At 61.8% G+C, this 56,281-nt stretch carries 48 protein-coding genes, 4 tRNA genes and 2 pseudogenes; 29 read left to right on the top strand and 25 right to left on the bottom strand.

The window, feature by feature from the left end; all coding sequences use genetic code 11:
* Positions 1 to 37: 37 nt before the first annotated feature.
* Positions 38 to 967: a LysR family transcriptional regulator gene (locus tag AC07V9_RS19210; RefSeq protein WP_495017232.1), complete on the top strand. Its 930-nt coding sequence runs from the start codon at positions 38 to 40 to the stop codon at positions 965 to 967.
* Between the two features lie 178 nt (positions 968 to 1,145).
* Here the strand turns inward: AC07V9_RS19210 and AC07V9_RS19205 are convergent, their stop codons facing one another.
* From AC07V9_RS19205 to AC07V9_RS19180, 6 genes are all read right to left on the bottom strand, one after another.
* On the bottom strand, positions 1,146 to 1,991 hold the full coding sequence (locus AC07V9_RS19205) for an ABC transporter ATP-binding protein (protein WP_495017231.1): 846 nt from the start codon (positions 1,989 to 1,991) through the stop codon (positions 1,146 to 1,148).
* A complete protein-coding gene (locus AC07V9_RS19200) occupies positions 1,979 to 2,782 on the bottom strand; it encodes an ABC transporter permease (protein WP_495017230.1) in 804 nt (267 codons plus the stop codon). Before AC07V9_RS19200 ends, AC07V9_RS19205 begins: the two co-directional genes overlap by 13 nt.
* A 14-nt stretch (positions 2,783 to 2,796) precedes the next feature.
* Entirely contained in the window at positions 2,797 to 3,783 is a 987-nt protein-coding gene (locus AC07V9_RS19195) for an ABC transporter substrate-binding protein (protein ID WP_495017229.1), read from the bottom strand.
* 476 nt (positions 3,784 to 4,259) lie between these two features.
* The gene (locus AC07V9_RS19190; RefSeq protein ID WP_495017228.1) at positions 4,260 to 5,894 is read right to left on the bottom strand and encodes a GMC family oxidoreductase; all 1,635 of its coding nucleotides are present in this window, start codon (positions 5,892 to 5,894) and stop codon (positions 4,260 to 4,262) included.
* A complete protein-coding gene (locus tag AC07V9_RS19185; protein WP_495017227.1) occupies positions 5,891 to 7,291 on the bottom strand; it encodes a purine-cytosine permease family protein in 1,401 nt (466 codons plus the stop codon). The genes AC07V9_RS19190 and AC07V9_RS19185 overlap by 4 nt, the downstream gene beginning before the upstream one ends.
* A gap of 228 nt (positions 7,292 to 7,519) precedes the next feature.
* Positions 7,520 to 9,010, bottom strand: a complete 1,491-nt coding sequence (locus tag AC07V9_RS19180) for an aldehyde dehydrogenase (protein ID WP_495017226.1) — start codon at positions 9,008 to 9,010, stop codon at positions 7,520 to 7,522.
* Between the two features lie 272 nt (positions 9,011 to 9,282).
* Between AC07V9_RS19180 and AC07V9_RS19175 the strand changes: the two genes are divergently transcribed.
* Positions 9,283 to 10,194: a LysR family transcriptional regulator gene (locus AC07V9_RS19175; RefSeq protein WP_495017225.1), complete on the top strand. Its 912-nt coding sequence runs from the start codon at positions 9,283 to 9,285 to the stop codon at positions 10,192 to 10,194.
* A 137-nt stretch (positions 10,195 to 10,331) separates the two neighbouring features.
* Here the strand turns inward: AC07V9_RS19175 and argE are convergent, their stop codons facing one another.
* The 3 genes from argE to AC07V9_RS19160 form a co-directional block, all read right to left on the bottom strand.
* Positions 10,332 to 11,495 (bottom strand): acetylornithine deacetylase, encoded by a 1,164-nt coding sequence (gene argE / locus AC07V9_RS19170; RefSeq protein ID WP_495017224.1) that lies wholly within the window; start codon positions 11,493 to 11,495, stop codon positions 10,332 to 10,334.
* A 23-nt stretch (positions 11,496 to 11,518) separates the two neighbouring features.
* Positions 11,519 to 12,193 (bottom strand): DUF1028 domain-containing protein, encoded by a 675-nt coding sequence (locus AC07V9_RS19165; RefSeq protein WP_495017223.1) that lies wholly within the window; start codon positions 12,191 to 12,193, stop codon positions 11,519 to 11,521.
* Positions 12,194 to 12,363: 170 nt separating this feature from the next.
* Complete coding sequence (locus tag AC07V9_RS19160) at positions 12,364 to 13,758, bottom strand: aspartate aminotransferase family protein (protein WP_495017222.1); 1,395 nt, start codon at positions 13,756 to 13,758, stop codon at positions 12,364 to 12,366.
* A 186-nt stretch (positions 13,759 to 13,944) separates the two neighbouring features.
* On the opposite strand from AC07V9_RS19160, the gene AC07V9_RS19155 reads away from it, so the two are divergent.
* The 3 genes from AC07V9_RS19155 (at position 13,945) to AC07V9_RS19145 (ending at position 16,606) form a co-directional block, all read left to right on the top strand.
* Positions 13,945 to 14,562 carry a TetR/AcrR family transcriptional regulator gene (locus AC07V9_RS19155; RefSeq protein ID WP_495017221.1) on the top strand — a complete coding sequence of 206 codons (618 nt, stop codon included), beginning with the start codon at positions 13,945 to 13,947 and terminating at the stop codon, positions 14,560 to 14,562.
* Positions 14,563 to 14,769: 207 nt separating this feature from the next.
* On the top strand, positions 14,770 to 16,104 hold the full coding sequence (locus AC07V9_RS19150) for a flavin-containing monooxygenase (RefSeq protein ID WP_495017220.1): 1,335 nt from the start codon (positions 14,770 to 14,772) through the stop codon (positions 16,102 to 16,104).
* A 67-nt stretch (positions 16,105 to 16,171) separates the two neighbouring features.
* On the top strand, positions 16,172 to 16,606 hold the full coding sequence (locus tag AC07V9_RS19145; RefSeq protein ID WP_495017219.1) for a RidA family protein: 435 nt from the start codon (positions 16,172 to 16,174) through the stop codon (positions 16,604 to 16,606).
* Between the two features lie 159 nt (positions 16,607 to 16,765).
* On the opposite strand, the gene AC07V9_RS19140 is transcribed toward AC07V9_RS19145, so the two are convergent.
* The 3 genes from AC07V9_RS19140 to AC07V9_RS19130 all read right to left on the bottom strand — a co-directional run bounded on the left by AC07V9_RS19140 (position 16,766) and on the right by AC07V9_RS19130 (position 19,804).
* A complete protein-coding gene (locus tag AC07V9_RS19140) occupies positions 16,766 to 17,032 on the bottom strand; it encodes a hypothetical protein (protein WP_495017218.1) in 267 nt (88 codons plus the stop codon).
* A 179-nt stretch (positions 17,033 to 17,211) separates the two neighbouring features.
* On the bottom strand, positions 17,212 to 18,762 hold the full coding sequence (locus AC07V9_RS19135; protein ID WP_495017217.1) for an MDR family MFS transporter: 1,551 nt from the start codon (positions 18,760 to 18,762) through the stop codon (positions 17,212 to 17,214).
* Complete coding sequence (locus AC07V9_RS19130; protein WP_495017216.1) at positions 18,752 to 19,804, bottom strand: HlyD family secretion protein; 1,053 nt, start codon at positions 19,802 to 19,804, stop codon at positions 18,752 to 18,754. Before AC07V9_RS19130 ends, AC07V9_RS19135 begins: the two co-directional genes overlap by 11 nt.
* 261 nt (positions 19,805 to 20,065) lie before the next feature.
* Between AC07V9_RS19130 and AC07V9_RS19125 the strand changes: the two genes are divergently transcribed.
* The 10 genes from AC07V9_RS19125 to AC07V9_RS19080 all read left to right on the top strand — a co-directional run bounded on the left by AC07V9_RS19125 (position 20,066) and on the right by AC07V9_RS19080 (position 26,104).
* Positions 20,066 to 20,998, top strand: coding sequence for a hypothetical protein (locus AC07V9_RS19125; protein ID WP_495017215.1), 933 nt, complete (start codon positions 20,066 to 20,068; stop codon positions 20,996 to 20,998).
* 78 nt (positions 20,999 to 21,076) lie between these two features.
* Positions 21,077 to 22,555: a glutamate--tRNA ligase gene (gltX, locus tag AC07V9_RS19120; protein ID WP_495017214.1), complete on the top strand. Its 1,479-nt coding sequence runs from the start codon at positions 21,077 to 21,079 to the stop codon at positions 22,553 to 22,555.
* 236 nt (positions 22,556 to 22,791) lie between these two features.
* Positions 22,792 to 22,867: transfer RNA gene (locus tag AC07V9_RS19115), tRNA-Ala, on the top strand.
* An 85-nt stretch (positions 22,868 to 22,952) separates the two neighbouring features.
* Positions 22,953 to 23,028 (top strand) — tRNA-Glu (locus tag AC07V9_RS19110).
* A gap of 51 nt (positions 23,029 to 23,079) precedes the next feature.
* Positions 23,080 to 23,155: transfer RNA gene (locus AC07V9_RS19105), tRNA-Ala, on the top strand.
* A gap of 52 nt (positions 23,156 to 23,207) precedes the next feature.
* Positions 23,208 to 23,283: transfer RNA gene (locus AC07V9_RS19100), tRNA-Glu, on the top strand.
* Between the two features lie 172 nt (positions 23,284 to 23,455).
* Positions 23,456 to 23,995, top strand: a complete 540-nt coding sequence (locus AC07V9_RS19095) for a TetR/AcrR family transcriptional regulator (protein ID WP_495017213.1) — start codon at positions 23,456 to 23,458, stop codon at positions 23,993 to 23,995.
* A gap of 83 nt (positions 23,996 to 24,078) precedes the next feature.
* Positions 24,079 to 24,519 (top strand): acyl-CoA thioesterase, encoded by a 441-nt coding sequence (locus AC07V9_RS19090; RefSeq protein ID WP_495017212.1) that lies wholly within the window; start codon positions 24,079 to 24,081, stop codon positions 24,517 to 24,519.
* A 65-nt stretch (positions 24,520 to 24,584) separates the two neighbouring features.
* Positions 24,585 to 25,544: a tRNA dihydrouridine synthase gene (locus AC07V9_RS19085; protein WP_495017211.1), complete on the top strand. Its 960-nt coding sequence runs from the start codon at positions 24,585 to 24,587 to the stop codon at positions 25,542 to 25,544.
* 116 nt (positions 25,545 to 25,660) lie between these two features.
* Positions 25,661 to 26,104 (top strand): Hsp20 family protein, encoded by a 444-nt coding sequence (locus tag AC07V9_RS19080; protein WP_495017210.1) that lies wholly within the window; start codon positions 25,661 to 25,663, stop codon positions 26,102 to 26,104.
* A gap of 97 nt (positions 26,105 to 26,201) precedes the next feature.
* On the opposite strand, the gene AC07V9_RS19075 is transcribed toward AC07V9_RS19080, so the two are convergent.
* A complete protein-coding gene (locus tag AC07V9_RS19075; RefSeq protein WP_495017209.1) occupies positions 26,202 to 27,083 on the bottom strand; it encodes a LysR family transcriptional regulator in 882 nt (293 codons plus the stop codon).
* A gap of 313 nt (positions 27,084 to 27,396) precedes the next feature.
* Between AC07V9_RS19075 and leuC the strand changes: the two genes are divergently transcribed.
* The 6 genes and pseudogenes from leuC to AC07V9_RS19045 all read left to right on the top strand — a co-directional run bounded on the left by leuC (position 27,397) and on the right by AC07V9_RS19045 (position 33,268).
* The gene (gene leuC, locus AC07V9_RS19070; protein WP_495017208.1) at positions 27,397 to 28,821 is read left to right on the top strand and encodes a 3-isopropylmalate dehydratase large subunit; all 1,425 of its coding nucleotides are present in this window, start codon (positions 27,397 to 27,399) and stop codon (positions 28,819 to 28,821) included.
* Positions 28,822 to 28,831: 10 nt separating this feature from the next.
* Positions 28,832 to 29,470: a 3-isopropylmalate dehydratase small subunit gene (gene leuD, locus AC07V9_RS19065; RefSeq protein ID WP_495017207.1), complete on the top strand. Its 639-nt coding sequence runs from the start codon at positions 28,832 to 28,834 to the stop codon at positions 29,468 to 29,470.
* A 138-nt stretch (positions 29,471 to 29,608) separates the two neighbouring features.
* A complete protein-coding gene (leuB, locus tag AC07V9_RS19060) occupies positions 29,609 to 30,691 on the top strand; it encodes a 3-isopropylmalate dehydrogenase (RefSeq protein ID WP_495017206.1) in 1,083 nt (360 codons plus the stop codon).
* An 81-nt stretch (positions 30,692 to 30,772) separates the two neighbouring features.
* A complete protein-coding gene (gene asd, locus AC07V9_RS19055) occupies positions 30,773 to 31,885 on the top strand; it encodes an aspartate-semialdehyde dehydrogenase (RefSeq protein WP_495017205.1) in 1,113 nt (370 codons plus the stop codon).
* A 111-nt stretch (positions 31,886 to 31,996) separates the two neighbouring features.
* A pseudogene (locus AC07V9_RS19050) lies at positions 31,997 to 32,170 on the top strand (proline racemase family protein); the annotation flags it as partial.
* Positions 32,171 to 32,254: 84 nt separating this feature from the next.
* On the top strand, positions 32,255 to 33,268 hold the full coding sequence (locus tag AC07V9_RS19045; RefSeq protein ID WP_495017204.1) for a GlxA family transcriptional regulator: 1,014 nt from the start codon (positions 32,255 to 32,257) through the stop codon (positions 33,266 to 33,268).
* 9 nt (positions 33,269 to 33,277) lie between these two features.
* On the opposite strand, the gene AC07V9_RS19040 is transcribed toward AC07V9_RS19045, so the two are convergent.
* Positions 33,278 to 33,670: a GFA family protein gene (locus AC07V9_RS19040; RefSeq protein WP_495017203.1), complete on the bottom strand. Its 393-nt coding sequence runs from the start codon at positions 33,668 to 33,670 to the stop codon at positions 33,278 to 33,280.
* A gap of 151 nt (positions 33,671 to 33,821) precedes the next feature.
* The gene (locus tag AC07V9_RS19035; RefSeq protein ID WP_495017202.1) at positions 33,822 to 34,187 is read right to left on the bottom strand and encodes a glyoxalase superfamily protein; all 366 of its coding nucleotides are present in this window, start codon (positions 34,185 to 34,187) and stop codon (positions 33,822 to 33,824) included.
* Positions 34,188 to 34,353: 166 nt separating this feature from the next.
* Here AC07V9_RS19035 and AC07V9_RS19030 point away from each other — a divergent pair, with 166 nt between their 5' ends.
* Both AC07V9_RS19030 and AC07V9_RS19025 read left to right on the top strand, forming a co-directional pair.
* Positions 34,354 to 35,394 (top strand): ABC transporter substrate-binding protein, encoded by a 1,041-nt coding sequence (locus AC07V9_RS19030; protein WP_495017201.1) that lies wholly within the window; start codon positions 34,354 to 34,356, stop codon positions 35,392 to 35,394.
* Positions 35,391 to 37,112, top strand: a complete 1,722-nt coding sequence (locus tag AC07V9_RS19025) for a diguanylate cyclase domain-containing protein (RefSeq protein ID WP_495017200.1) — start codon at positions 35,391 to 35,393, stop codon at positions 37,110 to 37,112. Before AC07V9_RS19030 ends, AC07V9_RS19025 begins: the two co-directional genes overlap by 4 nt.
* Before the next feature lie 19 nt (positions 37,113 to 37,131).
* On the opposite strand, the gene AC07V9_RS19020 is transcribed toward AC07V9_RS19025, so the two are convergent.
* Both AC07V9_RS19020 and AC07V9_RS19015 read right to left on the bottom strand, forming a co-directional pair.
* Positions 37,132 to 37,821, bottom strand: coding sequence for a YoaK family protein (locus AC07V9_RS19020; protein ID WP_495017199.1), 690 nt, complete (start codon positions 37,819 to 37,821; stop codon positions 37,132 to 37,134).
* A 25-nt stretch (positions 37,822 to 37,846) separates the two neighbouring features.
* Positions 37,847 to 39,079, bottom strand: a complete 1,233-nt coding sequence (locus AC07V9_RS19015; RefSeq protein ID WP_495017198.1) for an MFS transporter — start codon at positions 39,077 to 39,079, stop codon at positions 37,847 to 37,849.
* A gap of 388 nt (positions 39,080 to 39,467) precedes the next feature.
* On the opposite strand from AC07V9_RS19015, the gene AC07V9_RS19010 reads away from it, so the two are divergent.
* Complete coding sequence (locus AC07V9_RS19010; protein WP_495017197.1) at positions 39,468 to 39,785, top strand: class I SAM-dependent methyltransferase; 318 nt, start codon at positions 39,468 to 39,470, stop codon at positions 39,783 to 39,785.
* Between the two features lies 1 nt (position 39,786).
* On the opposite strand, the gene AC07V9_RS19005 is transcribed toward AC07V9_RS19010, so the two are convergent.
* Both AC07V9_RS19005 and AC07V9_RS19000 read right to left on the bottom strand, forming a co-directional pair.
* Complete coding sequence (locus AC07V9_RS19005) at positions 39,787 to 40,710, bottom strand: PI-PLC domain-containing protein (RefSeq protein WP_495017196.1); 924 nt, start codon at positions 40,708 to 40,710, stop codon at positions 39,787 to 39,789.
* Between the two features lie 155 nt (positions 40,711 to 40,865).
* Positions 40,866 to 41,882: a zinc-dependent alcohol dehydrogenase family protein gene (locus tag AC07V9_RS19000; protein ID WP_495017195.1), complete on the bottom strand. Its 1,017-nt coding sequence runs from the start codon at positions 41,880 to 41,882 to the stop codon at positions 40,866 to 40,868.
* Positions 41,883 to 42,079: 197 nt separating this feature from the next.
* Between AC07V9_RS19000 and AC07V9_RS18995 the strand changes: the two genes are divergently transcribed.
* Positions 42,080 to 42,550 carry a RidA family protein gene (locus tag AC07V9_RS18995; protein ID WP_495017194.1) on the top strand — a complete coding sequence of 157 codons (471 nt, stop codon included), beginning with the start codon at positions 42,080 to 42,082 and terminating at the stop codon, positions 42,548 to 42,550.
* A gap of 134 nt (positions 42,551 to 42,684) precedes the next feature.
* On the opposite strand, the gene AC07V9_RS18990 is transcribed toward AC07V9_RS18995, so the two are convergent.
* Positions 42,685 to 43,587: a LysR family transcriptional regulator gene (locus AC07V9_RS18990; RefSeq protein WP_495017193.1), complete on the bottom strand. Its 903-nt coding sequence runs from the start codon at positions 43,585 to 43,587 to the stop codon at positions 42,685 to 42,687.
* Between the two features lie 99 nt (positions 43,588 to 43,686).
* On the opposite strand from AC07V9_RS18990, the pseudogene AC07V9_RS18985 reads away from it, so the two are divergent.
* The 3 genes and pseudogenes from AC07V9_RS18985 to AC07V9_RS18975 form a co-directional block, all read left to right on the top strand.
* Positions 43,687 to 44,838 (top strand): annotated as a pseudogene (locus AC07V9_RS18985) (aspartate aminotransferase family protein); the annotation flags it as partial.
* Positions 44,839 to 44,953: 115 nt separating this feature from the next.
* On the top strand, positions 44,954 to 46,432 hold the full coding sequence (locus AC07V9_RS18980) for an MFS transporter (RefSeq protein ID WP_495017192.1): 1,479 nt from the start codon (positions 44,954 to 44,956) through the stop codon (positions 46,430 to 46,432).
* Positions 46,433 to 46,732: 300 nt separating this feature from the next.
* Positions 46,733 to 47,320 carry a LysE family translocator gene (locus tag AC07V9_RS18975; protein WP_495017191.1) on the top strand — a complete coding sequence of 196 codons (588 nt, stop codon included), beginning with the start codon at positions 46,733 to 46,735 and terminating at the stop codon, positions 47,318 to 47,320.
* On the opposite strand, the gene AC07V9_RS18970 is transcribed toward AC07V9_RS18975, so the two are convergent.
* The 5 genes from AC07V9_RS18970 to AC07V9_RS18950 form a co-directional block, all read right to left on the bottom strand.
* Positions 47,321 to 48,145, bottom strand: a complete 825-nt coding sequence (locus AC07V9_RS18970; RefSeq protein WP_495017190.1) for an AraC family transcriptional regulator — start codon at positions 48,143 to 48,145, stop codon at positions 47,321 to 47,323. It lies immediately after the preceding gene.
* Between the two features lie 5 nt (positions 48,146 to 48,150).
* Positions 48,151 to 49,794, bottom strand: a complete 1,644-nt coding sequence (locus tag AC07V9_RS18965) for a phosphoethanolamine transferase (protein ID WP_495017189.1) — start codon at positions 49,792 to 49,794, stop codon at positions 48,151 to 48,153.
* A gap of 238 nt (positions 49,795 to 50,032) precedes the next feature.
* Positions 50,033 to 51,427, bottom strand: a complete 1,395-nt coding sequence (locus tag AC07V9_RS18960; protein ID WP_495017188.1) for an efflux transporter outer membrane subunit — start codon at positions 51,425 to 51,427, stop codon at positions 50,033 to 50,035.
* A 7-nt stretch (positions 51,428 to 51,434) separates the two neighbouring features.
* Positions 51,435 to 53,405 (bottom strand): MacB family efflux pump subunit, encoded by a 1,971-nt coding sequence (locus tag AC07V9_RS18955; RefSeq protein ID WP_495017187.1) that lies wholly within the window; start codon positions 53,403 to 53,405, stop codon positions 51,435 to 51,437.
* Positions 53,406 to 54,578 carry an efflux RND transporter periplasmic adaptor subunit gene (locus AC07V9_RS18950; RefSeq protein ID WP_495017186.1) on the bottom strand — a complete coding sequence of 391 codons (1,173 nt, stop codon included), beginning with the start codon at positions 54,576 to 54,578 and terminating at the stop codon, positions 53,406 to 53,408.
* A gap of 307 nt (positions 54,579 to 54,885) precedes the next feature.
* Here AC07V9_RS18950 and AC07V9_RS18945 point away from each other — a divergent pair, with 307 nt between their 5' ends.
* The gene (locus tag AC07V9_RS18945; protein WP_495017301.1) at positions 54,886 to 55,368 is read left to right on the top strand and encodes a sigma-70 family RNA polymerase sigma factor; all 483 of its coding nucleotides are present in this window, start codon (positions 54,886 to 54,888) and stop codon (positions 55,366 to 55,368) included.
* Positions 55,369 to 56,281: the final 913 nt, after the last annotated feature.

Genomic DNA, 56,281 nt, shown 5'->3' with positions numbered 1-56,281 from the left:
CTATTGCGATTTCAGCAATCCGAACGAGGCATTTCCCATGCACCTGAAGGCTCACCGTTTCTTTGCGATGGTCGCTGTGACCGGCAGTTTTTCCGCCACGGCTCGGCATTTTCAGGTGCCAGCGTCGTCGGTTTCGCGCTTTATCGCGGCGCTTGAGCGCGAGGTCGGGCAGCAATTGCTGTTTCGCAATACCCGCGCAGTGAAGCTGACCGAGGCGGGGGAACGTTACTACCTGCAGATCCGAGAGGTGCTGGAACTGCTCGACGCCGCCGACGAAGAGATCACCGGCAAGGGTGCCGGGATTCGTGGCCTGGTGCGGATCAACGCCCCGGTTGCCCTCGGCCATTTGCATCTGGTCCAGTTGCTGGACGGGCTGTACGAGAGATACCCGGAACTGACCGTTGAGCTGACCGTGACCGATGCTTTTATCGACCCGGTTCAGGAGGGCGCCGACATCACCTTTCGGGTTGGGCACATGGAGGATTCAGGACTGATCGGGCGCAAGCTCTGCGATCAACAACACGTCCTCTGCGCGAGCCCCGGCTATCTGAAAAAACACGGCGAGCCGAAGTCCCCGCAAGACCTGCGGCAGCATTGCTGCCTGGTCTACAAAGGCTCCGGCGGCCCGCAACGCTGGCACTTCCGTCACCCTGAAACGGGCGCTCTGGAGATCATCGACGTCAACGGCCCCCTGCGCAGCAACAACGCGCAGGTGTTGGTGGAGGCGGCGCTGGCGGGCAGGGGCATTGTGTTCTTCCCGTCCTGGCTGTTCAGCAAGGCGAGCTTCAGCAACCACAAGCTAGTGAGGCTGTTGCCGCAATGGGGCGGTTCGGTGGAGCAGGTGCAGAGCCAGATTTACCTGCTCTCACCGGAGAATCGCCTGCGCTCGCAAAAGACCCGGGCGGTGTGGGATTACTTCATCGAGGCGATTGGCTCGCCGCCATATTGGGATGGGCTGGAGGGGTAGATACCGCTCTCGATGCTCCTGTAGGAGACGTCGGAGGTTACGACGGCAGCGAACGCAGTGTGTCAGTCAGAGGTGTATTTTCTGACCCGCCGCGTTCGCCACTGTCGCACAGCTCCGGTAGCTCCTACAGGTCAGCGGTGGTCAGCATTGTTGTGGTAGCCCCACAGAGCAGAGGCGATCAATGCTCCTCAGGCCCATCATGCAGTTGATGAAAGATGTTGCGCTTCATGCGGATGAATTCCGGGTCCATGACCATGTCCAGGTTGCGCGGGCGGCCGATGGGCACGTCGAGCACTTCCTTGATCCGGCCGGGGCGTGCGCCCATGACAAAGATCCGGTCGCCCAGCAGGATCGCTTCGTCGATGTCGTGGGTCACGAACAAAACGGTCTTCTTGCTGTGTTCCCAGACCTTGAGCAGCAACTGTTGCATCTGCAGGCGGGTCTGGCTGTCCAGCGCGCCGAAGGGTTCGTCCATCAGCAGGATCTGCGGGTCATTGGCCAGCGCCCGGGCAATCGCCACGCGCTGCATCATCCCGCCCGACAGCTGCTTGGAATAGTTGTCGGCAAAGCGTAGCAGGCCCACTTCATTCAGATAGAACTCGACGATCTCCTTGCGCTCGGCGGCAGGCATGCCCCGACGCTTGAGGCCGAACTCGATGTTCTTGCGCACGGTGAGCCACGGGAACAGCGTGTAGCCCTGAAACACCATGCCACGGTCCGCGCCGGGGCCATCGACCTGCTGGCCTCCTACATAAATGTCGCCGCAGGTCGGTTCAGCCAGGCCCGCGGTGAGGTAGAGCAGGCTGGATTTGCCGCAGCCCGAAGGGCCCACCAGCACGGCGAATTGCTGGTCGGGCACCTCGAAGGACACCTTGTCCAGTGCCGTGAACGTACCGCCCGAAGGCGTCTTGTATTGCAGGGTGACGTTGTCGACCCGCAGGCGCGGCGTGGCAGTGGCAGGGATGGCCGACATCACGGGCGCCGTTCTCAGCGGGAGTGGGGAGCTTGCGTTTACTGAGCCCATGCGGCCACCTTCAAGCGAAGAAAACGGAAAAGTTGATCGGTGATCAGGCCCAGCAGGCCGATGACGGCGATCGCCAGGAAAATCACGTCCACCTGAAACCCGCGCATCGCTTTGAGGCTCAGGTAGCCCAGGCCGCTGGAGGCGGCGACCAGTTCAGCGACCACCAGGTAGGTCCAGGCCCAGCCCATGGTCACCCGCAGGGTGTCGAGCACGCCGGGCAGCGAGGCCGGTGCGATCACGTGCAACACTGCGTCGGTGCGGCTGGAACCCAGCGTGTAGGAGGCGTTGATCAGGTCTTTGGAGATGCCTTTGGAGACGTCTGCGATCATCACCAGCTGCTGGAAGAACACGCCGAAGATGATGATCGAGACCCGTTGTTCCAGGCCGATGCCGATCCACAGGATGAACAGCGGCACGAAGGAGGTGACCGGCAGGTAGCGGATGAAGTTGACCAGGGGTTCGAGAAACGCCTGTACTACCCGAAAACTGCCCATCATCAGGCCGATCGGCACCGCGACCACCGAAGAGATCACGAAGCCGACCATCACCACTTCGACACTGGCCCACACGTGCGGGCCGAGGGTGCCGTCACGGGCCAGGCGCATTGCGGCATCGAAGACCGCGCCTGGTGTCGGCAGGAACATCGCCGGCACCACGCCGCCGTAGGAGAGAAAAGCCCACAGGCCGATCAGCAGGACCCAGGCCAGACCGCTGGCGCTCCAGATCACCTGGACGGGCAGGCTGGTCTTGGGCGTGAGGCAGCGGTTGAGCCACGAATTGCGCTTGGACATGACGTGCTCCTGATTTATTTCGGGCTGATGAAGCGGTTGTCGATCAGGTCGGCGTAGCTCACGTTGTACGGCTTGCCCTGCAACTCGCTGGCGGTTTCGTTGGCCAGTTTGATCACGCCCGCTGCATCGCCCTGGCTGCCATTGCTGCCCAGCAGTTTTTCGCTCATGGCCTGATCGTAGAAACGCACGCCCTTGGCGGCGGCTTCCAGTTCTGCCGGGTCGGCGAGGTAGCCACCCACGCCCTTGGCCATGATCGCGTAGGCCTCCTTCGGGTGCTCCTTGGTGTACTGCACGGCCTTGTAGAGCCCGGCCACCAGCGCCTTGACGTCAGCCTGCTGCTTGTCCACCACATCGCAGCTCAAGGCCACGACATCGACGATCACGCCCGGTGTGGTGCTGCTGTCCACCAGCACCTTGCCTTGCTGCTTGTTGCGCACGGTGGTCAGGTGCGGCTCCCAGGTCACAGCGGCTGGCACGCGCCCGGCGATGAAGGCGGTGGCGGCGTCGTCGGCGGTCATGTTCTGGATGGTCAGGTCGCTCATCTTCATGCCAGCGTTTTTCAGCAGGTAGTTGAGCCAGAACTGCGAAACCGACCCCTCGTTGACGGCAACGGCCTTGCCCTTGAGGTCTTGCAGGCTGTTGATGTCCTTGCCCACCAGCACGCCGTCGCCGCCATGGCTTTCATCCAGTGCGGCCACGGCCTTGAAGCAGAACTGCGGGCGGTACTTGAGGATTTCGTCCAGGGTCGAGGCCGAGCCGGACAGCTTGCCGGAGGCTTGAGCGGCCATGTACATCGAGGCTTCTTCGATGGTCGGCAGTTCCACCGTCAGGCCCTGATCCTTGAAGTAGCCCAGGTCCTTGGCCAGGTACAGGGTGCCGTAGCCCACCCAGGTGGTATGTCCGATGGACAGCGTGCCGGCCTGAGCGCCGCTGGCCACAGTGGCAGCGATTGCAGTCAGGGCCAGCGGACGCACGCAGCGCGATACGAAAGACTTGATCATTGAACACTCCCGGAATGGTGGTTTTTTAATTCGTTATTTCGCGGGGCAGTGGGGCTAGACGCCAAAAACAAAAAACGCTTGTGGCCTCTGACGGACCTTTTGCCTCTGTGGGGCAAGTCGATGGTGGCCGATGTCGCGAGATAGGAAAATTAGTAAATATGTGGTCCCTGATGAGGAAAAAACTGGGGTGGGAAAAGAGCGGCGAATCGTGTTCGAAGGTGGGGCGCGCGCAACAAAAACGCCGCTTCCCGGTGCAGGGAAGCGGCGTTTTTTTGGATGAGATAAATGCGCTGGGTCAGGGAGTTCATTTGCAGCTGGGCCACCGCATTCGCTGCCGTCGTAACCTCCGACGTCTCCCACGAGGGTTGGGGTGTGCCTCAGATGTGGGGCTGGCGATGAACTTTTAGCAGTCCGGCTTGCCGGCGGCAGCGACGTTGATTGCGCCACCGCCGGCAAGCCGTGCTGCTACAGGGGGCTCAATGCGCTACGACCTGGGTCTGGATGGGGTTGGCGCTGGCTTTGGCTTCCCCGCGAAAAATCATCTGCGCCGCCTTCTCCCCGATCATGATGCACGGCGCATTGGTGTTGCCGCTGATCAGGGTCGGCATGATCGACGCGTCGACCACCCGCAGCCCCTGAACCCCATGCACCTTCAAATCCGGGCCGACCACACTCATTGCGTCGACGCCCATCTTGCAGGTGCCCACCGGGTGAAAGACCGTCGCCGCGTATTCGCGCACGTAGGTCATCCACTGCTCGTCGGTCTGCACATGGGCGCCGGGCAGCATCTCCTTGCCGCGAATGCCGTCAAAACCCTGATCGGCCAGGACCTTGCGTGCAAGCTTGAGGCCTTCGATCAGCACCTTGGCGTCTTCAGGATCAGACAGAAAATTGAAGTCGATCACCGGCTTCCCGTCGCGCCCCAATCGGATCTCACCCATGCTTTTGGGCCGCAGCACACAGGTGTGCACCGCATAGCCGTGACCCCATTCGAACAGCCGCCCGCGATGGCTGCGATAACCCGGGACGAAGTGGAACTGCACGTCGGGCAATGCCTCGGCCAAGGGCGTGCGGGCGAACCCTCCGGCCTCGACATAGTTAGTGGTCAGCCAGCCTTTCTTGCCGAACAGATAACGCATGGGCGAGGTCAGGATGCTCGGCAGCGAACCCAGCGAAAAGCCCAGCGTCAGCGGGCTCTTGGAGCGTACGGTGATCAGCCCGTCGAGGTGATCCTGCAGGTTCTTGCCCACGCCAGGCAGGTCATGTTCAACCTTGATCCCTGCGCTGTTCAGGTCGCTCGCAGGGCCAATACCGGACGCCAGCAGCAGGCTCGGGCTGCCCAGCGAGCCGGCCGACAGAATCACTTCGCGGCTCGCCTTCAGGTCGAGGTGCTGCCCGTCTGACACCACCCTCACACCCTTGGCCACGCGTTGTTTGAGGATCAGCGATTGCACCGAGCAGTCGGTGATCACGGTCAGGTTGGGCCGGTCCAGTACGGGCGCCACGAACGCGCGATAACTGGACAGGCGTTTGGCGTCTTTCTGAGTCAGGTTATAGATGCCACAGCCTTCCAGGGTCTCGCCGTTGAAGTCATCGTTCTGCCGAATGCCCACGCGCTTCGCAGCATTGACGAAGAGGCGGGACACCGGATTCGGATCGCGGGCCGCTTCGACGTTCAGCTCCCCGCCCGTGCCATGCAGGCGCGGGTCCTGGCCGAGGCGGTTGTTCTCGGATTTCTTGAAGTATGGCAGCACGCTGTCCCAGTCCCAGCCGGGGCAACCGGCCTGGGCCCAGCGGTCGTAATCGCTGGCATGGCCGCGGATGTAGATCATGCTGTTCATCGAGCTTGAGCCGCCCAGCGCCTTGCCGCGCGGGGTATGCAAGGAGCGGCCGTTGAGGTTTTTCTGCGGCGCGGAGAAGAAGTTCCAGCTGTACTTCTTGCTCTTGTACAGCGTGATGGTCCCGGCGGGCGTCTGGATGCGCAGGCTGTTGTCGTGGCTGCCGGCTTCGATCAGGCAGACGCTGACGGCAGGGTCTGCGCTCAGCCGGTTCGCCAGCACACAACCGGAAGAACCGGCACCGACGATGATGTAGTCGTAATCGGTTTTCATGCGTTTCTCCCCACTGCACTCAACGCTTGCTTGCGGCCGCGACGCTGGCTGGCGAGGTAGTAGATCGGCGAGATCACCACCAGGCCGACGATCCACGACACGTCCGCGCCGCCCATGGCCTTGGCGATGACGCCGGTGTACAGCTCGGTGGCCATGAACGGGATTTGCACCAGAATGCCCAGCAGGTAGCAACCGACGGCGGTCCAGTTGAAATAGCCGTAGATGCCGCCGTCGCGACGGAAGAACGAGGCCACGTCATAGCTGCCGTGGGCGACCAGGTAGTAGTCCACCAGGTTGATCGCGGTCCACGGCACCAGCACGTACAACAGCAGCAGGATGAAGTTGGTGTAGTTGGCCATGAAGTCGTCCTGCCCGAGCAGCGCCAGGGCCAGGGAAATCGAGAACAGCACCAGGGCGGTGATCGCGCGGGAGAGGGCGCCCGCCGACCATTTCGGCACCAGGGTCTGACCGACCGTGATCGCCGAGAGCGTGCCGCAGTACAGGTTCATGGCGTTGGTCGCGGCGATGCCGATGGAGAACACTGCGACCACCAGCGTCGCGATGCTGCCGGTCATTTCGATCAGCCCGGCGATGATATCGCCCTCGACTGACAACCCGACGATCACCCCCAATGCCATGGGCAGGATCGAGCCCAGACAGCAGCCCCAGTAGCTCGACCAGAACGCCGCTTTACCGCCGGTGTCGACAGGCATGTAGCGCGAGTAGTCCGACACATACGGCGCGTACGCCAGTTGCCACAGTGCGGCGATGGACAGCGTGCCGAGAAAGCCTGCGAGGTTCATTTCATTGCGCTGCAGGAAGTCAGCCGGCAGGCCGTGCACGGCAATGATCCAGACGAAGCACAGCAGCAGAATTGCGCCGGACAGGTAGGACATCAACCGGGTGTAGGCGTGGATCAGGCGATAGCCGAACACGGTCGCCACCACACTGATCAGCCCCACCAGCACGATGCCTTGGTTGGTGCTGAACAGCGGATAGCGGCTGTGCAGCGACTGGCCGCCGAGCACCAGGTTGGAGGCGAAAAAGCCCAGGTACATGATCACCACCAGCGCGACCACCAGGAGCGATCCGTAGGAGCCGAACTGGCCGCGGGTCTGCACCATCTGCGGCACGCCCAGCTGCGGGCCTTGCGCCGAGTGCAGGGCCATGAAGATGCCGCCGATCAGGTTGCCGAGGATCAGTGCGACCATTGCGGCCATGAACGGCAGCTTGAACACGGTCACGGCCAGCGCACCGGTGACCACGGTCAGAAGCATGATGTTAGAGCCGAACCAGATGGTGAACAGATCGCGGGCGCGGCCGTGGCGCTGGTCGCGGGCTATCGGCTGGATGGTGCTCAGTTCGAGGGTTTCCGCTCGGGAGTCGTTGTTGCTCATGATGGGTTACTCACGTAGCGCCCCGGCGAAAATGCCGGGACTTGAATGGCTTGCAAAAGGCTTCCGATATCGCAACTTTCAGGCCACCGCAGGAGCTGTGGGAGTGAGCTTGCTCACGAAAGCAATGTTTCAGCCGCAGCGGATGGAGAGGATGTCCCGGCCCCTTCGTGAGCAAGCTCACTCCCACAAGGCACAGGTGTTCTCACGATCTGTCTACGTGCCAACGACTCAACGCAACTGAAACCAGGTGGTTTTCAGTTGGGTGTATTTGTCGAACGAGTGCAGTGACAGGTCGCGTCCGAAACCGGACTGTTTGCCGCCGCCGAAGGGCACGCAGACGTCCAGTGCATCGACGGTATTGACCGAAACGGTCCCGGCATTCAGGCGGCTGGCCACGCGATGGGCGCGGTTGAGGTCGTCGCTCCACACAGACGCCGCGAGCCCGTAGATGTGATCGTTGGCCATGTGCACGGCTTGATCCTCATCATCGAACGGGGTGATCGCCAGCACCGGCCCGAACACTTCTTCGCGGGACAAGCGCATGTCTGGCGTGACGTGGGTGAACAGCGTCGGCTGGATGAAATTGTCCGAGCCGTTGATCACCACGCGGTCACCGCCGGCCACGAGTTGCGCGCCGTTGTGGCTGGCCTCACCGATGTATTCCATCACCCGCGCAGCTTGCGCGGCGTCGACGATGGCGCCCATCTTGCTGGTCGGATCGAGCGGATCCCCCGGCTGCCAGTGTCGAGCCTTGTCGATCAGGCGCTCGACGAACTCATCATGAATCGAGCGCTGCACCAGCAAACGCGAGTTGGCTGAGCACACCTCACCCTGATTGAAGAAGATGCCGAACGCGGCTTTCTCGGCGGCCAGGTCCAGGTCCTGACAATCGGCGAATACCAGATTCGGGCTCTTGCCGCCGCACTCGAGCCACACCTGCTTGAGGTTGGACTGCGCGGCGTACTGCATGAAGTATTTGCCGACCTGAGTGGAACCGGTAAACGCCAGCGCGTCGACATCCGGGTGCAGGCCCAGGGCTCGACCGGCGTGCTCGCCCAGGCCGGTGATCACGTTGAACACGCCCTCGGGCACACCCGCTTCCAGGGCCAGCTCGGCCAGACGCAGGGCCGAGAATGGCGATTGCTCGGCGGGTTTGAGGATCACGCTGTTGCCGGCGGCCAGTGCCGGGGCGAGTTTCCAGGCGGCCATGTCCAGCGGAAAGTTCCACGGCACCACGGCGGCGATCACCCCCAGTGGCACCCGGGTGATGGTGGCCAGGGTACCTGGGCCGGTGGGCGCGACCTGGTCGTATAGCTTATCGAGGCTCTCGGCGTACCAGGCGAACACACCGGCAGCGCCCGGTACGTCGATGCTGTAAGCGTCCATCACCGGCTTGCCCATGCTCAGGGAATCGAGCAGCGCGAGTTCTTCACGATGGGCCAGAATCAGATCAGACAAGCGCAACAGAATCGCCTTGCGTTCCCGGGGTTGCATGCGCGCCCACGGCCCGCTTTCGAAGCTTGCGCGGGCGATGCGCACGGCGGCCTCGACGTCGGCATCCGAGCACGCTGCCACGTGGGCCAGCAAGGCGTTGGTGGCCGGGTTGACCACTGCGAAGGTCTCACCGCTCAGCGCATGATGGGGTTTGCCGGCGACGAGCGCCGAGTCGATGAAACGTTGCGTCTGCGCCAGATGTTGCCAGCGGTTGAAGTCCGTCACTGCACACTCCTTCGATGGCCTCTGCGGGCCATGTAAACGATCAGTGGTGCCGATAGTGGGGGATGTGAGGAGGGCAGGAAATTAGTAAAAATGTGGTTGCTATCGATAAAAAAACTCGCCTCCAATGCACCGTTGTGGTGCCTGCCTGCACTGCTTCGAGGTCAGGTTTTTTAGCATCAAGGGGCAGGAATTTGCTTGTTTCCCAAGTGGTATGAAGATCGCAGAATGACGCGCATGATCCGAGGTCACGCTTGACCCACTTCGAGGTAGCAATGGCAGCCTACAACCTGCGACAACTCAAGTATTTCGTCACCACGGTGGAGTGCGGCAGCGTCGCCGAAGCCTCGCGCAAGCTGTACATCGCGCAGCCTTCGGTCTCCACCGCGATCAAGCATCTGGAAGAAAGCTTTGCCGTGCAGCTGTTCATTCGTCATCACGCCCAGGGCGTATCACTGACCCCCAGCGGCGCACGGTTCTATCGCAAGGCCCAGGAACTGTTGCGCGTGGCCCACGAGTTTGAGCAGAACGCCCTGGCGGACAACGACGTGGTGGCCGGGCAGATCGACATCGGCTGCTTCGAGACCGTGGCGCCGCTGTACCTGCCGCGTCTGATTGCCGGCTTTCGTGATCGCTGGCCGGGGGTGGAAATCCGCATGCGCGATGGCGAGCAGCAGGATCTGGTGCAGGGGCTGACGTCGGGCAGCATCGATCTGGCGATCCTCTACGAGCACGACCTGGACAGCACCATCGACACCTTGCCGCTGATGGCGCCGCAGCAACCCTACGCGCTGCTGCCGGAAGGGCACCGCTTTGCCAACCAGGCCAAGGTGTCGCTCAACGATCTGGTGCTTGAACCGATGGTGTTGCTCGACGTGCAGCCCAGCCGGACCTACTTCGTCAGCATCTTCGAAGAGCGCGGCCTGACCCCGCACATCCAGTTCAGCTCGCCGTCCATCGAGATGGTGCGGGGCATGGTCGGGCGGGGTTTCGGCTTTTCGATTCTGGTGACCCGACCGAAATCCGAATACACCTACGATGGACAGAAAGTGGTATGCGTGCCGCTGGCCGAGCAAGTGACCGGTTCCGGGTTGTCAGCGGCGTGGCTGCGTCGTTCGCAGTTGACCAAGCCGGCGCAATTGTTTGTGGATCATTGTCGCGAGGAGCTGGCGCCGAAAGGGGCTTAGCCAGTAATGTTCGGCTGTGCGCGTTTTCTGTGGGAGCGAATTCATTCGCGAAAAAGGGTTCGGGCGATACATTTCTATCGCCTGGACTGGCCAATCGCGAATCAATTCGCTCCCACAGGGATATTCGTTCGCCGCCGTTATCGGTTCTGATCAACCTGCAGCGTTTCAATCATCCGCCGCAGCATCCCATCACATCCCTCAAGCTGCGCAACACTGACAAACTCATCTGGCTTGTGCCCCTGATCCATGCTCCCCGGCCCGCAGACCACGGTGGGGATGCCGATGGCGTCGAACAGCCCGCCCTCCGTGCCGAACGCCACCGTGGTGAATGCGTCAGAGCCGCAGAACTGCGCAATCAACTGCGCCGCCTGACTCCTGGCATCGGTCGCCAGCCCCGGATACGCCGACAGCGCGGAGAAGCGAATATCCGTGCCCGGGTTCACGGCACGCATGCGCGGCAGTACCTGTTCCCTGGCGTATTGCTGCAGTTGCTGCGCGACCTCAAGCGGGTCATGAGCCGGCAGCGCGCGGACTTCGAAGTCGAAGCGGCAATCGGCCGGGACGATGTTCAGCGCCTTGCCGCCGCTGATCATGCCGGTCTGCACAGTCGTGAAGGGCGGATCGAAGCGCGGGTCGTGCAGCTGGGCCGCGCGCAGGGTCGAGCCGATGCGCCCCAGCTCGCCGATCAGCTCGGCGGCGTATTCGATGGCGTTGACGCCGTCAGGTGCATAGGCCGAATGACAGGCCGCGCCATGCACATCGCAGCGCATCGCCAGTTTGCCCTTGTGCCCAAGCACGGGCTTGAGTTCGGTGGGCTCGCCGATGATGCACAGCAGCGGTTTGACCGGGCGCTTCTCGAGCTCGGCGAGCAACGAGCGCACGCCCAGACAGCCCACTTCTTCGTCGTAGGACAGCGCAATGTGCACCGGCATGCGCAGCGGCGCGGCCAGCAATTGCGGCACGGCCGCCAGCACACAGGCGATGTAGCCTTTCATGTCCGCCGTGCCACGGCCATAAAGCTTGCCGTCATGCTCGCTCAGCGCGAACGGCGCCACGGTCCAGGGCTGGCCGTCCACCGGCACGACGTCGGTATGCCCCGACAGCACGATGCCCGGACGATCCGCCGGGCCGATGGTCGCGAACAGATTGGCCTTGCTGCGCGGCTCGTTGTAGATCAGCTCGCAGGGCACATCGAGGTGGGCCAGGTAGTCGCGAACGAACTCGATCAGCTGCAGATTCGATTCACGACTGGTGGTGTCGAACGCCACCAGTGCGGCGAGCAGGTCGCGGCTATTGCTCATGCGCGGCTCTCCTTCAGGACTTGTCACTCATCACCCGGCACGCCATAACTCGGCGCCTTCGTCGGATCGAGGGCGCGGGTGATGTAGTCCTGCATTTGTGGGCTGTAATCGGCCCACATCTGCGCCAGTTTGCCGATGGGGTCTTCGTCAGCCCAGTCCACCCGTAGATCGACGATCGGCCAGGTCAGCTCGCCGACCACCACCATCGCCGCCGAGTGCACCGGGCCCGCTTCGCCGCCTGCGGCAACGGCGGCCTGCATGGCAGCGATCAAGCGATCCGCCAGCTGCCCGCCGCTGTTTTCGAAGGTCTGCACCAGCGTCTCGATCACTGCCCGGTCAGCCAGCATGTTGCCTGCGCCGACGCATTGCTCACCCGCCAGGGCGTTGTGGGTGCCGAGGGTTTCGCTGCCGCTGAAGTGCGCAGTGCGGCCCAGATGGTCGATGGCCGTCAATTGACGAAACTGGCTGTAGCCATTGCTGGTCAGGGCTTTGTCCAGCGCTTCGGCGGGAGACAGGCCTTTCTCCAGTTGGTCGAGCACGTGAGGGCCAAGGGCGGGGAGGGTGATGTTCTGTGTGGCGACTGCGCCGACGCCGGGACGCAGCCAGGGACAGCGGGCGCCCACGGCAATGCTGGAGGAGCTGATGGCGATGCCCAGTTGTCCGGTTTCGGCGCAACGGCCGACGATTGAAAACGTCATGGTGAGTATCCTGTTTCGTCCTGACCTGCCATCCGCCGTCCGAACAGCGCGTAAGACGCTGCCCGAACGAGGATGGGACATGACTGCATTCTGTCGGGGCAACGCGGTCGGCGAAACGAGGATTTTTGTCGAGGCGGGTTAGGTAAAACCTTATCAGCGCGCAGGCGCTTTTACAGACGCCCGTACTCCCGCGCTGTGCGGTCCACGGCGATGCGCGTCTTGTCCACCAGCTCATCCAGTTCGGCGCGGGTCGCGACCAACGCCGGGGCCATGATCATGCGGCCCAATGTGGAGCGAATGATGATGCCTTCCTCGAAACCGATGGTGCGGCAGCGCCAGGCGATGTCGTTCTCGTTGACGAAGCGCTTGCGCGTGGCCTTGTCCTCGGCGAACTGCAACGCCGCCACCAGCCCCACGCCCTGGACTTCGCCCACCAGCGGGTGATTGCCGAACACCTCGCGCAGGCAGTTCTGCAAGTAGGGCCCGGTGTCGGTTTTCACCTGGGCGACCACGCCTTCGTCGCGCAAGGCCTGAAGGTTGGCGATGGCCACAGCGGCGGCCACCGGATGCCCGGAATAGGTCAGGCCGTGGGCGAACACACCGCCTTTTTCCACCAGCGTTTCGGCCATGCGCCGCGACAGGATCAGGCCGCCCATGGGGATGTAACCCGACGTCAGGCCCTTGGCGATGGACAGGGTGTCCGGTTCGAACCCCAGGGCCTGATGGGCGAACCACTCGCCGGTGCGACCGAAGCCGCCGATCACTTCGTCGGCGCACAGCAGCACGTCGTACTGGCGGCAGATGCGCTGGATTTCCGGCCAGTAGGTCTGCGGCGGGATGATCATGCCGCCCGCGCCCTGGAAGGGTTCGGCGACAAACGCGGCGACCTTGTCGGCGCCCAGTTCGAGGATCTTGTCTTCCAGCTGGCGGGCTGCACGCAGGCCGAATTCCTCGGGGCTCAGGTTGCCGTCGTGGGCAAACCAGTAGGGCTCGTCGATGTGCGCGACGTCCGGAATGCTGCCGCCCATTTCATGCATGAACTTCATGCCGCCCAGCGCCGTGGCGGCCAGCGTCGAGCCGTGGTAGCCGTTCCAGCGGCCGATCATGACCTTTTTCTCGGGCTTGCCCATCACTTGCCAGAACTTGCGCACGGTGCGGATCAGCACCTCGTTGGCCTCGGAGCCGGAATTGGTGTAGATCGCGTGGCTGTAATGCGAGGGCAGCAGGCTGAACAGCAGTTCGGACAGCTCGATCACCGCCGGGTGGGTCGTGTGGAAGAACATGTTGTAGTAGGGCAACTGCTCCAGTTGCGCGCTGGCGGCAGCGGCCAGGTCCTTGCGGCCGTAGCCCAGATTCGTGCACCACAGCCCCGACATGCCGTCCAGATACCGCTTGCCATCGTTGTCCCACAGCGACAGGCGGTCACCCCGCACCATCACGCGCGGGCCTTCCTCGTTCACGGCTTTCTGGTCGACGAATGCGTGAATGTGGTGGGCGGCATCGGACGCCTGATAGTCACGGGTACTGCGGCTGCTGTTGCGTTCAGTGTCGAGTTCGATGGACATGGCGCTTCTCCGGCGGATGGCACCCGTTGCCTGCGTTCATGGACTTCTATGAGCGGGCGAGGGCGATTGTGGGCTGAATGTGCAACAAGTTTTGTCAGATAAAAATATTTTTGTAAATAAAATAATTTTCAAAGGAAACGAATTTTCGTAACCTGCACCTCATCGAAATTCCACCGAAAGGGCACTATGACCGGGCTCAGAGAACGGCAGAAAGAACAGCGCCGACAGGACATCGCCGAAGCCGCGCTGACCTTGTTCAAGGCCAACGGCTTTGGCGTCACCACCCTTGAGCAGATCGCCAATCAGGCGGGGGTTTCGGCGCCCACGGTGGTCAATTATTTCGGCGGCAAGCAGGAGATTCTGCTCGCGTTGCTGAAGGCGCCTGACGAACAGGCGATGCGCGAAGCGAGGGCGAACCTGGATGACAACTCCGACCCGCTCGACGCCCTGTGCGAGCTCGAAGGCCTGATGACCCGTTACCAGTTGCGCGCCATGCCGGCTTCGCTGTGGCGGGAGTTGGCGCCGTTTCTGTTTACCGGTGAGCTGTCACAGGCTTTGCACCCCTGGAACGCGGCGGTGGTGGAGGAGGCCAAGACGCTGCTGGTGCGTTTTCAGAAGGTGGGCAAGGTGCGCGCGTCTGTTGACACCGACGTTGCCGCGACCCTGTTCAACCAATACGCGAACCTGGCGTTCGTTCGCCTGGCCACAGAAGCCGTACCGGATCGCGAAGCCCACGCCGCGCACATGCGCAGCGTATTGGGGCTGATGTGTCATGGGATGCTGACTGCGCCAGGAGTTGCCTGACGAAGCGGGTGCCAGCGAGGGGATCGCTGCCATTCGCTATCTCGATCTTTTTTTGTTCAGATGAAATGCATGCGCTGCATGGAGGTTCTGTTTGCGCGTATCCAACCCTTAGCTTTTTCCTGCTCTGCGACGACAAAAATCATAATTTCGCTATCCCCTGATCCTGCACAGAATGCGCCCACACCCGCCTTCGTGAAGGACACAGGTATGACAGCTGGAAATAATCAAATCGATACGCTCGTGGTCGGCGCCGGCCAGGCTGGCGTGGCCATGAGCGAACACCTGAGCAAACTGGGTGTACCCCACCTGGTGCTTGAGCGCAGCCGGATTGCCGAAGCGTGGCGTACCGGGCGCTGGGACTCGCTGGTGGCCAACGGGCCGGCCTGGCACGATCGCTTTCCGGGCCTTGAGTTCGACGACCTGAGCCCCGACGGCTTTGCCCCCAAAGAGCGGGTGGCCGATTATTTCGAAGCCTATGCGCGCAAGTTCAACGCGCCAATCCGCACCGGTGTCGAGGTGCGCAAGGTCGAACGTAACGTAGGGCGTCCGGGCTTCACCGTCGAGACGTCCGAAGGCGTGATTCAGGCCAACCGCGTGGTGGTCGCGACCGGGCCGTTCCAGCGCCCGGTCATTCCGGCCATCGCCCCCGTGGACGCACACGTCAATCAGATTCATTCCGCCGAGTACCGCAACCCCCAGCAACTGCCTGAAGGCGCGGTGCTGGTGGTCGGCGCAGGGTCTTCCGGAACGCAGATTGCCGATGAATTGCAGCGCGCCGGGCGTGAGGTGTATCTGTCCGTCGGGCAGCACGACCGGCCGCCGCGCGCCTACCGCAATCGGGATTTCTGCTGGTGGCTGGGGGTGCTCGGCGAGTGGGACCAAGCGGCGATGAAGCCGGGTCGTGAGCACGTGACCATCGCTGTGAGCGGCGCCCATGGCGGGCGAACCGTGGATTTCCGTGAACTGGCCCAGCGCGGCATGAAACTGGCGGGCGTGACCCGTTCGTTCGAAAACGGCGTGGTCAGCTTCCAGCCGGACCTGATCGAAAACCTCAAACGCGGTGACGAAAACTACCTGGCGGTGCTCGATGCCGCCGATGCGTACATCGAACGCAACGGCCTGGACCTGCCTCTGGAACCCGAAGCGCGTCGCGTGTTTCCCGATGCCGAATGCGTGCGCCAGCCCATCCTGGAGTTGGATCTGGCAAAAGCGGGCATCACCACCATCATCTGGGCCACCGGTTTTGCCACCGATTACAGCTGGATGAAGGTCGATGCGTTCGATGCCAAGGGCAAACCGGTGCATCAGCGCGGGGTGTCGAGCGAAGCGGGCATCTACTTCCTCGGCCTGCCGTGGCAGTCGCGGCGCGGATCGTCGTTCATCTGGGGCGTTTGGCACGATGCCAAATACGTCGCCGACCACATCGCCATTCAGCGCAGCTATCTGGAATACCGCGATGCCGCGCAGCGTGCCGCCAAACCGGCCGCTTGCGCTTCAGTGTCCGCGGTCGTGCCTGTTCAGGGCAAACCTGTCAACGCCTGATATTTCCGTTGCCGCGCAGCCCTCTGATCGGGGGGCGACCCGTTATCGTTTGATGGAGCAGTTTCAGATGGCACAACCGACCCACACCCGCATTCGCATGTTCAACACCAAAGAGACCTACCCGAACCAGTCGCTGGATAACGACTTGTGTCAGGCGGTCCGCGCAGGCAATACCATTTATGTCCGCGGCCAGATCGGCACCGATTTCGAAGGCAACTTGGTCGGGCTGGGCGACCCTCGCGCCCAGGCCGAGCAGGCGATGAAAAACGTCAAGCAATTGCTCGAAGAGGCAGGCTCGGACCTGTCGCACATCGTCAAGACCACCACCTACATCATCGACCCTCGCTACCGCGAGCCGGTGTATCAGGAGATCGGCAAGTGGCTCAAAGGCGTGTTCCCGATCTCCACCGGGCTGGTGATTTCGGGGCTGGGACAGCCGCAATGGCTGATGGAAATCGACGTAATCGCGGTGGTGCCGGACGACTGGCAGGCCGAGCGCTGAAACGACTGCTGCCGTAACGTCCTGCTGAACTCAAACCTGTGGGAGCGAATTCATTCGCGAATCGGTGTTTCAGGCGTACATCTGCATCGGCTGTACGGCCCTCTCCTCGGAACGCCGCCCAGAATGCATTCGCTCCCACAGGTCGCTGCGCTCGCCCAATCAGTAGCGCTGGTACTGCGAGCCGAACTCGTTGCGCACATCCGCCACGGCGTCGGTGGTCTTCAGGTCGATGCTCAGCGCGCCACGCTCGGCGGTCTGATAGGCCTTCAGGTGATCGGCGCCGTCAGAGGCCAGTTGATCCTGCGCGGCCTGCTGGCTGCTGAACTGTGCGCTCTGGAACTGTTTCAGATGCTCCGCGCCATCGGCGGCAAAGACGTTGGCAGCGAGGACGGAGAAGGCGAGGCCAAGAAGGATCTGGATTTTCATGGGAAGAGCTCCTGCAAAGGTTCAAAGGTTTTGATCGCGCCCCGTTGACGTTGGGCTGCGCTGATCGACGTGCCTAGTAAACCCCGCAGGTGTATCGCCTCTGTGTCCCGTATCCCGGTCAAGATCCGCAGCAATGTATCGCTGCCGTGGATGTACACAGAGCGATACAAAAAGCCCGTTTAATGCGCCGCCCCACCCTTGATCCCGCTGGGCAGCTGTTTGGTCAACATCACCGCCAGCATGCTGATGCCCAGCGCGATGCCGACAAAATGAAACGCATCGTTATAGGCCATGATCGCCGCCTGCTGATGGGCGATCTCGCTGAGCTTGCCCAAGGCGGCGGTTTCGTTGCCCAGGCGATCGGTCAGTTGCGCCATGCGCTCGGCGACCTGCGGGTTGGCAGGGGAGATCGATTCGCGCAGATAATCGAAGTAGGTCTTGGTCCGTGCATCCAGCAGGGTTGCGAGCAGAGCGATGCCGATGGCGCCACCCAGGTTGCGCAGGATGTTGAAAAGGCTCGAGGCCGAGCCAGCATCCTGTGGCTGGATATAAGCGGTGGCGATCAGCGAGATGGTCACCATGATCAGCGGCTGGCCCAGCGCGCGGACGATCTGAATATGGTTGAACTGGGGCCCGGCAAAATCCGGGTTGAGCACGCCGGATGAAAAGCTCGCCAGGCCAAACAGGCCGAACCCCAGCGTGCACAGCACTTTTGGCGGGATGATTTTCATCAATTGCGGCACCAGCGGGATCAGGAACAGTTGCGGAATGCCCATCCACATGATCACTTGGCCGATCTGCTGGGCGTTGTAGCCCTGAATCTGCGCCAGGTACAGCGGCAGCAGATACACCGAGCCGTACAGCCCCACACCCATGCCGACGCTGGAAATGCTCGACAAGCCGAAGTTGCGATTGCCGAGAATGCCCAGGTTGATCAGCGGCTGGGGTTTGGAGAACTGAATGATCACGAAAGTGATCAGGCTGAGCAGGGCGATGCTACCCAGGCTGACGATCAGGTTCGATTCCAGCCAGTCCTTGCGATGGCCCTCTTCAAGAAACACCTGCAGACAGCCCAGCCCCACGCCGAGGGTGACGATGCCTGCGTAGTCGGTGCTCTTGAGCAGTTCCCAGTGCGGGGCTTTTTTCTCCAGGCCGTACATCAGGCCGGCGATCATCAACAGCCCCGGCGGGACGTTGATATAGAAGATGTACTCCCAGCCGAAGTTTTCCGTCAGCCAGCCGCCCAGGGTCGGGCCGATGGAAGGGGCGAAGGTGGCGGTCATGGCGAACAGCGCCATGCCCTTGGCCCGGTGGTGTTCGGGGAGTTTGATCAACGTCAGGGTGAATGCCAGCGGAATCAGCGCGCCGCCGGTGAACCCCTGCATGGCGCGGAAGACGATCATGCTCTCCAGGCTCCAGGCCATCGAGCAGAGCAGCGAGGAGGCGAGAAACCCCAGCGATACCCATACCGCCAGCCTGCGCGCCGACAGCAGTTGGACCAGCCAGGCGGTGAGGGGAATCATGATAATTTCCGCCACCAGATAGGAGGTGGAAATCCACGAGCCTTCTTCCAGGGTGGCCGACAGCGCGCCCTGAATGTCCTTGAGCGAGGAGTTGGTGATCTGGATGTCGAGCACCGCCATGAAGGCGCCGAGCATCACGCTCATCACCGCGATCCAGTCGCGCCGGGTCGGTTCGCCGACCGGGCGGATCAGCGCGTCACCGACCACTGTCGTCGTTCGCGGGTTTGATGTTGACCGAAACGGTCACCGACATGCCCGGACGAATCTTGCCGCGCAGCGGATTGTCGCGGGCGAAAGTCAGTTTCACCGGAATGCGCTGCACCACCTTGGTGAAGTTGCCGGTGGCGTTGTCTGGCGGCAACAGGCTGAACTGTGCGCCGGACGCGGCGAACAGGCTGTTGACCCGGCCCTGGATCGGCGTGCCGGGGAAACTGTCGAAAGTCAGCTCGGCGGACTGGCCGATTTCCATGTGCTCGATCTGGGTTTCCTTGAAGTTGGCCTGCACCCAGATGTCTTCGTCAGGCACCACCGACAACAGATACGCCCCGGCCTGCACGTACTGCCCGTTGCGCGCGGCACGCTGGCCGATCAGGCCGCTGATCGGCGCATGAATCTCCGTGCGCTGCATATTGATCTGCGCCTGGGCAAGGTCCGCGCGAGCGGTGGCGATCTGCGCGTCGAGGCGTTTGAGGTCGGCGGTCAGGGCGTTGACCTGCTGGCGCTGACTTTGAGCATCGGCCTGAGCCTTGCTCACCTGTGAGCGCGCGACGCTGCTGTCGGCGGTCATGTTGGTGACCTGAGCTTCGGACACGAAACCAGGCTTGCGCAGTTTTTGCAGGCGCGCGAGATCGAGTTGCGTGCGGCCCAGCGTCGCCTGATTGGCCTGCACCTGGGCATCGCTGGCGGCGATCAGGCTCGATTGTTGAGTGAGTTTGCTCTGCGCCTGAACCCGCTCGGCCTCGCGAGTGGCGAGGGTCGCCTGGGCGCGGTCGATGGCCAGACGGAAATCATCGGGTTCCAGGCGCACCAGCAACTGGCCTTTTTCCACGTGCTGGTTGTCCTGAACCAGCACTTCGCTGACCCGCGCGCCGAGCTGGCTGGAGACCCGGGTGATTTCACCCTGTAGGTACGCGTTGTCGGTGGTTTCGAAAAAACGTCCTGTTAAATACCACTGGGCAAAGAAGGCGAGGGCGATCAGCAGAGTCAGAGTGATGAACGTCAACAGTCGTCTTATAAGCGGTGCACGCATGGTCGATCCGTCGAAAAAGAGGGGCGTATCAAGGCACGGATGATCTGGCAGTGGGTTGATACTGGCAAGCGGCAATCATGCCGTTGATGACCCGTAATCCGTAACGCAGCGATCAAAACAGGACCGGATGGATGTCATGGCATGATTTATCAAGTTTTGGGGGCTCTGGACACTGACGGCTACTGTCATTTCTGACAGTAGCCGAGCGTTTTTGCTTGGGGCTAGCATCTGGGAACGTTGAGTTGCCCCCGGAGAAAGAACATGAACAGATATTGCCTGTTGATACTGTTTTTGCTGCATGGATGTGTTCAAACACCTGAGCCGAAATCAAATTCACCTGCGCAAATAAATAGCGGAGCGCAAGTGCTGGCTGACGTGCAACGCTTGTATGCGCACACTCCGAGCAATTGCGGTTCGGATTCCAGACCCGCGTTTCTATGCAGTGGGCTTATCTTGCGAGATGCAGACTTTTCCACCAGTTTTCATGCGTGGGATCCCAGCCCTACTCAAATTGCCAAGGGCGGGGTGTCTTTCGTTTATATTCGCAAAGACTCGAAATTCCTCATGTACCAAGGCTTCACCAAGGGCTACATCCTCTTTCCCGAATTCGAGCGTCCAGCGGATAAAATGAAGTTGATGGTGGAATGTCTCTTTCCAATGGATGGAAGTACTGATTATCGACAGGACCATGGTTGTGGCAAAGGACCGTATCCCAACTATGTCGCCAGTGATCGCTGTCATAGATTACAACCGGCCGTGAGCACGGCGGCACAATGGGTTGACCATTATTACAAGAATGGCACTGCTTACAGATCCCTTCATCAATGCGCCTTCAGTGTTCCTGACAGTGCCAATCAATATGCTGGGCCTACGTTTAATGCGGCATTAGCATCAATGGCCTTGCTCAATAGTCTTCATCAGAATGCATCGTTCAACACCTGGAATGAGATGCTCGTTGACGTATGGGGGCAAGGGCTGGGTCGCTCTCTGCCGATTAAAGCGTTCTGGTATCGCACAAATGGTCAGACCAATGGGTTGGCCGATGCGCAGAAGATTCAGCACGACTTTCAATGCTCCTCTACGGGCGGCGGCGTGAAAGTTCCGCTGATCAGGGTGATGCCGCCGCGAACGCCTGATGAGGACTTCATGTTCCAGTACAACGAGGCCGATCAATCGACAGCCCCGTGTACGTAAAACGAAGCGATGCGGGTAGAGCGGCGAGGGGCGGCCCTGCTACCATCCGGTCCTTGATCCATTTGCTCGAGATTTTTCATGACCGTTCGTACCCGCATCGCGCCATCGCCGACCGGCGACCCCCACGTTGGCACGGCTTACATCGCACTCTTCAACTATTGCTTTGCCAAACAGCACGGCGGCGAATTCATCCTGCGCATTGAAGACACCGATCAGCTGCGCTCGACCCGCGAGTCCGAACAACAGATCTTCGACGCGCTGCGCTGGCTCGGCATCGAGTGGAGCGAAGGCCCGGACGTCGGTGGTCCTCACGGCCCGTACCGCCAGAGCGAGCGCGGCGACATCTATAAGAAGTACACCCAGCAACTGGTCGACGCCGGTCACGCCTTCCCGTGCTTCTGCACCGCCGAAGAATTGGACCAGATGCGCGCCGAGCAGATGGCCCGTGGCGAAACCCCGCGCTACGACGGCCGTGCGCTGCTGCTGTCCAAGGAAGAAGTCGAGCGTCGCCTGGCCGCTGGCGAACCCCATGTCATCCGCATGAAGGTGCCGAGCGAGGGCGTGTGTGTGGTGCCGGACATCCTGCGTGGCGAAGTCGAAATCCCGTGGGACCGCATGGACATGCAGGTGCTGATGAAGACCGACGGCCTGCCGACCTACTTCCTGGCCAACGTCGTCGACGACCACCTGATGGGCATCACCCACGTGCTGCGCGGCGAAGAATGGCTGCCGTCGGCACCGAAGCTGATCCTGCTCTACGAATACTTCGGCTGGGAGAAGCCGGCGCTGTGCTACATGCCGCTGCTGCGTAACCCGGACAAGAGCAAACTGTCCAAACGCAAGAACCCGACCTCGGTGACTTTCTACGAGCGCATGGGCTTCATGCCCGAAGCAATGCTCAACTACCTGGGCCGCATGGGCTGGTCGATGCCGGACGAGCGTGAGAAGTTCTCGCTGCAGGAAATGGTCGACCATTTCGACCTGAACCGCGTCTCGCTGGGTGGCCCGATTTTCGACATCGAGAAGCTGTCCTGGCTCAACGGCCAGTGGCTGCGCGAGCTGCCGGTCGAGGAATTCGCTGCGCGCGTGCAGAAGTGGGCGTTCAACAGCGATTACATGATGAAGATCGCGCCCCACGTTCAGGGCCGCGTCGAGACCTTCAGCCAGGTCGCGCCGTTGGGCGGGTTCTTCTTCGCGGGCGCCGTGAACCCTGATCCGAAGCTGTTCGAGCACAAGAAACTGTCGCCTGAGCAGGTGCGTCAGGTGATGCAGTTGATCCTGTGGAAGCTCGAATCCCTGCGCCAGTGGGAAAAAGACACTATCACCGGCTGCATCCAGGCGGTGGTCGAGCATTTGCAGCTCAAGCTGCGTGATGCGATGCCGCTGATGTTCGCTGCAATCACCGGGCAAGCCAACTCGGTGTCAGTGACCGATGCCATGGAAATTCTCGGCCCCGATCTGACTCGCTACCGTCTGCGTCAGGCGCTGGACCTGCTGGGCGGCGTGTCGAAGAAAGAAAACAAAGAGTGGGAAAAGCTGCTCGGCGCGATCGGCTGACGGACCGTCAGTCACCGCACGTCTGCAACGCCAGGCCTGTGATGGCCGGTCAACCCCCTGATTTTGCGCGGGCAGAATCAGGGGAGGGCGGTAAGTGATTGTTATCCCGGAAAATTCTTTTGAAATTTGTTTAAAAAAAGTTTGACAGGTATCCGGGTCGCACTTAATATGCGCCCCGTCCACACGGCAACACAGAAACACAGCGGCAACGCAGGTGTGATGTGAAAGTGTAATGTGGGGCTATAGCTCAGCTGGGAGAGCGCCTGCATGGCATGCAGGAGGTCAGCGGTTCGATCCCGCTTAGCTCCACCAATTTAGAGGCTTCAAGGTTGGCTACACTGCCTTGAAGTTTGTACCGTAAATCGGAACCAGCACCGATCAGGTACACAAGGGTTACGTCCCCTTCGTCTAGTGGCCTAGGACACCGCCCTTTCACGGCGGTAACAGGGGTTCGAGTCCCCTAGGGGACGCCAGTTTCACCGAGTGACGCCGCAAGGTTGATCTCCGCCGAGAGGCGTAAATTCGGGGCTATAGCTCAGCTGGGAGAGCGCCTGCATGGCATGCAGGAGGTCAGCGGTTCGATCCCGCTTAGCTCCACCAATTTTGCCAGGGTTCGTCGAGATGTAATGACGAACCTGACTGAAGGTTTTGCGTCCCCTTCGTCTAGTGGCCTAGGACACCGCCCTTTCACGGCGGTAACAGGGGTTCGAGTCCCCTAGGGGACGCCACGATTTCTCGCTCTGCGAGACCAAGGGTCATTCGATTATTGAATGGCCCTTTTGTTTTTCTGGGGTTTTATTTGTCCCGCCCACCTGGTCGCTCTGACCGCCCTGAAGACTTCCGCTCCTTGCCATCCCCGATGATGCAGATAATATTACTGCCATCATCCCGGAGGCGGACATGAACGATAAAAAAGCACAAACCCGCGAACGCATCCTCACCGCAGCCAGCGCTGCGTTGATTGCTCGTGGTCCGGTGGAGCCCAGCGTCAACGAGATCATGGGCGCGGCCGGGCTGACCGTCGGCGGCTTTTACGCGCATTTCGACAGCAAGGAAGCCCTGATGCTGGAGGCGTTCAGTCAATTGCTGGCCGAGCGCCGGGAGATGGTCGCCAAGATCGACGACCAACTGCCAGGCGAAGAACGCCGAGCCTTGCTCGCTGCCTTTTACCTGTCACGCAAGCACCGCGACGCTGAAGAGCACGCCTGCCCGCTGCCGACGGCGATCGGGGAGATGGCCCGGCTGTCGGATGACTTTCGCGGCGCGCTGTCCGAGCACGTCGAGCTGATGATCGCGCAACTGGCCGCGAGCCCCGAAGAAACCGATAAGACCCTGGCCGACATCGCCCTGATGCTCGGCGGTTTGGCGTTGGCCCGTGCATTGGGGCCGAACGAGCTGTCCGACCGCGTGCTGCGCGCTGCCAAGTCGGCCATGCAGTGAGGCGTTCCTGACAGATCGAAACCCACCCGCGACGCTTTTGGTTACACTGCCCCGCGAATGTATTTATGAGGGCAGGAGTGAGCATGGTCTGGGATCTGGCAACGCCGTTCGTCATCGATCTACAGGTGGGCGAGGAGGATATCGATGGATTGGGGCACGCCAACAATGCCGTGTACGTCACCTGGCTTGAGCGCTGTGCGTGGCGTCATTCGCAGCAACTCGGCCTGGACCTGACCGAATACCGGCGCCTGGACCGGGCGATGGCGGTGGTCCGCCACGAAATCGATTACTTGGCCAGCGCTTACCAGGACGACGAGCTGCAACTGGCCACCTGGATCGTCGACTGGGACCAGAAGCTCAAGATGACCCGGCGCTTCCAGCTCAAGCGGCCCGGCGACGGCGTCACCCTGCTGCGGGCACAAACCACTTTTGTCTGCATCGAGCTGTCCTCCGGCAAGCCGAAACGTATGCCCACCGAGTTCATCGAAGGCTACGCGCCGGCGCTGCAGATGGCTGTTTCCTGACACACGGCCCGTTCCCAATCCGGCCGCCACTGCGTAAACTGCCGGACTTTTTTCGAGTGTGACCCATGCAAATTGCTCTGGCGCCCATGGAAGGCCTGGTCGATGACATCCTGCGCGATGTACTGACTCAGGTCGGCGGCATCGACTGGTGCGTGACCGAATTCATCCGGGTGACCGAGCGTCTGCTGCCGGAACACTATTTCCACAAGTTCGCCTCTGAACTGCTCACCGGCGCGAAAACCCGCGCGGGCGTGCCGTTGCGCGTGCAGCTGCTGGGTTCCGATCCGGTGTGCCTGGCGGAAAACGCGGCGTTGGCCGCCGAGCTGGGCGCGCCGGTCATCGACCTCAACTTCGGTTGTCCGGCCAAGACCGTGAACAAATCCCGCGGTGGTGCGGTTCTGCTGAAAGAGCCTGAGCTGTTGCACTCGATCCTCAGCCATGTGCGCCGCGCCGTGCCTGCGCACATCCCGGTCACCGCCAAAATGCGCCTGGGCTACGACAGCACCGAGCCTGCACTCGATTGCGCGCGGGCGCTGGAGGCGGGCGGCGCCGAACACATCGTGGTCCACGCGCGCACCAAGGTCGATGGCTATAAGCCGCCCGCGCACTGGGAGTGGATCGGCAAGATCCAGGATGTGGTGAAAATCCCGATCATCGCCAATGGCGAAATCTGGACCGTTGATGACTGGCGCCGCTGCCGGGAAATCTGTGGCGCGCGGGACATCATGATCGGTCGCGGTCTGGTGGCGCGCCCGGATCTGGGTCGACAGATCGCGGCCGCTGAAGCAGGGCGTGAAGTCGTCGAAATGACCTGGCAGCAATTGCAGCCGTTGTTACAGCACTTCTGGCAGCAGGCCCTGGCCAAGATGACCCGCGTGCAGGCGCCGGGCCGGCTCAAGCAGTGGGTGGTGTTGCTGACCAAGAGTTACCCCGAGGCGACCGTGCTGTTCGATTTGTTGCGCCGCGAAACCGACTGCGAGCGGATCAGCCAGATGCTGGGCGTCACTGAGCCTGCAGCAGCCTGAAAAAAAATTTTCATAGCGACTCTTGAAACAGAAGTGACTGTCCTTATCTAGGGATTACGCGATGCCGAAGTCGGGTCGCGCAGATGAACACTTGCTGATAAATCAGGAGATTTCACATGACTACCGCATTTTCTCTGGCTCCATTGTTTCGTTCTTCCGTAGGCTTCGACCGTTTCAACGACCTGTTCGAATCGGCGGCCCGGAACGAATCGGCCAGCACCTATCCTCCCTACAACGTCGAAAAACACGCTGACGATCAATACCGCATTGTCATCGCAGCGGCGGGTTTTCAGGAAGAAGACCTGGAACTGCAGGTCGAGAAGGGTGTGCTGACCGTCACCGGCAGCAAGCGCGACAACACCGCAGAAGGCGTCACCTTCCTGCACCAGGGCATCGCCCAGCGCGCATTCAAGCTGTCGTTCCGTCTGGCAGATCACATCGAGGTGCAGAATGCTGCACTGGTCAATGGCCTGCTGAACATCGACCTGCTGCGTCTGGTGCCTGAAGAGGCCAAGCCAAAACGCATCCAGATCAACGGTCAGAAAACCCTGGCGCACTGATTCAAACGCCAGCCATGAAAAAGGCGCCCTGCGAGGCGCCTTTTTCGTTTTCTGCACAGTTGTCTGTCCAGCGAACTCAGGTAAGCGGGCAGCTTCGTTAGCTTCCCGGTTCGGCCTGGGCATCGAGCAACGCCATGAAGGCCCGAGCGGCGTTCGACAGCGTGCGTTCCGTGTGAACGATGTAGCCCAGCTGGCGCCGCAGCTGGATGCCTGGAAGCGGAATACGCGTCACTTGCTCGTCCAGCATGGTTCTGGGCAGCACGCTCCAGGCCAGACCGATGGACACCATCATCTTGATCGTCTCCATATAGTTGGTGCTCATGGCGATGTTCGGCTTCAGGCCCTGGGCCTCGCAGAGCCCGCTGACGATGTGGTGGGTGAAGGTGTTGCCGCCGGGAAACACCGCCGGGTAACCCGCGATATCCGCGAGGCTGACGTTCGGCGTGTTGGCCAGCGGGTGTTCGGGGGCTGCGACGAAATCCAGCGGGTCATCCCACACCGGCACGGCCTTGATCAGTAAATGGGGCTCCGGGGCGAGGGTGATCACCGCCAGCTCAGCGCGGCCGTGGAGGATCTCCTCGTAGGCCACCTCAGAGTCGAGAAACTCGATGTCCAGCGCGACATCAGGATACGTGCGGGTGAACGCTCTTAATAAAGAGGGCAGGCGATGCAGGCCGATGTGGTGGCTGGTCGCCAGGCTCAATCGGCCGGTCACCTCGCCGGTCAGGTTGGTTAGCGCCCGGCGTGTGTCGTCGAGCACGTTGAGGATCTGGTAGGCGCGGGGTAACAGGGCGCGGCCGGCTTCTGTCAGGCTGACTTCCCGTCCCAGACGATCGAACAGGCGTACATTGAGCTGTGACTCAAGTCCGGCGATACGCTTGCTGATGGCCGGTTGGGTCAGGTGCAGACGTTCACCCGCGGCCGAGAAGCTGCCTGTCTCGGCGATGGCAATAAAGGCGTTGAGGTTGGCCAGATCCATCTCGAATTCCTATTGGTTATCCAAAGCATAAAAAATATGAATTTGAGTTATTTAAGCATATTCCATAGCATCCCCCACAAGCCAAGGGTCTTTTGCTGTGCGGAAAAGGCACCGGTGACCCGGCAACAAAATACGCTGATACGGATGCCCTGAACCAAGGCGGGCCGCTGCGAAGAACCCTTCAGCACACATCCAGAGAAAGTCTGGGTTTGAGCTGGTTGCGCACGACCCCTAGCATCCGCCCTACAAGCCAAAGGTCATTGCCTGTCAATGGACCCAAGGCATAGAAACACGCTGATGAGGAAAACGTCTGATGGCCGGCAAAACGCTCTATGACAAGCTCTGGGATTCGCATTTGGTCAAACAGCGCGACGATGGTTCGGCGCTGATCTACATCGACCGCCACATCATCCACGAAGTGACTTCGCCGCAAGCGTTCGAAGGCCTGCGTCTGGCGGGCCGCAAGCCATGGCGCATCGACGCCAACATCGCGACCCCGGACCACAACGTGCCGACCACCCCTGAGCGCAAGGGCGGCATCGAAGCCATCGCCGACCAGGTTTCGCGCCTGCAGGTCCAGACGCTGGACGACAACTGCGACGAATACGGCATCACTGAATTCAAGATGAACGACTCCCGTCAGGGCATCGTCCACGTGATCGGCCCGGAGCAGGGCGCCACCTTACCGGGCATGACCGTGGTCTGCGGCGACTCCCATACCTCGACCCACGGCGCGTTCGGCGCACTGGCTCACGGTATCGGCACCTCCGAGGTCGAGCACGTGCTCGCCACTCAGTGTCTGGTCGCCAAAAAAATGAAAAACATGCAGGTGAAGGTCGAAGGCAAGCTGCCGTTCGGCGTCACCGCCAAGGACATTGTCCTGGCCATCATCGGCAAGATCGGCACCGCCGGCGGTAACGGCCATGCCATCGAATTCGCCGGCAGCGCCATCCGCGACCTGTCCGTCGAAGGCCGCATGACCATCTGCAACATGTCCATCGAGGCCGGCGCGCGCGTGGGTCTGGTGGCGACAGACGAAAAGACCATTGCCTACGTCAAGGGGCGTCCATTCGCACCGAATGCCGATCAGTGGGATGCCGCCGTCGAGGCCTGGAAAGACTTGGTGTCCGACGACGACGCGGTGTTTGACACCGTGGTCGAACTGGACGCTGCGCAGATCAAGCCGCAAGTCAGCTGGGGTACTTCCCCGGAAATGGTCCTCGCCGTGGATCAGAATGTTCCGGACCCGGCGCAGGAAGCCGATCTGGTCAAGCGCGGCTCCATCGAGCGCGCACTGAAGTACATGGGCCTGAAGGCCAATCAGGCGATCACCGATATCCAACTCGATCGCGTGTTCATCGGTTCGTGCACCAACTCGCGGATCGAAGATTTGCGCGCTGCGGCTGAGATCGCCAAAGGCCGCAAAGTGGCTTCGACCATCAAGCAGGCCATCGTTGTGCCGGGCTCGGGTCTGGTCAAGGCCCAGGCCGAGAAGGAAGGTCTGGACAAGGTCTTCATCGAGGCCGGTTTCGAATGGCGTGAGCCCGGTTGCTCCATGTGTCTGGCGATGAACCCGGACCGCCTGGAAAGTGGCGAGCATTGCGCGTCCACGTCCAACCGCAACTTCGAAGGCCGTCAGGGTGCCGGTGGTCGTACGCACCTGGTGAGCCCGGCGATGGCAGCGGCGGCGGCGGTCAATGGCCGTTTCGTCGATGTTCGCACCCTGAGCCAGCACTAAGGAGCCCCACATGAAGCCTTTTACTCAACACACTGGTTTGGTCGCTCCGCTGGATCGTGCCAACGTCGACACCGACCAGATCATTCCCAAGCAATTCCTGAAGTCGATCCGCCGCACCGGTTTCGGTCCGAATCTGTTCGACGAATGGCGTTACCTGGATGTGGGTCAGCCGTATCAGGACAATTCCAAGCGTCCGCTGAACCCTGATTTCGTGCTCAACCACGAACGTTATCAGGGCGCCAGCGTATTGCTGGCCCGTGAAAACTTCGGCTGCGGTTCGAGCCGCGAGCACGCGCCGTGGGCGCTGGAAGAATACGGTTTCCGCAGCATCATCGCGCCGAGCTATGCCGACATCTTCTTCAACAACAGCTTCAAGAACGGCCTGTTGCCGATCATTCTGAGCGAAAGCGAAGTCGACGAGTTGTTCAAGGCTGTGGAAGCCAAACCGGGCTACCAGCTGAAAGTGGACCTCCAAGCGCAGACCGTGATCGCCGAAGATGGCAAGGTGTACCGCTTTGAAATCGACGCGTTCCGCAAGCACTGCCTGCTCAACGGCCTGGACGATATCGGCCTGACCCTGGTGGATGGTGATGCGATTGCAACGTTCGAGAGCAAGCATCGTGCTTCGCAGCCGTGGCTCTTCCGGTAAAAGCAGCTACAAGTTTTCAGCCACAAGCGGCAAGTTGGGACGCGGCGCGGCTTCTTCTTGCAGCTTGCCGCTTGAAACTTGCAGCTCCCGAGTCGGCCTCGCTCCAGAGGCCGACCGCCATTTTGAAACGAGGGCGTTATGAGCAAACAGATTCTGATTCTCCCAGGTGACGGTATTGGTCCGGAAATCATGGCCGAAGCGGTCAAGGTACTGGAGCTGGCCAACGAGAAGTATCAGCTGGGTTTCGAACTGAGCCACGACGTCATCGGTGGCGCGGCGATCGACAAGCACGGCGTGCCATTGGCCGACGAAACGCTGGATCGCGCACGTGCTGCCGACGCGGTGCTGCTGGGCGCTGTGGGCGGCCCGAAATGGGACGCCATCGAGCGCGACATCCGTCCTGAGCGCGGCTTGCTGAAAATCCGTTCGCAACTGGGCCTGTTCGCCAACCTGCGTCCGGCCATCCTCTATCCGCAACTGGCCGATGCCTCGAGCCTCAAGCCTGAGATCGTTGCGGGTCTGGACATCCTAATCGTTCGCGAGTTGACCGGCGGTATCTACTTCGGCGCGCCACGGGGCACCCGCGAGCTGGAAAACGGCGAGCGTCAGTCTTACGATACCCTCCCGTACAGCGAGAGCGAGATCCGCCGCATTGCCCGCGTGGGCTTCGACATGGCTCACGTGCGTGGCAAAAAGCTGTGCTCGGTGGACAAGGCCAACGTGTTGGCCTCCAGCCAGCTGTGGCGTGAAGTGGTCGAGCAAGTGGCCAGGGATTACCCGGACGTCGAGCTGAGCCATATGTACGTGGACAACGCCGCGATGCAACTGGTCCGTGCACCCAAACAGTTCGACGTGATGGTCACCGACAACATGTTCGGCGACATCCTCTCCGACGAAGCGTCAATGCTCACCGGCTCCATCGGCATGCTGCCGTCGGCGTCCCTGGATTCGAACAACAAGGGCATGTACGAGCCTTGCCACGGTTCGGCGCCGGACATCGCGGGCAAAGGCGTTGCCAACCCGCTGGCGACCATCCTGTCGGTGTCGATGATGCTGCGTTACAGCTTCAATCAGCACACCGCAGCCGACGCCATCGAGAAGGCCGTCAGCCTGGTTCTGGACCAGGGCCTGCGCACCGGTGACATCTGGTCCGAAGGCAATGCCAAGGTCGGTACGCAAGAAATGGGCGACGCCGTAGTCGCCGCGCTGCGCAATCTGTAATATCTCGGGCCCACTGCTGCAATGTCGAGCCTAGCGGCTCTGCGCAAGAGGGGCCCCACTTTTAATTAAGGTGTAGTTGCGATGAAACGTGTAGGTCTGGTCGGTTGGCGCGGTATGGTTGGTTCCGTGCTCATGCAGCGCATGCTGGAAGAGCAGGATTTCGATCTCATTGAGCCGGTATTTTTCACCACCTCCAACGTCGGCGGACAAGGCCCGTCGGTGGGCAAGGACATTGCGCCGTTGAAAGATGCCTACAGCATCGACGAGCTCAAGACCCTTGACGTGGTACTGACCTGCCAGGGCGGCGACTACACCAACGAGGTGTTCCCCAAGCTGCGCGAAGCGGGCTGGCAGGGCTACTGGATCGATGCGGCCTCGGCCCTGCGTATGCAGGACGACGCGGTCATCGTCCTGGACCCGGTCAACCGCAAGGTCATCGACCAGCAGCTGGACACCGGCACCCGGAACTTCATCGGCGGCAACTGCACCGTCAGCCTGATGCTGATGGGCCTGGGCGGTCTGTTCGAGGCCGGTCTGGTCGAGTGGATGAACGTCATGACGTATCAGGCGGCCTCCGGTGCCGGCGCGCAGAACATGCGTGAACTGATCAAGCAGATGGGCGCGATCAACGCCTCGGTTTCGGACGAACTGGCCAACCCGGCCAGCGCGATCCTGGACATCGACCGCAAAGTGGCCGAGGCCATGCGCAGCGACAGCTTCCCGACCGAGAACTTCGGTGTGCCTTTGGCCGGCAGCCTGATCCCGTGGATTGACAAGGAACTGCCGAACGGTCAGAGCCGTGAAGAGTGGAAAGGCCAGGCAGAGACCAACAAGATCCTGGGTCGCTTCAAGAGCCCGATCCCGGTCGACGGCATCTGCGTGCGCATCGGCGCGATGCGGTGCCACAGCCAGGCGCTGACCATCAAGCTCAACAAGGATGTGCCGATCGCGGATATCGAAGGCATGATCAGCCAGCACAACCCATGGGTGAAGCTGGTGCCGAACAACCGTGAGGCCAGCATCCAGGAACTGAGCCCGACGTCGGTGACCGGCACGTTGAACATTCCGGTGGGGCGTCTGCGCAAGCTGAACATGGGGTCGCAGTATCTGGGTGCGTTTACCGTGGGTGACCAGTTGCTGTGGGGCGCCGCCGAGCCGCTGCGCCGCATGCTGCGGATTTTGCTGGAGCGTTGATACGCGCTTTGTGTTCTGAAAAAACGCCTCTTTGAAGAGGCGTTTTTTTTGTCCATGAACGGCAACAGGTGAAGGTGAACGCCTTACCTGTGGGAGCGAATTCATTCCTACCGGCGCGAGAGTTTGATCGGTACTCTCTACGAGGGCAAAGTCAAGGCCAGTACCAAGGCCGGCGACTTCGACGGCATGAAACCCAGCATCACCGGCTGGGCCCAGGTGACCGGCCACAACACCATTTTCCTCGACGACCGAGACCCGCTCGCCCATGGCTTTCAGCTGGCGTAGGGGGCAGGGCGTTGCAGTGTAAGCAGCTCCGAGCGATGTAGACAAAGGCGTGCGGAGCTGCCTTTTTCAGTACCGAGGCAGACGTTGAGCGAAAGACGAGAGTTCAGTGGGGGCATGAAGGGCAAGAACCTTCGTTACCTGGACGAGAATAAAAACGCCCCCAGTGCTACCACCCGGGCAGGGTTTCTGCTGCTCGAACATTTTTCCCTGCCAGCCTTCACCCAAGTGCTGGACACCATCGTCACCGCCAACCTGTTGCGCCCGAAGCTGTTCACCTCGCGCACCTTCGGCCTGCAGGAGGGTGAGGTCGTCAGCGACCTGGGCCTGGTGATTCGCCCTGATGGCAAGCTTGAGTTGCCTGCACTGAAAAACCTCGACCTGCTGGTTATCTGCGGCGGCTATCGCACCGAGCTCAAAGCCAGCGAGGCGTTGATCGACCTGCTGATCACCGCCTCCGAACTGGGCTTGACCCTGGCCGGATTGTGGAACGGCGCGTGGTTCCTGGGTGCGGCGGGGCTGCTGGAAGGCTACCGCTGCGCGATCCACCCAGAGCATCGCCCGGCCCTGGCGGAGATTTCCAAAGTCACTCACGTCACCAGCGAACCCTTTGTGGTCGATCGTGGGCGACTCACCTCGTCAAGCCCGTCGGGCGCGTTCCACATGGCGCTGGAGTGGATCAAAGCGCTGCACGACAAAGCGCTGGTCGAAGGCATCGAGGACATCCTTTCTTTCGAAGAGTCGCGTTACCGACGCATCAAGCCCAGCCGCCACATCACCGTCAGCGCGCCCCTAAAAGAAGTCGTCAAGCTCATGGACGCCAACCTCGAAGAACCGCTGGAAATGGAGCAACTGGCCGTCTATGCCGGTCGCTCGCGACGGCAGATCGAGCGCTTGTTCAAGGAGCAACTGGGCACCACGCCGCAGCGTTATTACCTGGAACTGCGTATCACCGAAGCGCGGCGCCTGCTGCAGCACACCGAACTGTCCCAAGTCGAAGTGCTGGTGGCCTGCGGATTCGTCTCGCCCAGCCATTTCAGCAAGTGCTACAGCTCGTACTTTGGCTACCGGCCTTCGAAGGAAAAACGCCTGGTCAAGTGAGCGCCACGGCTAGTCTTCGGAACGCTGCGAGCGCTCACGGTCGTGGGCGTAATGGCGAACCAGAGGGAAGGCTGGCAGCCACGACTCACGGCGCACGGTCCACAGCTCGTAGGTGGGCTTGAATTGATCGGGAGCGTCCAGTGCGCCGAGATGCACCTCGATTTCGTCTTCGCTGCGGCCAAATACTGATGAGCCGCAGCGAGGGCAGAAATGCCGCCCCGCGTAGCTGTGGGTTTCGCCTTCGATGGTCACTGCATCCTGAGGAAAAATCGCCGACGCGCCGAACAATGCGCCGTGGTGTTTGCGGCAGTCCAGGCAGTGGCAGAGGCCGACGCGGTAGGGCTGGCCAGTGGTCGTGATGCGCACGTCGCCGCAGAGGCAGCTGGCGGTGGAGTGTTTCATGGAGGGGCTCCTTGAACCGGATCGTTGAAGTAGTGACAACGAACGATCCGATTCCTTTCGCCGATCTTGCTTGCGCCCGAAGCCGCATGGGCAACTCTGATCCCGTTTCTGCCCTCCGGCCAGAATCATAAGCGAGAGTCAGGCGCAGAAATCAATCCGGCGAAAGCTCACAAAAGCGGATGCGATTGCCGAACGGATCGGCGATTTCCATTACTTTGCCCCAGCCCTGTTCTTCAATGCCCGGATGCGCATGTGTGTAGCGCTTGGCGTTGAGCTCTTCACACAGCGTTTCGATGCCGATCACCGGCACGAATACCGTCGAGCCGGGGCTGGCGTCGCCGTGGTGGCCGGTGAGGTGGATCAGCAGGTCGCCTCGGCGAGCTTGGGCGTACAGTGGCAAATCGTCGGCGAAGCGGTGTTCCCATTCGATGCTGAAGCCCAGGAACTCCACGTAGAACGCCTTGGCGTGTTCTTCCGAAAAGATGCGCAGCAACGGGATGGCAGGGGATATCTGCATGATTCAACACTCCTTGATGATCAGGGCCGGGAGTCTACTCGAATGAGAGGGTGTGACGCAGGCGACGTTTCCGACCGGAGGTATCGCAGCCGAAACGAGGTTGCCGAGCAAGGGCACATCGCCATCTGTATAGTGGCGATGTGATTCCTGTCCCTGGGCATTGTCCATGAAACCCCTGTGCCCAATTTGGTTCGTTTGCTGCGCCTTCTTTGCCACTTTGCAGGCCCACGGCGCCGAGCAGACACTGCGTGTGCTGGCTTGGCCAGGGTATGCGGACAGCGATCTGGTGAGCGTTTTCGAGAAGCGCAACAAGGTCAAGGTTGAAGTCACGCTGGTCGGCAGTGATGAAGTGCTGCGCAGCAAACTGGCGGAAAACCAGGGTGGCGATTTCGACGTCATCGCGGCGAACACCGCGGAAATTCATAATTATGCCAGTCAGGGCCTGTTGCAGCCGCTGCAGCCTGAGCACATCGCCAATACCGCACGTCAGCTCCCGCGCTTTCGCGATTATTCGCGTTTGCCCGATATCGTCGTCGCAGGCCAACTGTACGCTGTGCCTTACGTGTGGTCCGACATGGGGCTGATCTACGATCGCAAGCAATTCAGCCAGCCGCCGGAGTCCATTGAGAGCATGTGGGATGCACGTTTTCAGGGGCGCGTGCTGGCGTTTAACACCAGCAACCATAATTTTTCCCTGGCAAGCCTGGCGCTGGGCGGCGATCCGTTTCGCATCCGGCCCGGCGATTTCCCCAAGGTCACAGCCAAGCTGATCGCCTTGCGCCGCAACGTCCTGACCTTTTACTCACTGCCCGAAGAAGCCGCCGAACTGTTTCGCAGCCATTCGGCGGCGCTGATTTTCGCCAACTATGGGCGCCAGCAGCTCAAGCAATTGCGCGAGGCCGGCGCCGATGTCGGTTATGTGGTGCCGCGCGAAGGTGCGTTGGCCTGGCTCGATTGCTGGGCCATCAGCAAGGGTGCCCGTAATCCGTCACTGGCGGCGGCGTGGATCAACTACATGCTCGAGCCCGAGGTCAGCCGGGCGATCACCGAGCGCCAGGATTTGTCCAACACCCTGCAGGAGCCCGCCGATGCCAGCCCGTCGAACCGCTTGATCTGGCTGCGTCCCGTGGAAGATGACGCGCGCCGCGCCGCCCTTTGGCAGCGCATTGTGTCCGGCGAACGCCCGCCCCTGGGAGAAGCGCGATGAGGTTTGGCATCGCGTTCAAGCTTGGTTGCCTAATGGCGCTATTTGGCATGCTGCCCGTCGGGCTTGCCGGTTACTACACCTACAACAGCAGCCGGGAAATGCTCCTGCGCGCCGCCGAGCGCGACCTGCTGACCTCGGTGCAAGTGCTGGGGCGCAATCTGCACGCCAGCCTGCGCAACATCTCGCTGGATGCCGCGGTGCTGACCAACGGCCCGCAGGTCCATGACCTGGGTGACATCGAGGACGCAGAAAAGCGCAATGTCGTGCAGAGCAATCTGGCCGAGTCGTTCCGCGCGATGCTGCTGGCGCACCCCGACTACATGCAGATCCGCCTGATCAGCGCTACCGATTACGGCCTTGAACTGGTGCGCGAAGACCGCGACGGCCCGAACATCGTCAGGGTCGAGGGCGCCGACCTGCAGGAGAAGGCCCACTACGCCTATGTGTTCGAAACATTGCGGCTCAAGCCGGGCGAGGTGCGCATCTCGCCGATCGTCATCAACCATGAGCAGGGCGCGCACTCGGGGCTGGGCAAGCCGACGCTGCATGTCTCGACGCCGGTTGCCGACCCCTCGGGCAAGGTCTTCGCGCTGCTGGTGGTCAACGTTGACCTGGATCAGCTATTCAGCCAACTGCAAGGCGATCTGCCGAGGGAATATCAGGTCTACCTGAGCAATCGCTGGGGCGATCTGCTGGTGCATCCGGATCACCGCCGCACCTTTGGCTTCGATCAGGGGCGCCGGCTGTTCCTGCAGGACGAATTCCCCGAGGTCTCGCGGCTGCTGGCAGAGAAGGGCCCCAGCGCACTGATCAGCCGCAGTGTCGAACAGGGCCAGCAGGACCGCCTGGTGGCGGCGTTCGTGCGTTTGTCACACAGCGACGGGTCTGAGCCTTTCGTGGTGCTGGGGCTGGGCCAGCCGCAGAGTCATGTGCTGGCCCAGGCGTCGCGGGCAGGCACCAACATCCTGCAGATCGCCCTGCTGTTCAGCGCCCTGGCATTGCTGGCGGCGGTCATCGCTTCCCGCGCGTTGATCCGGCCTTTGCGCAGCATGACCGATGCCGTGGAGCTGTTTTCTCGCGAACGCAAGGTCAGCGAACTGTCGCCTCGCGAGGATGAATTGGGCCTGCTGGCCCGACGTTTTCAGTCGATGAAACAGGAAATTCTCACCCAGCTCGCCGACCTGACCAGCAGCCGTGCGGCGTTCGAACACTTGGCGCGGCATGACCCACTGACCGAACTGCCGAACCGGCGCATGTGTTTTGAAGTGCTGGAGCAGGCCCTGGTCACGGCGAGGGAGAGGGGTCAGAAGATGGCCTTGTTGTTTGTGGACCTGGATCATTTCAAGGAAATGAACGACCAGTATGGCCATCGCTTCGGTGATCAGGTACTGCAGGCGGTGGCCAAGCTGCTGACCTCGGCCAGCGAGGGGGCCGACTGCGTGGCGCGTCTGGGCGGCGATGAATTCGTCATCTGCTTCAACGACGTCAAAGACCCGCAGAAGATCGTCGGCTTGCTGGAAAAGCTGCACCAGTGCTTCCAGTTGCCGCTGTTCATCGACGGGCATCGCGTGCAGATCCACGCGAGCATGGGCGTCAGCCTGTTTCCGCGCGATGGCAATGACATCGGCACGCTGATCCAGCATGCCGATCACGCGATGTACCAAGCCAAGAGCGCTGGCCGCAACCGCTATTCCTTCGAGGTGCAGGGCGAGGAGTGACCTGGCCTGCAACCGAAGGTCAGTTGATGCTGTCGTTGCTGCCGAAGGTGCGCGCACACGTCCAGCCTGCTACCAGCACCGGCAGCGCCAGACACCACAGGCCGATGGCCAGGTACAACAGCGCAGCGCCGATACAGCCGGCGGTAAAGCCCAAGAGATTCAGGCCGATCGGCTTGAGGCGCCCACGGATGGCCGCGCGTTCTTGCACGTCACGCAGGCCGATCAGCGCGAACACATCGATTGCGCCCTGGGTGACGTTGCCGGTCATCAGCGTCGTCGGCGGCGCGCCCTTGAGGTGTTGGCGTGAGATCGCGTTCTGAATCGCCATGGCGGCAACGCCGGTCATGCCGGTGATCAGCGCCGCTGCGCTGTCGCCGTCGTTGAATGGGCCAAGCACAATGGCCAGCACGCCAAACAGTGCCAGCAGCATCGTGTGCAGGATCAGCAGCGGACGCAGCGGCACAAGCCCGCGTCGGTTGATCGCCACGGCGGCGATGTGGGTCAGCCCGACCACGATGGCAAACACCGGCAAGGCCAGCAGTTTGGCCAGCGCCCCCGAGGTGCCATGCACGATGCTGACCCCCAGGGTCACGAAGTTGCCGGTCACGTGGGCGGTGAACAGGCCCTGCAGGGCGAGAAAGCCGAGGGTGTCGACGAAGCCGCCGTTGAAGCTGAGGGCCGGGGCCATGGAACGGTGGATGGTGTGCATGTCAGATCCTGCTCGAAAGTCGGTGTCAGGCCGCAGGCGGCTCGCCGGGCGTCGGGGTCTTCAGGTTGTCCTGGGGCTGGCGCACGTAGATCGCCAACAGCATGGCACCCAGGCTCAGTCCCGCCAGTGCCAGCGAGCCTACGTTGATGGCCAGATCCAGCCCCCAGGCGGTTGCGGCACGACCCAGCAGCATCGCCACCACCCCTTGCATCAGGTACGCCACCAGAAACAGCGCTGACAGGGTCCCGGCGCGGTGGTGCATGGGCGCGTGGGCGTTGATCAGGTTCAGGCCGCCCATGAACAGCAGGCTGTAACCCGCGCCGCTGGCTGCGCTTGAGAGCAGGAACACCGGCAGCGCGTGGGTCGCGGTGGCCAGCATCAGCAGTAACAGGCTGACAATGGAGAAGCTCGCCCCGGCGATGATCGACAGCTTTGAGGTGAAGCGTTTGGCGACGATGCCAGTGAACCCCAGCACGATGGCGAACAGCGAAATCGCTCCGCCGTTGACCAGCGCGTTGCTGGAGCCGATCAGGTCGTGGGCGATCTGCGAACCCAGAGACAGCATGGTCGCGCCCACCGAATAGGCGCTGAGCACCGCACTTACCGAGACCAGAAACGTACGGCGCAGCGGCGGGTGGATGTTGGGCAGTTTCAGGGTCCAGCGCTTTTTGCTCTCGGCCTTGGTGTGGCGGGGCAGATGCCAGACGCCGTAGAGCGTGGCGATCAGCACGATGATCAGCACCCAGAAGCTCAGGCGAGTGGGGAAGGGTGCGTATTGAATCAGCCCGCCGCCGAGAATCAGCGCCGCCGCCAGCCCGAATGCCTGAGCGGCCGTGGTGATCGCGCCGGCGAGTTTGGCCTTGCCCGGTGCGCTGAACTCCACCACCGCGGCAGCCGAAGGGCCAGCCGACAGACCCACGCCGATGCCCATGAAAGCCCGGCCGATCAACAGCCAGATGACGTTTGGCGCAACGGCAAACAGCAACACGCCGATCAACGAGGCCGAGAGTCCCATCAGCATCGCGGCGCGTCGGCCGATGTAGTCGGAGAGGTCGCCCAGCGCGATCAGCGTCGCCACCACGAACACCGGAAACACCGCGAAGATCAGTGTGGTAACGGTGGGCGTCAGTTGCCATTGATGGGCGTAAAGCGGGTACATCATGGCCGGGGCGGCGCTGGTCCAGAGGGTATGGACGACGACGGCGGCGGCCACCCAGAAACTGCTCGCGCGGCCCCAGATGATTGGAGATGAGCTCATGTGATTCGCCTCACGGATGTCAGTCACCACAGTAGGGGTGGGGAAGGGGAACAACCTTGCACTGATGTGCCATTGTGGGCGCACCGATGTGGCTGGATTGAGGATGAAGGTACGGGCTAATCGAGTGCGGAACAATTGGTTCAATCAGAGACTCATTGTTTCCATTGTGGGGACGATGGCATGAGGCGCATGAATCGCGTCGCCCGGACAGGTGCTCGTCAATTGACAATTCACCCGCGGCTTCTCTAGGATGCCGCATGCGCCGATTTAAACAGCTACTTGCGGGGCGCCGTGTGTCGTCCAGCACGTCACCGAAATACCGCTAAAGCGCTGGTTCGGTGTCGCCTCTCACCGCTGCCCAGCGGAACGTTGAGGCAGAGTAACCACTATGAGCAGCACACCCAGCCCCCGTCCTTTCGTTCGTCTGGCACCTCTTGCCAGCCCATCCGGTCGTCGCAACCCGAAAATCCTCCTGGCCGGTGCCCATCAACCGACGCTGTTGCGGTATCTGGACGGCAGGCCCCGTCGCCAGAACGGCCCCCATGCCTTTCTGATTCAGTTCGCCGGTGTCGATGAATCCCTTGATCGTTTTGGCAACGACCAGTTCGACCTGGCCGTCGTTCAAGCGCCCTGCGCCGCGCGCGCGGATGAAGTGATTCGCCACCTCACCCGCATCGCCCGTCAGGGCTTGATCACGCGCTGCTGAATCAGCGCAATGTCGGCTGCAGGTTTTCGTTGGGGTGGCTCAGTTTGCGTGCCCCGCGAATGGCGTTGGCATGCCGACAGTTGCCGACCAGGTTGCTGCGCAGGGTCCAGTCCGTGTTGATGATGTGGAAGTTCTGGATGTAGCTGTTCTCGTCGACCGATTCAAACCACTCATCGACCTTGTGGCTCAGGTCGGTCGGCGCATGGAAGGGCAGCGAGTATTTGGCGCACTGCACGGCGCGCAGTTGCTGCGCATCCTTGTATTCCCCCGCCACCTGGTCGACAAAGGTCTTCAGGGTATTGGTATTGAACAGGTTCTCCCCCGGCCAGCGCTGGGTGACGCCCTCCCAGCCTTCGTCGAACACGGCGTCGCTGTTGTAGGCGACCACCACATTGCGGCCGGGTGCGTGAGCCCAGATCTGCTCCAGCGTCCATGCGCTCATGGCGTAAGGAAGGATCCGGCCGCCGATTTCATTGAAAACCATCGCCTGCAGCTGCCGATGGGCCAGGTCGGTGAAGTTTTCGAACTGATGAAAATCGAGGATGACGATCTCGCGAGCGGTCTGCCCCGAGCTTTCCAACTCTGCGAAAAACGCTCGCACGGCATCGATGATGTCCTCGGCGACGGTTCGGCCTGAAGACGTCAGGTGAAACAGCTGAAAGCGGCTGGGATCGCCTTCCGGGTAGTCGTCCTTGAGGGTGACACGCAGGTCGAGCACGCGCACGCCATGGCGCAGTTGCTCCAGCGGCGATTGGTCTTGTGCGAATTCTTGAGGCAGGCCCAGATTGGGCGATTGTTTGTCGCTGCCCGAGTTGTGAGTGCCCGGGAGGATCAGTTCATCGATGCGCAGGTGCTGGATGTCCGGTGTTTCGGCCATCCACTGCAGATGAGCGGGGGAATGGGTATTGCTCTGAAAGGTCGTCATGTTGTCGGTCCTTGACGGGGTGAAGGCGGCTCAAGGGTGAGCGCGCCCGGGCAGGTCCTTGCCCTGGAAATCGTTGAACAGGTTTGTCTTTCTCGGGCCTGCGGTCAACCGGGGCGGGCTCGGTTAACCGTTACCTGATATTTTTCGGCGCAACCTCAACGCACCCGCAACACCACGCGGCCCCGCACCGGATCGTCGTCCAGATGGTTGTGCGCCTTGCCGAACTGCTCGAACGGCCAAGTGCGATGAATGTCCGGTTTGAGCAGGCCTTTGACGGTCAGCTCATTGATCGCATCCAGCGCGCGTTTCATCGCCGCGGCGTCTTGCTCGATGCCCAGCTCCGGCTTGCCGGTGAAGTTCTCCAGGCAGTGCACGAAGAAGCGCATGTTCTTGCGGAACGCCTGCATGGCCGGGAACGGCGTGGTGTTGCCGCCGCGCAGGCCATACAGCACCAGGCTGCCGCGTGGGGCCAATACGTCGCCGAGCAAGGCCAGCTGTCGACCGCCGAAACCGTCGAACACCGCTTCGATGCCCTGGCCTTTGGTCAGGGCGGCGATGCGCAGGCAGATGTCGTCTTGCTCGGTCACGATCACCCGTTCGGCCCCGTTGGCCAGCAGGTATTCGCGATCCTCGGCGTGTTGCGTCGCCGCAATCACGTGCAGGCCCAGCGCCTTGCCCAGTTGGACGAACGCGATACCCGGGCTGTAGGCGGCGTCGGTGATCAGCACGGTCTGGCCGGCCTGCACCCGTGCCAGGTCAACCAAGGCGAAATACGCCAGCAGCATGGGCGTGTAATGCACGCAGGCCTCCACCGCCGTCAATACGTGCGGATAGCAGGTCAGGGCGTTGCGCGGTACCAGCACGTGGTCGCCACAGACCGGGTAGTCGTTGGCGCTCATGGCCTTGAAGCTGGCCACCTTGTCGCCTACGGCGAGGTCAGTCACCTCGCAGCCCACGGCCTCGACGATACCGGCCATTTCGCTGCCGATCCCGGCGGGCAGTTGCACGGGAGCCAGGGCCAGGTTCTGGCGCCACAACACATCGTCCCAGCTGATGCCGATGGCCTCGGCACGAACCAGCACTTCCTGTGGACCGGGTAGGCGGTCAGGCTGCTCCTCGCAACTGAGTACATCGGCTTTGCCGAAGCGATGAAATTTGATGGCGCGTGACATTTCCAACCTCGACTCATGTGATTAGGGTTCAGATGACTCTACGGGGGCCGGGGTCTGCGCACTATTTCTGTCTGTCGATACCCGACATGCCTGCTATCAATTGGGGTTTGCGGAACTCGCGGCGGCGTGCGCGAAGCGTTGAAATCGCGGGCCTGCCGTGCTGATATCGTCGTCTTTTTCAACAACAGGGGCTGGCAATGTCGTGCGATCTTCGCTTCAAACAGGCGTGTGAGCAGTTGGGCTATGACTTCGATGGCGAGATCAAGATTGGCGGCAACTACGCGCCGCTGGTGCGCCATGAGGATCAGCTGTACATCAGTGGGCAGATTCCCCGGGTGGGCGACACTGTGGTGGTGACCGGTCGTGCGGGCAGCGATGTCACGCTGGAACAGGCCCAGTTGGGCGCGAAGATCAGCGCCCTGCGCGCCATCGCCTTGCTGCAGCGCAGTCTGGGCAGCCTGGACAAGGTCAGGCGCGTGCTGCGCATGACCTTGTTCGTGCAATGCACCGACACCTTCACCCAGCAGAGCGAAGTGGCCGATGGCGCCTCCGAGCTGCTGTTTTTCGTGTTTGGCGAAGCCGGGGCCCACACCCGCAGCTCGGTGGGGGTGTATCAGTTGCCGAAGAATGCGACGGTGGAGATGGATCTGATTGCGGTGGCAAATTAGTGCATGCACCGCAGTTCTCCTGTGGAAGCGAATTCATTCGCGAGAGGCTGGTACACCCAGCACATATCCATCGTATGTGCGATTTTTCGCGAATGAATTCGCTCCCACAGGGTGACGCAGCCAGCATCTGCAGACTACTTGCCCCACTCCGCCAGCGCGCGCTCCACAAAATGCCTGACCTTGGGCAGGCGATAGCGGTCTTGCGGGTACATCAGCCACATCGGGCGGCTCGGTGGCTGATACGCCTGCAGCAACGGCACCAGGGTGCCGGCCTTCAAGTCTTCGCTGATCAGCACATCCGGCAACATCGCCACACCCATGCCAGACAGGGCCGCCTGGCGCAACGCCGGTGAACTGTTGACGATCATCGGGCCGGACACCGGTATTTCCATCACGCCTTCGGGCCCCGTAAGCTTCCACAGCTTGTCCGCGGCGCGCCAGTCGTCGCCTGCGGGGTAAGCGAACGCCAGGCAGTGGTGATCGCGCAGATCCTCGGCGGTCATCGGCGTGCCGCGACGTGTGAGGTAATCCTGCGAGGCGCAGATGGTCAGGGTGTAGTCCTGCAAGGGGCGGGCGATCAATCCCGAGGATTCGGGGTGACCCAGGCGGATCGCGGCATCGAAGCCATACTCGATCAAGTCCATCAGCTGATTGCTCAGCACCACCTCGACCTTCAGATCCGGGTAACGCTGCGTGAAATCGCTGAGCATCGGCGACAGGCGCTCGGCGCCGAAGGCCGGTGGCGCAGTGATGCGCAAAGTCCCGCTTGGCTGCGTCTGCGCGTGCTCGGCCATGCGTTCCGAATCGCTGACCAGCCCCAGCACTTCGACACAGCGGCGGTAATACTGCACGCCGAATTCTGTCAGGTTCTGGCGACGGGTCGTACGTTGCAGCAGGCTCACGCCCAGGCGTTGCTCCAGCGCCTTGAGGTGATTGCCCACCATGGTGGTGGACATTTCACACTGCCGGGCGGCAGCGGTCATGCTGCCGCTTTCCACCACTTTGACGAACACGGTCATCGCCTGAAAGACGTCCATTATCAAGCCCTGCTTAAAAGTCACTCAAGGAAAGCCATCTTTATACAGCAAAGCGGGCTAACGATACTGGCCTCATCCCAACGTGATGGAGCCAAGGCCATGACCGCCGCCAGCCTGATGAATACCTACAAACCGCTGCCCCTGAGCTTTGTCAGAGGCCAGGGCGCGCGCCTTTGGGACGACACCGGGCGTCATTATCTGGATGCCGTGGCGGGCGTGGCGGTGACCAATGTCGGTCACAGCCATCCAGCAATCGTAATGGCCGTCACCGAGCAGGCCGGGCTGTTGCTGCACACCTCCAACCATTACCGCATCGACTGGCAACAGCGCCTGGCCGCCAGGCTCACCCGGTTGTCGGGGCTGGAACAGGTGTTCTTCAACAATTCAGGCGCCGAAGCCAACGAAACCGCGCTCAAGCTGGCGCGCCTGTACGGTTGGGCCAAGGGCATCGAACACCCGCTGGTGCTGGTCATGGACAACGCCTTTCACGGCCGCACGCTGGGTACGCTGTCGGCCAGCGACAACGGCAGCGTGCGCCTGGGCTATCAGCCGCTGTCGGGGGATTTCATCAAGGTGGCCTTTGGCGACATGGACGCCATCCGCCAGGCCACGCGGGTGTACGGCGAGCGCATCGTCGCGGTCATGCTCGAACCGGTTCAGGGCGAGGGCGGGGTGCTGCTGCCGCCGCCGGGTTACCTCAAGGCCGTGCGTGCTCATTGCAGTCATAACGGCTGGCTGATGATGCTCGACGAGATTCAGACCGGCATCGGGCGCACCGGCAAGTGGTTCGCGTTTCAGCACGAAGCTATCGTTCCGGACGTCATGACCCTGGCCAAGGCGCTGGGCAATGGCGTCCCGATTGGCGCATGTCTGGCGTCGACGGCCGTGGCCCGGCTGTTCACCCCCGGCAGTCATGGCAGCACCTTCGGCGGCAATCCGCTGGCCTGTCGCGTGGGTTGCACGGTGCTGGATATCGTTGAGCAACAGAGCCTGCTGAACAACGCCGCAGGTCAAGGCGAGCGCTTATTGATGCGCCTGCGTGACGAACTGGCCGGGCATCCGGACGTCCTGCAGGTGCGCGGCGTGGGCCTGATGATCGGCATCGAGTTGAGTCGGCCGATCCGCGACCTGTGCCTGAACGCAGCCCAGGAGTATGGCGTGCTGATCAACGTCACCCGCGGCCAGACGATCCGTCTGCTGCCGCCGTTGATCATCGATGAAGCAGAGGTGGAGGCGATCGTACGTGGCGTAGTGGGCGCACTGGGCCACGCGACCGTACAGGCGCAGCGCGTCGATGGGGTGAACTCCCGTGCCGTCGCCCACTCTCAACCCACAGATCACGCCGATCTGTGGGCAGGGAGCGGACATGACCACCGCAGGCATTCAAACGACAGCGCAGGACGTTGAGCAGAGCAAGGGCAGGCTCTTGGAGACCGATCTTCCGGCCCGGCTGGACCGCTTGCCGTGGGGTCGGTTTCACACGTTGTTGGTGTTCGCGCTGGGCATCACCTGGCTGCTCGACGGGCTGGAAGTCACCTTGGCGGGCTCCGTATCAGGTGCGTTGAAGGAAAGCCCGGTGCTGCACCTGAGCAACGCTGACATCGGCCTGGCCGGGGGCGCTTACATTTGCGGCGCGGTGATGGGGGCCTTGTTCTTCGGCTGGCTCACTGACCGGTTGGGACGGCGCAAGCTGTTCTTCATTACCCTGGCGCTGTACATCAGCGCGACAGCGGCTACCGCGTTTTCCTTCAGCCTGTGGAGTTTCATGCTGTTTCGCTTTCTCACCGGCATGGGCATCGGTGGCGAATACACGGCGATCAATTCGACCATTCAGGAATTCACCCCGGCGCGTTTTCGCGGCTGGGTCGACCTGACCATCAATGGCACCTTCTGGATTGGCGCGGCGCTGGGCGCGGGCGGCTCGATCATCTTGCTGGACCCCGGCTGGATCGGTGGCGACCTGGGCTGGCGCCTGTGTTTTGGCATCGGCGCGGTGTTGGGGCTGGTGATTCTGCTGATGCGCCTGTGGCTGCCGGAAAGCCCTCGCTGGTTGCTGATTCACGGGCAGGCCGACGAGGCTCGGGTGATTGTCGAAAATATCGAAGAGCGCCTGCGCCAGCAGGGCCATGTACTGGCCGAGCCTGAAGGTAAAATGCTGCGCCTGCACGCGCGAGACCACACGCCGCTGCGGGAAATCTTCGACACCTTGTTCAACACGTATCGCCGGCGGGCGCTGGTGGGCCTGACGCTGCTGACCGCCCAGGCGTTTTTCTACAATGCGATCTTCTTTACCTACGCGCTGGTGCTCACTGAGTTTTACGGCGTGCCGTCGGCGTCGATCGGCTGGTACGTGCTGCCGCTGGCCTTGGGGAATTTTTGCGGGCCGCTGTTGCTGGGCAGGCTGTTCGACGTGATCGGGCGTCGGGTGATGATCAGCCTGACCTACGCGATATCTGCAGTACTGCTGAGCATCAGCGGCTACCTGTTCGAGCAGGGGGTGCTCAGCGTGACCCAACAGGCCATCGCCTGGATGATCATCTTTTTCTTCGCCTCGGCGGCGGCCAGCTCGGCGTACCTCACCGTGGCCGAAACCTTTCCGCTGGAGATTCGCGCACTGGCCATTGCGGTGTTCTACGCCTTTGGCACGGCGCTGGGCGGGATCATCGGGCCCACCTTGTTTGGCGAGTTGATCGACAGCCACCAGCGCGGCCCGGTGTTCATGGGTTATCTGGTGGGCGCGGCGTTGATGTTGCTGGCCGCCGTCGTGCAGGCGATCTGGGGCGTGGCCTCGGAGCGCAAGTCGTTGGAAGACGTGGCGCGGCCGTTGTCCCAGGCGAGTGATTGAACCGAATCCACCTGAACACCGCGATCGCGCTTCTGCCAAAGGCGCAGGAGCAAGCTTGCTCGCGATCTGGCGCGAAGCGCCAGCATAACCAGACGACCACGTTGTGTGAGGCAGGTCGCGTGCAGAGGATTTACTGCCGCTGTGCGGTCGGCGCGACCCCGACGTCTCCTGCGGCCTGCGGCCAGAATCAACAGCAAACCCGCGTGCGCCTCTGAATCAGACTGGTCAGTTTTCTTCAATACCCAAACAACCCCCGCCGCTTAAGGTCGCCACTCATTCATTGAGTGGAGTTGGGCGGTAATGAACCTGATGATTTCCATGGCGGCGTTCGCGCTGGCGGCGTCGATTTCTCCGGGGCCGGTGAACGTGGTGGCGCTCAGTTGCGGCGCGCAGTTCGGCCTGGGGGCCAGCCTGCGGCATGTGATGGGTGCCACCCTGGGCTTTGTCGTGCTGCTGATCTTCACCGGATTCGGCCTGCACGAAGTCTTGCAGCGCCATCCGGTGCTGACGGATCTGATTCGCTGGGCGGGCATGGCGTTTCTGATTTATCTCGCCTGCAAGCTCGCCATGGACGACGGCCGCTTGAACCTCGACACACCCGCGCAGCGGCCGTCGTTCTGGCGCGGCGCGGCGATGCAGTGGCTCAACCCCAAAGCATGGCTGGCGGCGGTGGCCGGGATGGGGGCGTTCGTGGCCGATGGCGAGGCGCGGCTGATCGGCCTGTTCGCGTTGATTTACTTCGTCGTCTGCTATTTGTCGGTGGGCTGCTGGGCCTACGCCGGGGCGTTTTTGGGGCCGTGGCTGCGCAGCCCGCAGCGCATTCGCACGTTCAACCGCAGCATGGCAGCGCTGCTGGCGGGGTGTGCGGTGTCGCTGCTGTACGTCTGACTACTGGCGATACTGGCCGGGCGTTGCGGCGAGGAGCTTTTTGAACACCCGCTGGAAATGCGCCTGATCGGCAAAGCCACTTTGCTGAGCGATGTCAGCGATCGCTTCGCCTTCGCGCAACTGCGCCTGGGCATGCTGGATGCGCCGGTTAATCAGGTAGGCGTGGGGCGTCATGTGGTAATGCTGCTCGAACGCGCGAATCAGGTAGGCCTCAGACAGGTTCGCCGCTTGACAGATGTCCTCCAGCCGAATCGCCTGCAGGAAGTGTTCATTGACGTACTGCGCTGCTCGCTCGACCTTGAGGTTGGCCTTCTTCAACGGCGCGTCAAAACCGCCCAGACGCTGCTGCATCAGGGTGAAAAACGCGATGGCCGCTTCGTGTTTTGCCAGTGATTCCAGCGTCGGTTCGATCAAGGTCCGATGCAGTTCCAGCAAGCCGGCGAACAGCTCGGGATCACGGCTGGAAATGGCCGCAATCGCCTGGAAACCTGCCACACCACAAGCTTGTTGCACACGCCCCAGCCACTGCGCGTCGATGTAAAACATGATGTACGACCAGGGCTGATCGTCGATGGGGTTACAGGCGTGCACGTCGCCAGGGTTCATCAGCACGACCGTGCCGGTGCCGATGGTCTGGCGGGTTTTTTCGTGCACGTAGGTGCTTTGCCCGGAGGTGATCGCGCCGATGGAAAACACGTCATGGGAGTGCCGCGAATAACAGACCTTGCGTCCGTCGGCGATGGAGCGGGCTTCAATGAAGGGCAACTGCGCGTCCCGCCAGAACACCGGAGTCGCTGGAGGGCTTACCGGGTTCTGGTGGGGCATGTCAGTCATCCTTTGCTGTGTTTGCAGCTGTGGAAAATGTCCAGAGCCGGCTGGTATTCGGTGGTGTTGACGCCGAGCAAGCCTAGCACCGAATGGAACAGGTAGTCATGGCTCAGGTCCGGCTGGTCTTGCTTGGCGGCCAGACAGCTGCGATCGATGCTCGCATCTTCCAGGGTCGCGTTGCCGAACCACATCACCATCGGCACGTGGGTCTGCGCACTCGGCGCGATGGCGTAGGGCGCGGCGTGCAGGTAGATGCCGTTTTCACCCAAAGACTCGCCATGGTCCGAGACGTAGATCATCGAGGTATCGACCTTGTCCTGATTGCGCTTGAGCAGTTCGATGGTCTGCGTCAGGAAGTGGTCGGTGTAGAGGAGGGTGTTGTCGTAGACGTTCTTCAGCTCATCGGAGGTGCAACTGCCCAACTGGTTGGTGTGGCAGACCGGGGTGAAGCGCTCCATGGTTTTCGGGTAGCGGTCGTAGTATTCGGGACCATGGCTGCCGTCGGAGTGCAGGACGATGATGGCGTTGTCCTTGAGCGAGTCGATGTATTCCTGTAGGCCGAACAGCAGTGATTCGTCCAGGCAATTCTGGCCGTCGCAGAAGGGGCTTGGCTGGGTTTTCGGGATATCGCTGTGGGGCACGCGCAGGCAGGTGCCCTTGCAGTCACTGTTGTTGTCGAGCCACACCACCTTGAGCCCGGCACGCTGCAGCATGTCCAGCAGGCCTTCGTAGGTTTTGCCTTTCTTGTCGGTGTAATCGGTGCGCGGGAATTTGGAGAACATGCACGGCACCGACACGGCGGTCGAGGTGCCACAGGAGGCTACGTGCGTGAAGTTGAGAATGTCCTGCTGCTTCAGTTGCGGGTTGGTTTCCCGGGCGTAGCCGTTGAGCGAGAGGTGGTCGGCGCGCGCGGTTTCACCGACCACGAATATCATCAGGCTTTTCTTCGGCCGCGCCTGGGCTTCAGGGCTGAGCACCGAATCGGCGCCCACGGTCTGGATCTTGACCGTTTCCTTGATCGCCACGGTCTGCTTGGTCAGCTTGCCGATGGCGTAGATGTAGTTGGTCGGGTTGATGAAGTGGGTCAGCTTGTCTTCGTCGCGAAAGATCGGCGCGTAAGTCGAGTAGAACGGGCCGACGGAGGCGGCGATCACCAGCACGCAGCCGATGCACACCAGCACCTTGTTCACCAGGCCGGGCAACACGCGGCGGTAGGTGACCGGGATCAGCCAGATCAACGCAATCGGCACAGCGCCCAGCAGGCCCATGTACAGGAACAGCTTGCCGCTGAGCAGCGCCTCGGCCTCGCCAGGGTTGGTTTCCAGCACGTTCTGCATCATCACCGTGTCGATGGTGATGCCGTAAGTGTTCATGAAATACGCCGCGGCGGCCGAACACAGCGCGACCAGACTCAGTACCGGTTTGAGGGTCGGGCGGAACGACAGGGGCGTTAGCAGCAGGGTAATCGCCGCCCATAGAAAGAGTGCGAAGGACGCATAAAAAGCCGCCGCCTTGATGCCCTGCAACTGCGTCAGACCGACCAGCGCGTGCCAGGTGGCAAGGTTGTAGAACACCACCAGGCACAGGGAAAACAGCATGACCAGGCGAGTGGAGGTGACAGGGCGCAGCTTTGAACGCATTTCCATATAAAGCACTACCGAAACGGGTCTGCACGCGGCTTGTCTGTCGGCTATCCCTGCGACGCACACGTCAGACTGACCTGCCAGAAGCGGCGGTCGGGTTGATGAAGAACGAGGATGGCGCGGAGTTTTTCAGATCGATTGTGAAGACTTTGTGAAACATCGCAGGCATTCGAAAGCGGTCAAACCGATTCTCGAAACGGGACGTTGCGTCCTTGAAGGTGGGACATTCGCAAGGGGTAGCTCAATCGGCCTGCCACCCGCCCCCCAGCGCCTTGTACAGCGCCACGCTGGCCTGAAGCCGCGCCAATCGCAGCTGGACATTCAGGTCTTGGGCGGCGTAGAGCGTGCGTTGGGTTTCCAGCACGGTGAGCAAGTCTTCGGCGCCCGCGCGGTAGCGGCTTTCGGCAATATCGAAGGCGCGTTGAGCCTGTTGCAATTCTTCGTCTTGCCATTGGCGTTGCTGGTCAATGCCATCGATGCCGTTGAGGGCTTTTTCGACGTCGGCGAAGCCGTTGACGATGGCGCCGCGGTAGGTGCTCAGCAGCTCTTCCTGACGGGCGCTGGCGCGATCTCGTTCCGCGCTCAGGCGACCGTTATTGAAGATCGGCCCCACCAGGCCGGCAGTGAGGGTATAGAACGGGCTGCGCAGGATGTCGCTGGCCGTGTCGGCGCCGGAGCCTATGTTGGCGCTCAGGGTCAGGGTCGGCAGCATCGCTGCCCGGGCGACTTTGACATCGGCCTGGGCGGCTGCCAGTTGCGCTTCGGCGCGGGCGATGTCCGGGCGGCGGCTGAGCAGGTCGCTGGGCACGCCACTGCCGATCGCTGGCCAGTGCAGGCGGTCGAAGCCTGCGCGGTTGAGCTTGACTTGCTGCACTGGCTGACCCAGTAACAGCGCCAGGCCGATCAACGCGTCCTGGGCCTGCTGACGAATCAGCGGCACCTGACGCTGCTGGCTGGCCACCAGGCTTTTTTGCTGCGCCAGTTCCAGCGCGGTGGCTGAGCCTGCGTCGAAGCGGGTCTGTACCAGTTCCAGCACATGGCGGGCGTTGGTCAGGTTCAGCTCGGCGATCTGCCCCTGCTCCTGCAAGGCCAGCACCTGCACGTAGTTGCTGGCAACCGCGCTGAGCAGGGTCAGCTCCACCGTGGCGCGATCGAATTCCGATGCTCGCAGGCTTTCCCTCGCGCTGTCGTAGGCGGCCGCACGACCGCCCCAGAAATCCACTTCGTAGGTCGCGCTCAGGCTGGCGTCGAAATAATCCACGGCCTTGTTGTCGCTGTCGGTGTCCAGTTGTGTGTAGCCATTGCCGCGCAGCAGTTTTTCGCGGCTGGCGTTGCCGGAGGCCTTGAGCTCGGGCAACAGCGGGCCTGCGGCGACGGTCACGGCGGCCCGTGCCTGTTTGACCCGCGCGACGGCTGCGGCCAGGTCGAAGCTGTCTTGTCGCGCCTGTTCGATCAGCGCGTCCAGTTGTGGATCGGCAAAGCGCCTCCACCACTGGCGGTTGTCTTGAAGCGTTTGTGCGGCGCCTGCCGATTGCCACGCCGCCGGGGCGACGACGCCGCTGTCGGGGCGTGGGGCGGGCGAGTTGCAGGCGGCGAGCAACAGGCAGGCGGTGAGCAGGGAAAGGGCTGGTTTCATCAAAGAATCATTCACTGGTAAGGGCCGTGACCGGGTCGAGCCGGGCAGCTTTGCGGGCCGGCATGAAGCCGAAGACGACACCGGTGACCAGCGCGCAGGCAAAGGCGCCGAGCACCGCCGGCAGGGAAAAGGCCACCGCCACCTGAGCGACCAGCAAGGCGCCGCCAACGGCCATGGCCAGGACGATGCCGGTCAGCCCGCCGACCACCGAAAGCAGCACGGCCTCGGTGAGAAACTGCCGCAGGATGTCGCGCTGACGGGCACCAGTGGCCATGCGGATACCGATCTCGCGGGTGCGTTCGCGCACGGTCATGAGCATGATGTTCATCACGCCGATACCGCCCACCAGCAACGAGATCGCGGCAATGGCGCCGAGCATCAATGACAGGGTGTTCTGGGTCTTGGCCTCGGCTTGAATCATCGCCGCGTTGTTGGTCAGCTCGTAATCGTGCTTGCCGTGGTGCAGCTTGAGCATCAGCTCGTTGATGGCCTGCTCGGTCTCCTTGACGTTGCGCGAGTCGTTGGCGGCGATCACCACGTATTCCGGGTCATGGGTGCCGAACAGGCGGATGCTGGCCGAGGAGTAGGGGATCATCACCCGTACGTCGCTGTCCTTTTCCCCTGAGCTGGCGCCCTTGGCGGCGAGCACGCCGATCACCTGAAACGGCACGTTCTCGATGAGGATGTACTGGCCGACGGGGTCGCGGTTGCTGAAGAACTTCTCACGCACCTTGTCGCCGATCACCGCCACCGAGGCGGCGGTTTCTTCGTCGCTGCGGGTGAAAAACGCGCCTTGGGACAGCGGCCAGTTGAAGATGCTCGGAAACAGCGTGTTGGCCCCGCCGACGTACACCTTGTAGTCGTTGCTGCCCGACCGGATCGTCGCGTAGTCGCCGATCAGCGGCATGATCCGGTTCACCTGCGGCAGTGTCGACAGCGCGGCCACGTCGCTCAAGCTGACGATGCCTTGGGGCGCGCGCGGATTGGGCGCCGTACCGTTGAGAAAAATGATGTTGGAGCCGAACGCGCCCATCTGCGCCATGACTTGACGCTTGCTGCCTTCACCCACCGCCAGCATGACCACCACCGACGCCACGCCGATGATGATGCCCAGCAGGGTCAGGGCGGTGCGGAAGCGATTGATCCACATCACCCGCCACGCCGCTTTTACCGCGTCGAGCAGCTCGCCTTTCCATGCGCCGCTGTGAAGGCTGCCTTCGTTGAGGCGCTGACGCAGGTCGTCGGCATTCAGCGCTTTGGGGTTGTCGGTGTGCTGCGTGTGCGGGTTGCCCTGGGCGCTGTCGCTGAGGATCAGGCCGTCGCTCACCTCGATGATGCGTTTGGCTCGCGCCGCGACGTTGCGGTCATGGGTGATCAGAATCACCACATGGCCCTGGCTGGCCAGCTCGTCGAGCAGGGTCATGACCTCGGCGCCGCTGTGGCTGTCGAGAGCACCGGTGGGTTCGTCGGCGAGGATGATGTGGCCGCCGTTCATCAACGCGCGGGCAATCGACACGCGCTGTTGCTGGCCGCCGGACAACTGGTGCGGACGGTTGCCGGTGCGCTCGGCCAGACCCAGGCGCTGCAGCAGGGCGGCGGCGCGGGCATGACGTTGCTCAGCGGGAATACCGGCGTAAATGGCCGGCATCTCGACGTTTTCCTGAGCCGAGCCGGAAGGGATCAAGTGATAGCCCTGGAACACGAAGCCAAACGCCTCGCGGCGCAGCCAGGCCAGTTCATCGCTGCCCAGATGCGCGACGTCCTCGCCAGCAAAGCGGTAGCTGCCGCAAGTGGGGCGATCCAGGCAGCCGAGGATGTTCATCAGCGTCGATTTACCGGACCCCGAAGCGCCGACGATGGCGACGAATTCTCCTGCGTGAATCGACAGGCTGACGCCGCGCAGCACGTCGACCGTGGGGCTGTCGCCGCCGCCATAGGATTTGCGGATGTCCTGCAGGGCAATCAGGGGCGTGTTCATTCAACCCCCGCTGCCATTGGCCGGGCCGATCAGCAGGTAATCGCCTTCGGACAGGCCCTCGAGCACCTGGGTTTTCTGTCGGTCGCTGACGCCGACGCGAATCTGCCGTGACTCGATCTCGCCATTTTTTGCCACCACGCGTACGGTCGGCTGGTCGCTGCCGTTTTCGCCATGCAGTGCAGCGATGGGGGCGGTGAGCACGTCCTTGACTTCGCTGTTGACGAAAAACACCTGGGCGGTCATTTCTGCCATCAGGCTGTGGTCGGCGTTGTTGACGTCCAGCAGCACGGTGTACAGCACCACGCGCCCGCTGCCGCTTTTGTTGACGCTGCTGGGGCTGCCGCCGGCCTGGCTGGTCTGCTCCAGCGGTTTGGGCGGCACCGGCAGCACCTGACGCACCGTGCTGCTCCAGCGCCGGTTGCCGCCGCTCAGGGTGGTGAAATAGGCGGTCATGCCCGGTTTGACATGGCCAATGTCGGCTTCGGACACCTCGGCCCAGACGGTCATCGGCGACAGCCTGGCAATGCGCATGATCAGCGGCGTCTGCTGCTGAGCGTTGAGGGTCTGGCCCTCACGAGCGTCCAGCGCCACCACGGTGCCGGTCATCGGCGCAAAAATTCGGGTGTAACCCAGCTCGGCTTCGTCGCTGCGCAGGCTGGCCTGGGCCTGACGGATCTGCGCCTGGAACATGTCGATGCGCGCCTGGGTGGTGCGCAGCTCGGCCTCGGCGCCCTGCACGTCTTCTTCGCGCGTGGCGCCGCCTTTGGCCAGATGTTGCTGGCGTGAATATTTTTGCTGGGCGAGGTCGTGCAGGGCGCGCTGTTCCTGCAACTGCGCCTTGAGGTTATCGATGGCAAAACGGCTGCCGTCGAGCTTGGCCTGCTGGGTCGACGGGTCAATTTCCACCAGCAACTGGCCTTCCTTGACCTCGTCTCCCACCTCAACGTGAATCTTGCGGATCTGCCCGGACGCCTGGGCGCCGACATCTACGTAACGGCGCGGCTGCAGCGTGCCCAGGGCGGTCACGCTGCTTTCGATATCGCCCCGGCTGACCTGCACGGTGGCGAACTGGTCGCGCCCCGGCGGCATGAACTGCCAGGCGGCGAGGGCGGCGACGGGGATCAGAATGAGTAAGGCGAGCAGGGCGCGTCGGGGTTTACGGGGACGTTTCATGCAGGGTTCCGGCCGTTGAAAGTCGCCCCGGTTGGCGCCGTCCAGCCACAGGGCTGCGCGCACGGCCTGCCGGAAAACCGACAAAGCTTGGGGACTCCCCGTTAAACGAAGGCCCTGCATGGAAATTTAGCGGCGAATGAGGGGGCGTTGCGTTACAAAATTTTGCCTTCGCCTGACCGACAGATCTTAACTACGGATGAGAATTATTATAAATTACCGCGCTTGAACTGCCATCATCGTGCCTCTACCGAACAATCACGTGTCACGAGCGGCTCATGGACAGGCGCAGGATCAGTGACCGGGAGTCATTTTGGAAAACTACTATCGCGAGCTGGTGTGCTTCATCAACGCCCGGCTGGGCAATCGAGAGGTTGCCGAAGATGTGGTGCATGACACGTATCTGCGGGTGCTGGAGCGCGCCAGCGACACGCCGATCGAACAGCCTCGGGCGTTCCTCTATCGCACGGCGCTGAATCTGGTCATCGACGATCACCGACGCAATGTCATTCGTCAGACCGAGCCGCTTGAGGCGGTGGATCAGCAGGAGCAGCTCTTTATCCCTTCACCGCAGGCGACCCTGGATCATGGCCAGCGTCTGGAGATGATGCAGCGGGCGTTGGCCGAGCTGCCGGCGTTGTGTCGCGAGTGCTTCATGTTGCGCAAGATCGAGGGGTTGTCGCATCCGCAAATCGCCGAGCGGCTGGGGATTTCTCGCAGTGTGGTTGAGAAGCATATTGTCAATGCGATGAAGCATTGTCGGGTCAGGGTTCGGCAGTGGGATATGGGGTGATGTTTTTCTGCGATTTGCTGTGAGCCTGTAATGGCCGGGTTATCTGGTCTATTGCTGGGCTGCTGCCTAACGGCAGAAGCGTTTCGCCTTCGGCGAGTTACTTGAAAAGACACCAAGTAACCAAGTGTCCTGGCTCCTGGTTGGGCCCTCCTTCGTCGGGTTCCCTCAGCTCCGGCGACGCTCCGTGGGCCTGCCGCCATCGGCCATCCATGGCCGGGGGCGGCTCTCGCGGCATCCATGCCGCTCGGCCCACGGAGCGCCACCTGCGTTCGGCCTGCACCCAAGTCGCGTTTTGCGGCGTCTGATCTGTCGCGTACGAAGATCAAGATCAAAAGCGAACGCTGATCTTGATCTCAACCCGATCCCTTGTAGGAGCAGTCGGAGGTTACGACGGCCGCGAAGGCGGACTTTCAGACACAAATGTTTTGTCTGACCCACCGCTTCGTCCGGATGCGGCCCAGACCGTCGTAACCTCCGACTGCTCCTACAGGTAAAGCGTCAGACCCACATCTCGGGGCATGCACAATACCCCTGTAGCAGTCCGGCTTGCCGGCGGTGGCGTCCGAAAGATCGCTGCCGCCGGCAAGCCGGACTGTTACAGAAAAGCGCGCAAATTCCAGGCCGTTGATTCGGCTTTTGATCTTCATACGCGATAGTCCAGACACCACCAATCGCGACTTGGGTGCAGGCCGAACGCGGGCGATGCGTAGTGGGCCGAGCGGCAGGGATGCCGCGAGAGCGCTGCTAGGACATGGATGTCCGTTCAGCGCGGGCCCACGGAGTATCGCCGGAGTGGAGGGAACCCGAGGAACGAGGGCCAAACCAGGAGCAAGGACTGAACTGACCCCCAAAAGTTGGACAAAAAGCGCTAGAGGCTCATGGCCTGGGTTCGAAACTGCACCGGACTCAGGCC

The organism is Pseudomonas sp. GW821-FHT02A11, from assembly GCF_059421985.1.
The sequence above is the reverse complement of the archived record's forward strand: the minus strand, read 5'-3'. Positions and strand labels throughout refer to the sequence as shown.

What these genes read in the sequence shown, in the direction of transcription:
- AC07V9_RS19160 (WP_495017222.1), bottom strand. Translation starts at nt 13,758, where the DNA reads ATGTCCATCGAACTCGACACTGAACGCAACAGCAGCCGCAGTACCCGT.
- AC07V9_RS19075 (WP_495017209.1), bottom strand. Translation starts at nt 27,083, where the DNA reads ATGGATCTGGCCAACCTCAACGCCTTTATTGCCATCGCCGAGACAGGC.
- AC07V9_RS19200 (WP_495017230.1), bottom strand. Translation starts at nt 2,782, where the DNA reads ATGTCCAAGCGCAATTCGTGGCTCAACCGCTGCCTCACGCCCAAGACC.
- AC07V9_RS19030 (WP_495017201.1), top strand. Translation starts at nt 34,354, where the DNA reads ATGAAACCCCTGTGCCCAATTTGGTTCGTTTGCTGCGCCTTCTTTGCC.
- AC07V9_RS19080 (WP_495017210.1), top strand. Translation starts at nt 25,661, where the DNA reads ATGACTACCGCATTTTCTCTGGCTCCATTGTTTCGTTCTTCCGTAGGC.
- AC07V9_RS19175 (WP_495017225.1), top strand. Translation starts at nt 9,283, where the DNA reads ATGGCAGCCTACAACCTGCGACAACTCAAGTATTTCGTCACCACGGTG.
- AC07V9_RS19015 (WP_495017198.1), bottom strand. Translation starts at nt 39,079, where the DNA reads ATGAGCTCATCTCCAATCATCTGGGGCCGCGCGAGCAGTTTCTGGGTG.
- AC07V9_RS18950 (WP_495017186.1), bottom strand. Translation starts at nt 54,578, where the DNA reads ATGAAACGTCCCCGTAAACCCCGACGCGCCCTGCTCGCCTTACTCATT.
- AC07V9_RS19195 (WP_495017229.1), bottom strand. Translation starts at nt 3,783, where the DNA reads ATGATCAAGTCTTTCGTATCGCGCTGCGTGCGTCCGCTGGCCCTGACT.
- AC07V9_RS19025 (WP_495017200.1), top strand. Translation starts at nt 35,391, where the DNA reads ATGAGGTTTGGCATCGCGTTCAAGCTTGGTTGCCTAATGGCGCTATTT.
- AC07V9_RS19005 (WP_495017196.1), bottom strand. Translation starts at nt 40,710, where the DNA reads ATGACGACCTTTCAGAGCAATACCCATTCCCCCGCTCATCTGCAGTGG.
- AC07V9_RS18990 (WP_495017193.1), bottom strand. Translation starts at nt 43,587, where the DNA reads ATGGACGTCTTTCAGGCGATGACCGTGTTCGTCAAAGTGGTGGAAAGC.
- asd (WP_495017205.1), top strand. Translation starts at nt 30,773, where the DNA reads ATGAAACGTGTAGGTCTGGTCGGTTGGCGCGGTATGGTTGGTTCCGTG.
- argE (WP_495017224.1), bottom strand. Translation starts at nt 11,495, where the DNA reads ATGAGCAATAGCCGCGACCTGCTCGCCGCACTGGTGGCGTTCGACACC.
- AC07V9_RS18980 (WP_495017192.1), top strand. Translation starts at nt 44,954, where the DNA reads ATGACCACCGCAGGCATTCAAACGACAGCGCAGGACGTTGAGCAGAGC.
- AC07V9_RS19090 (WP_495017212.1), top strand. Translation starts at nt 24,079, where the DNA reads ATGGTCTGGGATCTGGCAACGCCGTTCGTCATCGATCTACAGGTGGGC.
- AC07V9_RS18960 (WP_495017188.1), bottom strand. Translation starts at nt 51,427, where the DNA reads ATGAAACCAGCCCTTTCCCTGCTCACCGCCTGCCTGTTGCTCGCCGCC.
- AC07V9_RS19205 (WP_495017231.1), bottom strand. Translation starts at nt 1,991, where the DNA reads ATGGGCTCAGTAAACGCAAGCTCCCCACTCCCGCTGAGAACGGCGCCC.
- AC07V9_RS18965 (WP_495017189.1), bottom strand. Translation starts at nt 49,794, where the DNA reads ATGGAAATGCGTTCAAAGCTGCGCCCTGTCACCTCCACTCGCCTGGTC.
- AC07V9_RS19190 (WP_495017228.1), bottom strand. Translation starts at nt 5,894, where the DNA reads ATGAAAACCGATTACGACTACATCATCGTCGGTGCCGGTTCTTCCGGT.
- AC07V9_RS19000 (WP_495017195.1), bottom strand. Translation starts at nt 41,882, where the DNA reads ATGTCACGCGCCATCAAATTTCATCGCTTCGGCAAAGCCGATGTACTC.
- AC07V9_RS18995 (WP_495017194.1), top strand. Translation starts at nt 42,080, where the DNA reads ATGTCGTGCGATCTTCGCTTCAAACAGGCGTGTGAGCAGTTGGGCTAT.
- AC07V9_RS19145 (WP_495017219.1), top strand. Translation starts at nt 16,172, where the DNA reads ATGGCACAACCGACCCACACCCGCATTCGCATGTTCAACACCAAAGAG.
- AC07V9_RS18975 (WP_495017191.1), top strand. Translation starts at nt 46,733, where the DNA reads ATGAACCTGATGATTTCCATGGCGGCGTTCGCGCTGGCGGCGTCGATT.
- AC07V9_RS19035 (WP_495017202.1), bottom strand. Translation starts at nt 34,187, where the DNA reads ATGCAGATATCCCCTGCCATCCCGTTGCTGCGCATCTTTTCGGAAGAA.
- AC07V9_RS19140 (WP_495017218.1), bottom strand. Translation starts at nt 17,032, where the DNA reads ATGAAAATCCAGATCCTTCTTGGCCTCGCCTTCTCCGTCCTCGCTGCC.
- AC07V9_RS18970 (WP_495017190.1), bottom strand. Translation starts at nt 48,145, where the DNA reads ATGCCCCACCAGAACCCGGTAAGCCCTCCAGCGACTCCGGTGTTCTGG.
- AC07V9_RS19040 (WP_495017203.1), bottom strand. Translation starts at nt 33,670, where the DNA reads ATGAAACACTCCACCGCCAGCTGCCTCTGCGGCGACGTGCGCATCACG.
- AC07V9_RS19095 (WP_495017213.1), top strand. Translation starts at nt 23,456, where the DNA reads ATGAACGATAAAAAAGCACAAACCCGCGAACGCATCCTCACCGCAGCC.
- AC07V9_RS19125 (WP_495017215.1), top strand. Translation starts at nt 20,066, where the DNA reads ATGAACAGATATTGCCTGTTGATACTGTTTTTGCTGCATGGATGTGTT.
- leuB (WP_495017206.1), top strand. Translation starts at nt 29,609, where the DNA reads ATGAGCAAACAGATTCTGATTCTCCCAGGTGACGGTATTGGTCCGGAA.
- AC07V9_RS19085 (WP_495017211.1), top strand. Translation starts at nt 24,585, where the DNA reads ATGCAAATTGCTCTGGCGCCCATGGAAGGCCTGGTCGATGACATCCTG.
- AC07V9_RS19020 (WP_495017199.1), bottom strand. Translation starts at nt 37,821, where the DNA reads ATGCACACCATCCACCGTTCCATGGCCCCGGCCCTCAGCTTCAACGGC.
- leuD (WP_495017207.1), top strand. Translation starts at nt 28,832, where the DNA reads ATGAAGCCTTTTACTCAACACACTGGTTTGGTCGCTCCGCTGGATCGT.
- AC07V9_RS18955 (WP_495017187.1), bottom strand. Translation starts at nt 53,405, where the DNA reads ATGAACACGCCCCTGATTGCCCTGCAGGACATCCGCAAATCCTATGGC.
- AC07V9_RS19165 (WP_495017223.1), bottom strand. Translation starts at nt 12,193, where the DNA reads ATGACGTTTTCAATCGTCGGCCGTTGCGCCGAAACCGGACAACTGGGC.
- leuC (WP_495017208.1), top strand. Translation starts at nt 27,397, where the DNA reads ATGGCCGGCAAAACGCTCTATGACAAGCTCTGGGATTCGCATTTGGTC.
- AC07V9_RS19155 (WP_495017221.1), top strand. Translation starts at nt 13,945, where the DNA reads ATGACCGGGCTCAGAGAACGGCAGAAAGAACAGCGCCGACAGGACATC.
- AC07V9_RS19150 (WP_495017220.1), top strand. Translation starts at nt 14,770, where the DNA reads ATGACAGCTGGAAATAATCAAATCGATACGCTCGTGGTCGGCGCCGGC.
- AC07V9_RS19130 (WP_495017216.1), bottom strand. Translation starts at nt 19,804, where the DNA reads ATGCGTGCACCGCTTATAAGACGACTGTTGACGTTCATCACTCTGACT.
- AC07V9_RS19185 (WP_495017227.1), bottom strand. Translation starts at nt 7,291, where the DNA reads ATGAGCAACAACGACTCCCGAGCGGAAACCCTCGAACTGAGCACCATC.
- AC07V9_RS19010 (WP_495017197.1), top strand. Translation starts at nt 39,468, where the DNA reads ATGAGCAGCACACCCAGCCCCCGTCCTTTCGTTCGTCTGGCACCTCTT.
- AC07V9_RS19210 (WP_495017232.1), top strand. Translation starts at nt 38, where the DNA reads ATGCACCTGAAGGCTCACCGTTTCTTTGCGATGGTCGCTGTGACCGGC.
- gltX (WP_495017214.1), top strand. Translation starts at nt 21,077, where the DNA reads ATGACCGTTCGTACCCGCATCGCGCCATCGCCGACCGGCGACCCCCAC.